Annotated in this window: 42 protein-coding genes and 1 tRNA gene; 19 read left to right on the top strand and 24 right to left on the bottom strand. The window is 63.5% G+C overall.

Annotation, left to right across the window (positions count from 1 at the left end):
• The first annotated feature begins 587 nt into the window (after positions 1 to 587).
• Together WBA38_RS17960 and WBA38_RS17955 are read left to right on the top strand one after the other, a co-directional pair.
• Entirely contained in the window at positions 588 to 1,682 is a 1,095-nt protein-coding gene (locus tag WBA38_RS17960) for a DUF6670 family protein (protein ID WP_424323250.1), read from the top strand.
• A 181-nt stretch (positions 1,683 to 1,863) separates the two neighbouring features.
• Positions 1,864 to 2,637, top strand: coding sequence for a nuclear transport factor 2 family protein (locus WBA38_RS17955; protein ID WP_424323249.1), 774 nt, complete (start codon positions 1,864 to 1,866; stop codon positions 2,635 to 2,637).
• A gap of 109 nt (positions 2,638 to 2,746) precedes the next feature.
• Here WBA38_RS17955 and WBA38_RS17950 read toward each other — a convergent pair.
• The 13 genes from WBA38_RS17950 to WBA38_RS17890 form a co-directional block, all read right to left on the bottom strand.
• Positions 2,747 to 2,818, bottom strand: a tRNA-Gln gene (locus tag WBA38_RS17950).
• A gap of 42 nt (positions 2,819 to 2,860) precedes the next feature.
• Positions 2,861 to 3,709 (bottom strand): oxygenase MpaB family protein, encoded by an 849-nt coding sequence (locus WBA38_RS17945; protein ID WP_424323248.1) that lies wholly within the window; start codon positions 3,707 to 3,709, stop codon positions 2,861 to 2,863.
• A gap of 65 nt (positions 3,710 to 3,774) precedes the next feature.
• Entirely contained in the window at positions 3,775 to 4,770 is a 996-nt protein-coding gene (locus WBA38_RS17940) for an oxygenase MpaB family protein (protein WP_424323247.1), read from the bottom strand.
• A 19-nt stretch (positions 4,771 to 4,789) separates the two neighbouring features.
• Positions 4,790 to 5,410 carry a hypothetical protein gene (locus WBA38_RS17935; protein ID WP_424323246.1) on the bottom strand — a complete coding sequence of 207 codons (621 nt, stop codon included), beginning with the start codon at positions 5,408 to 5,410 and terminating at the stop codon, positions 4,790 to 4,792.
• Positions 5,400 to 6,629, bottom strand: a complete 1,230-nt coding sequence (locus WBA38_RS17930; protein ID WP_424323245.1) for an MlaD family protein — start codon at positions 6,627 to 6,629, stop codon at positions 5,400 to 5,402. Before WBA38_RS17930 ends, WBA38_RS17935 begins: the two co-directional genes overlap by 11 nt.
• Entirely contained in the window at positions 6,626 to 7,741 is a 1,116-nt protein-coding gene (locus WBA38_RS17925) for an MCE family protein (protein ID WP_424293950.1), read from the bottom strand. The genes WBA38_RS17930 and WBA38_RS17925 overlap by 4 nt, the downstream gene beginning before the upstream one ends.
• Positions 7,738 to 8,907 carry an MCE family protein gene (locus tag WBA38_RS17920; protein WP_424323244.1) on the bottom strand — a complete coding sequence of 390 codons (1,170 nt, stop codon included), beginning with the start codon at positions 8,905 to 8,907 and terminating at the stop codon, positions 7,738 to 7,740. Before WBA38_RS17920 ends, WBA38_RS17925 begins: the two co-directional genes overlap by 4 nt.
• Positions 8,908 to 9,951, bottom strand: coding sequence for an MlaD family protein (locus WBA38_RS17915; protein ID WP_424323243.1), 1,044 nt, complete (start codon positions 9,949 to 9,951; stop codon positions 8,908 to 8,910). It abuts the gene before it with no gap.
• A 13-nt stretch (positions 9,952 to 9,964) separates the two neighbouring features.
• Complete coding sequence (locus WBA38_RS17910; RefSeq protein WP_424323242.1) at positions 9,965 to 10,981, bottom strand: MlaD family protein; 1,017 nt, start codon at positions 10,979 to 10,981, stop codon at positions 9,965 to 9,967.
• Positions 10,978 to 12,285 (bottom strand): MCE family protein, encoded by a 1,308-nt coding sequence (locus WBA38_RS17905; RefSeq protein ID WP_424293964.1) that lies wholly within the window; start codon positions 12,283 to 12,285, stop codon positions 10,978 to 10,980. The genes WBA38_RS17910 and WBA38_RS17905 overlap by 4 nt, the downstream gene beginning before the upstream one ends.
• 9 nt (positions 12,286 to 12,294) lie before the next feature.
• Positions 12,295 to 13,182: an MlaE family ABC transporter permease gene (locus WBA38_RS17900; RefSeq protein WP_424293954.1), complete on the bottom strand. Its 888-nt coding sequence runs from the start codon at positions 13,180 to 13,182 to the stop codon at positions 12,295 to 12,297.
• Positions 13,182 to 13,991, bottom strand: coding sequence for an MlaE family ABC transporter permease (locus WBA38_RS17895; protein ID WP_424293955.1), 810 nt, complete (start codon positions 13,989 to 13,991; stop codon positions 13,182 to 13,184). Before WBA38_RS17895 ends, WBA38_RS17900 begins: the two co-directional genes overlap by 1 nt.
• Before the next feature lie 223 nt (positions 13,992 to 14,214).
• Entirely contained in the window at positions 14,215 to 14,880 is a 666-nt protein-coding gene (locus tag WBA38_RS17890) for a TetR/AcrR family transcriptional regulator (protein WP_424323241.1), read from the bottom strand.
• Positions 14,881 to 15,019: 139 nt separating this feature from the next.
• Here WBA38_RS17890 and WBA38_RS17885 point away from each other — a divergent pair, with 139 nt between their 5' ends.
• From WBA38_RS17885 to WBA38_RS17875, 3 genes are all read left to right on the top strand, one after another.
• Positions 15,020 to 16,243: an oxygenase MpaB family protein gene (locus tag WBA38_RS17885; RefSeq protein ID WP_424323240.1), complete on the top strand. Its 1,224-nt coding sequence runs from the start codon at positions 15,020 to 15,022 to the stop codon at positions 16,241 to 16,243.
• A 169-nt stretch (positions 16,244 to 16,412) separates the two neighbouring features.
• Positions 16,413 to 17,885, top strand: a complete 1,473-nt coding sequence (glmU, locus tag WBA38_RS17880; RefSeq protein ID WP_424293958.1) for a bifunctional UDP-N-acetylglucosamine diphosphorylase/glucosamine-1-phosphate N-acetyltransferase GlmU — start codon at positions 16,413 to 16,415, stop codon at positions 17,883 to 17,885.
• An 81-nt stretch (positions 17,886 to 17,966) separates the two neighbouring features.
• Positions 17,967 to 18,944: a ribose-phosphate diphosphokinase gene (locus WBA38_RS17875; protein ID WP_424293959.1), complete on the top strand. Its 978-nt coding sequence runs from the start codon at positions 17,967 to 17,969 to the stop codon at positions 18,942 to 18,944.
• Here WBA38_RS17875 and WBA38_RS17870 read toward each other — a convergent pair.
• Positions 18,916 to 19,530 carry a hypothetical protein gene (locus WBA38_RS17870; protein ID WP_424293960.1) on the bottom strand — a complete coding sequence of 205 codons (615 nt, stop codon included), beginning with the start codon at positions 19,528 to 19,530 and terminating at the stop codon, positions 18,916 to 18,918. The genes WBA38_RS17875 and WBA38_RS17870 overlap by 29 nt on opposite strands.
• A 51-nt stretch (positions 19,531 to 19,581) precedes the next feature.
• Between WBA38_RS17870 and arsC the strand changes: the two genes are divergently transcribed.
• Entirely contained in the window at positions 19,582 to 19,923 is a 342-nt protein-coding gene (gene arsC / locus WBA38_RS17865) for an arsenate reductase (glutaredoxin) (RefSeq protein ID WP_424323239.1), read from the top strand.
• 3 nt (positions 19,924 to 19,926) lie between these two features.
• Here the strand turns inward: arsC and WBA38_RS17860 are convergent, their stop codons facing one another.
• On the bottom strand, positions 19,927 to 20,385 hold the full coding sequence (locus WBA38_RS17860) for a limonene-1,2-epoxide hydrolase family protein (RefSeq protein ID WP_424293962.1): 459 nt from the start codon (positions 20,383 to 20,385) through the stop codon (positions 19,927 to 19,929).
• Between the two features lie 158 nt (positions 20,386 to 20,543).
• Between WBA38_RS17860 and WBA38_RS17855 the strand changes: the two genes are divergently transcribed.
• The 5 genes from WBA38_RS17855 (at position 20,544) to WBA38_RS17835 (ending at position 25,812) form a co-directional block, all read left to right on the top strand.
• Entirely contained in the window at positions 20,544 to 21,146 is a 603-nt protein-coding gene (locus WBA38_RS17855) for a 50S ribosomal protein L25/general stress protein Ctc (protein ID WP_424293963.1), read from the top strand.
• A 33-nt stretch (positions 21,147 to 21,179) separates the two neighbouring features.
• The gene (gene pth / locus WBA38_RS17850; protein WP_424323238.1) at positions 21,180 to 21,746 is read left to right on the top strand and encodes an aminoacyl-tRNA hydrolase; all 567 of its coding nucleotides are present in this window, start codon (positions 21,180 to 21,182) and stop codon (positions 21,744 to 21,746) included.
• A gap of 190 nt (positions 21,747 to 21,936) precedes the next feature.
• Entirely contained in the window at positions 21,937 to 23,325 is a 1,389-nt protein-coding gene (locus WBA38_RS17845; RefSeq protein ID WP_424323237.1) for a GH1 family beta-glucosidase, read from the top strand.
• Positions 23,322 to 24,605: an MFS transporter gene (locus tag WBA38_RS17840; protein ID WP_424295328.1), complete on the top strand. Its 1,284-nt coding sequence runs from the start codon at positions 23,322 to 23,324 to the stop codon at positions 24,603 to 24,605. Before WBA38_RS17845 ends, WBA38_RS17840 begins: the two co-directional genes overlap by 4 nt.
• A 79-nt stretch (positions 24,606 to 24,684) precedes the next feature.
• On the top strand, positions 24,685 to 25,812 hold the full coding sequence (locus WBA38_RS17835) for a beta-ketoacyl-ACP synthase 3 (RefSeq protein WP_424323236.1): 1,128 nt from the start codon (positions 24,685 to 24,687) through the stop codon (positions 25,810 to 25,812).
• 10 nt (positions 25,813 to 25,822) lie between these two features.
• Here WBA38_RS17835 and WBA38_RS17830 read toward each other — a convergent pair whose 3' ends face one another.
• Positions 25,823 to 26,584, bottom strand: a complete 762-nt coding sequence (locus tag WBA38_RS17830) for an ABC transporter permease (protein WP_424295324.1) — start codon at positions 26,582 to 26,584, stop codon at positions 25,823 to 25,825.
• Positions 26,568 to 27,581 carry an ATP-binding cassette domain-containing protein gene (locus WBA38_RS17825; RefSeq protein ID WP_424323235.1) on the bottom strand — a complete coding sequence of 338 codons (1,014 nt, stop codon included), beginning with the start codon at positions 27,579 to 27,581 and terminating at the stop codon, positions 26,568 to 26,570. The genes WBA38_RS17830 and WBA38_RS17825 overlap by 17 nt, the downstream gene beginning before the upstream one ends.
• A gap of 301 nt (positions 27,582 to 27,882) precedes the next feature.
• Here WBA38_RS17825 and WBA38_RS17820 point away from each other — a divergent pair, with 301 nt between their 5' ends.
• The 3 genes from WBA38_RS17820 to WBA38_RS17810 are packed head-to-tail and all read left to right on the top strand — an operon-like array spanning position 27,883 to position 31,247.
• A complete protein-coding gene (locus WBA38_RS17820; protein ID WP_424295321.1) occupies positions 27,883 to 28,902 on the top strand; it encodes a beta-ketoacyl-ACP synthase III in 1,020 nt (339 codons plus the stop codon).
• A gap of 45 nt (positions 28,903 to 28,947) precedes the next feature.
• Positions 28,948 to 30,555, top strand: coding sequence for a peptide chain release factor 3 (locus WBA38_RS17815; protein ID WP_424323234.1), 1,608 nt, complete (start codon positions 28,948 to 28,950; stop codon positions 30,553 to 30,555).
• Positions 30,555 to 31,247 carry a hypothetical protein gene (locus tag WBA38_RS17810; protein WP_424323233.1) on the top strand — a complete coding sequence of 231 codons (693 nt, stop codon included), beginning with the start codon at positions 30,555 to 30,557 and terminating at the stop codon, positions 31,245 to 31,247. Before WBA38_RS17815 ends, WBA38_RS17810 begins: the two co-directional genes overlap by 1 nt.
• Positions 31,248 to 31,267: 20 nt before the next feature.
• Here the strand turns inward: WBA38_RS17810 and WBA38_RS17805 are convergent, their stop codons facing one another.
• From WBA38_RS17805 to WBA38_RS17775, 7 genes are all read right to left on the bottom strand, one after another.
• On the bottom strand, positions 31,268 to 32,287 hold the full coding sequence (locus WBA38_RS17805) for an enoyl-CoA hydratase/isomerase family protein (protein ID WP_424323232.1): 1,020 nt from the start codon (positions 32,285 to 32,287) through the stop codon (positions 31,268 to 31,270).
• A 61-nt stretch (positions 32,288 to 32,348) separates the two neighbouring features.
• Complete coding sequence (locus WBA38_RS17800) at positions 32,349 to 34,175, bottom strand: ABC-F family ATP-binding cassette domain-containing protein (RefSeq protein WP_424295336.1); 1,827 nt, start codon at positions 34,173 to 34,175, stop codon at positions 32,349 to 32,351.
• Between the two features lie 55 nt (positions 34,176 to 34,230).
• A complete protein-coding gene (locus WBA38_RS17795) occupies positions 34,231 to 35,166 on the bottom strand; it encodes a 4-(cytidine 5'-diphospho)-2-C-methyl-D-erythritol kinase (RefSeq protein WP_424323231.1) in 936 nt (311 codons plus the stop codon).
• Complete coding sequence (rsmA, locus tag WBA38_RS17790) at positions 35,166 to 36,071, bottom strand: 16S rRNA (adenine(1518)-N(6)/adenine(1519)-N(6))-dimethyltransferase RsmA (protein WP_424295315.1); 906 nt, start codon at positions 36,069 to 36,071, stop codon at positions 35,166 to 35,168. Before rsmA ends, WBA38_RS17795 begins: the two co-directional genes overlap by 1 nt.
• A 77-nt stretch (positions 36,072 to 36,148) precedes the next feature.
• A complete protein-coding gene (locus WBA38_RS17785; protein ID WP_424293975.1) occupies positions 36,149 to 37,261 on the bottom strand; it encodes a transglycosylase family protein in 1,113 nt (370 codons plus the stop codon).
• A 78-nt stretch (positions 37,262 to 37,339) separates the two neighbouring features.
• Positions 37,340 to 38,161, bottom strand: a complete 822-nt coding sequence (locus WBA38_RS17780) for a TatD family hydrolase (RefSeq protein ID WP_424293976.1) — start codon at positions 38,159 to 38,161, stop codon at positions 37,340 to 37,342.
• 194 nt (positions 38,162 to 38,355) lie between these two features.
• Positions 38,356 to 40,101, bottom strand: a complete 1,746-nt coding sequence (locus WBA38_RS17775; protein ID WP_424293841.1) for an N-acyl-D-amino-acid deacylase family protein — start codon at positions 40,099 to 40,101, stop codon at positions 38,356 to 38,358.
• 166 nt (positions 40,102 to 40,267) lie between these two features.
• On the opposite strand from WBA38_RS17775, the gene WBA38_RS17770 reads away from it, so the two are divergent.
• From WBA38_RS17770 to WBA38_RS17750, 5 genes are all read left to right on the top strand, one after another.
• The gene (locus WBA38_RS17770) at positions 40,268 to 40,900 is read left to right on the top strand and encodes a TetR/AcrR family transcriptional regulator (RefSeq protein ID WP_424323230.1); all 633 of its coding nucleotides are present in this window, start codon (positions 40,268 to 40,270) and stop codon (positions 40,898 to 40,900) included.
• A gap of 10 nt (positions 40,901 to 40,910) precedes the next feature.
• Entirely contained in the window at positions 40,911 to 41,663 is a 753-nt protein-coding gene (locus WBA38_RS17765; protein WP_424293843.1) for an HAD family hydrolase, read from the top strand.
• Between the two features lie 165 nt (positions 41,664 to 41,828).
• The gene (locus tag WBA38_RS17760; protein WP_424293846.1) at positions 41,829 to 44,180 is read left to right on the top strand and encodes a glycoside hydrolase family 65 protein; all 2,352 of its coding nucleotides are present in this window, start codon (positions 41,829 to 41,831) and stop codon (positions 44,178 to 44,180) included.
• Between the two features lie 26 nt (positions 44,181 to 44,206).
• Complete coding sequence (gene metG / locus WBA38_RS17755; protein ID WP_424293844.1) at positions 44,207 to 45,781, top strand: methionine--tRNA ligase; 1,575 nt, start codon at positions 44,207 to 44,209, stop codon at positions 45,779 to 45,781.
• Positions 45,774 to 46,985, top strand: coding sequence for an aminodeoxychorismate synthase component I (locus tag WBA38_RS17750; protein ID WP_424323229.1), 1,212 nt, complete (start codon positions 45,774 to 45,776; stop codon positions 46,983 to 46,985). Before metG ends, WBA38_RS17750 begins: the two co-directional genes overlap by 8 nt.
• Positions 46,986 to 47,036: the final 51 nt, after the last annotated feature.

Here is a 47,036-nt window from a genome sequence, read left to right as displayed (position 1 = left end):
CACAAAAAATACATCTTATGTGGCATAAGAAAATCCAAAACACACTATCGAGTTCTCAAAGAACACACACCCACCAGCACCAACCCAGCAACAAAACCAGGCCGAACTCCAGCAAGCATCTGAAATTTTTGTTTGGCGCTCCGTCTCCGGCGCGACCTTTCTAACTTAACACCCGGCTTCGATGTTCTGCAAATCGTTGGTTTCTGTTGAGATTCCGTTGATTTTCAGTTTCGAATTAAGGTGTCGACCCCAGGCAAAATCACCGCGAGTTTGTCGCGGTGACGTTTTGTTGGGGGTTTGTCTTTGCGGCCGGGCCGCTCTGACTTCAAATAAGTTACGCACAGATGGAGAGAAGGTCAAATCGCCAGGTCAGGGCGCTAAATTTCCTACGAAGCGACCGATCCCCCCGCCTGTACCTATTTGTCACAGTGACGGAACATGTTGGACTTTCCCTTTATTGATTCACCAAATCCTTCTGCGGGTCGGGAAACGAGGTTCCACATATGTTTACGTTACTGCGAGTTACAGATACTGTGGTTGTATCCGGCCGCGCTTCCTTGGCCGGGCAGTCCACAGTTGGAGGCAACATGAGCCAGTTCGTTTCGACGGCACTTTCGCGCATTGTGATCGACGGGGCGCTACCCCTGGTCGACTCCCGGATCAAGGCGTCAGCCACGCCCTACTCAGGTAAGCCGGCGATGACGCCGAACCTCGGGTCCCGTTGGTCGATGATTCATTACGGGATCTTCCTCCCTAAGCTGCCCGACCCCTACCGCTATCTGAACACCATGACCCTGATCGGCGCGACCGGAACCGAGATCTTCGACAACGACCAACTCGTAGCTCCGGACGCACGCCAAACAACCACCGTCCTCAGTTCCACGGCGCACAGCTCGCCGGAACACGAGGACCAGTACATCTACCGGGCCTACTCCACCGACGACGACTGCGATTTCGCCGACGACGGCTCCCTCCTACGTTGGGGCAACGATCTGACCATCGCCGTTGACGGCAATACCGCGCGCATCACCGGCCGTTACCCGCACTTTGCCGTCGACCTCACGGTCAACCTGACCGACCAGGTCTCATACTTTGTCCGAACCCCCATCTACGACCACTTCAGTCGTCTCGCCCCGTACGAGGGAATGATCAGCGACGCTTCCGGGAGCACACAGATCGAAGGGTTGGGAACATTCGAGTACGCGCGGGCGATGACTCATCAGCGGCTGTTTCGGTCCCCGATCGCGGACCGATGGAAGCTCCCCGCGGACTTCTTTACCTACCAAATCATTGAAATCGACGAACGGACCCAGGTGCTGCTGACGTGTGTCAGCGCTCGCGGTCGTACCGCGTGCCTCTTGATGCACTTGCGAATCCTCGGCGAGGAGACGGCGGTATTCGCCGATACGACCTTTGAAGTGACGGAGTTTGGCGAAGATCTCGTCGACGAGTGGGGGCGTCGAATGCGGGTGCCTGCCCGATTCCGCTGGACGGCCCGAAACGGGGCTGGCCAAGTGCTGACATTGGATGGCGAACCCGACAGCGCGTGGCGGTTTGGTCACGGACGCGGGTATGTCGGTGCGTACACGTACTCCGGAACTCTGCGCGGCGAGGCCGTCCACGGCACCGGATACATCGAGTGGGTCGATACGCAGGCGGAACCCCGAACACTCTGGGGCTAGCTCCGTTTCACCTACCTGGCGGTCCGCAGTGGCGGTCTGCGAGGCGCAAATCGAAAACTGCTCGCTCGGCAGCTGAAGGCTTCGTTGAGACGATTGCGACCGCAGTCACTCGCCGCCCGAACTTCGCCCGATAGCATCCAAGGTCGCGGGACTTCCTCACCCGCAGGCACTAGGAGAAGTCATGTCGGACCGTCAGAAGATGCTGTCGATCGTCGAAGAATCACCGGCGGCCGTCGCCGTGCACGACAAGGCCCAGTGGCTGGGCCTATTCACAGCCGACGGCATCGTCAACGACCCCGTAGGCTCGGAGATCCACCAAGGTCCAGAACAGCTCAGCGCGTTCTATGACACCTTCATCGCCCCGAACAACGTGATCTTCCATCCCGAGCACGACATCGTCTGCGGCAACACCGTAATGCGAGACCTAGAACTTGAGATCCGCATGACCGATCGCGTGATCCTCACCGTCCCCATGCACTTGCGTTACGAGGTGGCCGACGACGAGCACGTCAGCGGGCTCTTCGCGCATTGGGAGCTGCCAACCATGGTCGCGCAGTTCGGCAGCAAGGGTGTGTGGGCGCTGCCGTCGTCGTTGAAGCTGTCGACGCGACTGCTCAAGAACCAGGGACTCGCGGGCACCATGGGTTTCTCCCGCGCTTTCAAGAGTGCCAGCACCAAGGGCAAGGCGCAGGCAGCGGCGTTCCTCGACGCTGTGACCGGCTCCGACAACGCAGCCCTGGCTCAGTTCTCTGCGGTCAACGTGACCTATGGGACGCAACAGCTAGATTCGGCTGACTCGCTGCTCAGCAAACTCGCGGGCTGGACGGCGTCGAAGTTCATTGCCGCTGGCAAGTACGTCACCGTCAGCCTCACCGACGGCACCGACCATGCGGTTGCGATGTGCACCTTCGAGGGCGGCACGCTGACCGACGTGACCGTCTTTGTCGAAGCGTAGAGATCCGCGTTCGCGTAGTTCGTTGGTTCTCGCTCCGTCTGGGACGGAGCGAGAACCAACGAAGTACGCGGATAGGGAAAGCAGTGCGCTGAACTGCGCAAAGAGTGTGCTCCGCCGCCAGGACTCGAACCTGAAATGCCTGAACCAAAATCAGGAGTGTTGCCGATTACACCACGGCGGATTACTGCGGAAATGATTGTGCCATAGTGCAGGCGGAGAGCACTCAACCGGTCCGGGAGGCGCGCCGTTCCCGCGACTTCTGCTCACTGTAAGAGAGCGTCTCATAGGCCGAAAGTCGTTCCGCGGCGCGGCGACGTTGGGCTCGCCCCTCGCGACGGCGCCACGCTGCGGGACGTAGTGCAGTCTTCCGACGCATCGACGCGACTTCTCGTTCAAACCGAGCCTGGCGGTCGTCATCCCACTCGACGCCATACGCGGCCCTAACTGTCGGACCGACAACGCCCCAGGTAAGCAGACGAACCCTCGGCATCTGCTTAATCATTCGACGCTTGTGGGAGTAGGTGGTGAACACCTGGAATCCCACATCGCCAGCGCGCACCGTTTCCGGTGGATCATCGGGACCCGATCGTGGCAGCGGGATCGGATACCGCGCCTCCCCCTCCGCAATAAGCTGTCGGAGCGCGCCATGACTGGTCGGCCAGTCCGACCGCCGCATCTGCAGAGTGGTCCCGACGCGAGCGAAGTCCGCGACAAGAACATCGAGAACGTCGTCGTCGATCGGCGACACCAGCAACTGGTAGATGTCGAGCATGCTGACGCACCAGGTTGCCGCCACCCAGAGCTGGAAGCGCGGATCGAACGACGGCTTGCGCCGCGTGTCCGGCGATGCCTTCTCCGGAACCCGAATACTCGCGTGAATCCGGTTCACTTCCCGGACTAACGCCGCAATCTCCTGGTCGTCGCACGCGGCGACCATCCGCATGTACTCCATGGTGCGCGACCACCGGTGTGAAGCCCGGTTGCCGTAGCCACCACTGTCGATCTCCGTCTGCGCTACTGCGGGGTCGGCAAGCTGCATCAGCGCCGCGCACGGCCAGAGCAAAGTGCTCACCGAATCGTCGAGCACTTCCGAAAGCGTGGGCCGAGATCGCCTTCCCCCTACCTTGCCATCCACGCTCAGATCATTGCCTTGTCGTGCTTGATGCGGTGTTGCAGGTCCCGCAGTAGCCAGCGACTACCGCCGAACCGAATGAACTTCGGCAGGAACTTGTTAACCACCGAGACGAAGGTGAAGAGGTGCTCGAACCGGCGGCGGTCGTCGTCGGTCCATTCCAGACCCAACTGGGCGTGAAAAAGCGGCGGCAAGAACCCGATGGTGAGGAACCGCAGCAGATTTGAGAACGGCAGTCGAAGCAGCGGACTGATCATTCGCAGGTCGACGAGGTCGTTGAGGAAATCGCAGGTGGTGTCGTCGATGACGACGCGCTGGCAGGCGCGATTCCAGTAGAACTCGAAGTCATTTCGCGTGGGCGGCCACATCTCGTCGGGCACCTGCAGGCTGGTACCAAGCGTCTTGCACGACTGGTAGAACCCATCAGCTTCCTCTGGGCTCATCACGCCGTGCAGCAGTTGGTGCGAATCTTCGATCCCGATGTACAGGCATGCGGCCACCCAAAGTTGCAGCTCGCGATTGAAGGCGTTGTATTTCACCGGGCTGCGTTCGTCGTCGCGCACGTGGCGATGCGCGGAGTTCACCGCCTCGCGAAACTTAGCCTTCTCCTCGTCGGTGCCGAGAATGGCAACCGCCAAGTACTGGGTGGTGGTGCGCGCCCGTTTCCACGGGTGAACCATCAGCGCACCGGTCTCCACCTTGCTCTCCATGACCCCGTAACCCACCTCGGGCCAACCGAGTTGCATCACGACGTTCGCGGCCGCGCCAGCGAATCCCCAAAAGTCGAGCGACTCCTGCACCACCGCAGGCTTGCGCAGGCTGGTCACGCGCCGCTTACGCGTGCTGATCCTGATTCTCGTCTGCTCGGTGCGCAGTTCCGGCGTCACCGTGGCCAGATCGGTCAGGTACTTCGTGTGGTACTTGGTCCACTCCGGGACGGGCCTGCTGTTGTCTGGCTTGCTTGCATCGGGCGCGGCATCTGCCGCATGGTCGACGGTCATTTTCGGTTCTCCTGTCGGGTTACACGGTTTGGACATCGTCGACTAGCCAGCGGTCACCGTCGCGTTTGAGCGAAAGGACCATGCGATACGACTGGTCCTTGCCTTCCGGCGCGACGACGTTGGTCGCCTTCTGATCGACGAACGCAATGACGGTCGCGGTGTCGCCGTCGATTGCCTGCACGGCCGAATGCGATACCTTCGCGGTGGCCACTCCCTGTCCATTGGCGACGATTTCAGTGAGGGCCTTGACCATCTCGTCGTACTTCGCGGCAAACTGCTGCGTCGACATGGCCTTGATGGCCTCGCGGTTCTTATTGAGGTCGCGGTAGTCGAAGCTCGCGAGCTTGGTGGCGTAGTCGTTAGCGACGGCCGTTACCTGGGTGCGCTCACCATCACTTGCTCCCGATGCGTCGGCGAAATAGTGGTAGCCGAAGAACGCCGTCGCAGCCACGAACGCCACCAGAAGCAGGGACAGTACCGCCGTCGACCGCCTTGCCGCACCCGTCCGCCTACGACCGCCGCGCAGCGGAGCCGTCTTGCGGGCCGCACGCTTGGCCGCGTTCGACGGCGCGTCCGCAACCTCCCCGATTTCAACCTCCCCGCCTGAAAGCTCGGGCTCTTGCACCGTGCTACTTGCCATTTCGGGTCCTTTCCAACAGTTCTTGCCACATCAAGAGAAGTTCCGCGCCGTCTGGGATGAGCAACGGATCGCTTACCGCAGGTGGTCCCGCCACGCCGCCAGGCTGCTTCCAGTTGCGGGTGCCGAGGTCGTTTGGCCGCGGAGCGTTGACCGCACCGCGCTGGCCGTGACCGTCCCCCGGCGGGCAGTAGCGCGCCAAGTTCGGCTGCGACGGCGACAGGTCGCCGATGGTGCGGCGCGGCTCGTCGTAGAACAGGCACACCGGCCCCTGAGTGCCGAGCAGTGTGAAGTCGGCGCGGTTGTTCTTGACGATGGACCGCAGGTCCTTCAGGCCCTGCGGGATGGTCTTAAGGCCGGTGCGAAGCGCGTCGCTGCGGTCGGCGATGATCGGCTCCACCGCGACCAGGTTGGCGAGCACGCCACCAAACGTTCCGCGGTACTTGTCGAATAGCGCGGTCGCGCGATCGAGTGCCTGCGGCGAATGATCGAGCAGGTAGACGAACACCGGTTGCGCGCTGTCGAGTTGGCTGGTGAAACTCGCCGCGGACTTCATGCCCTTTTCGAAGCTTGCGGTGGTGTCGGACATCGCGTCGAGCACATCGACCCAATCCCCGAGAAGCCCGGAGATCAGTGGCGCGTTGCGGCGGACCATCGCCGCCAGCGCCGAACCGTTGGCGACCAGCTTGGCCATCGAGTCGGTGTCGCCGGCGAATGCCGTCGCGAGTTCGGTGCCGATGGTCGCGATCGATCCGTCGCGGACGGTCGCCAACAAGGTCGCAGCCTTGCCGATGATCGCGTCCATTTGCATGGGTTGCTTGTCGGCGGGTGCGGCGATGCGATCGCCGTCGTGTAGGAAGGGACCGGACGCCGAGGTGGTCACGATGTCGACGCTTTGAATACCTGCCATCGAACCCATCGTCACCTGGACGTAAGCGTCCTTTGAGATCTCGGTGCCGCTGCGGAGGGTGAGCTCAATGTCAGCCGACCCACCGTCGCTTGAGAGCTTCGACGACGTGACCGAACCGACGTCGACGCCGCGCAGCGTGACGCCTGTGCCCTCGCTGAGGCCGAACGCATCCTGAAGCGAAGCGTGCAGGCGCAGCTTGGACCCGAAGCCCTCGGTACCCGTAACGAAGTTGATCCCCAGCGGCATCACGAGTGCGGCGACGGCGATAAACAACAGGAACTGAAAAGTTCCAACGGGAAGGCGATTTCTCATCGTCGGCCCTTCTTCGTCGGCTGCTTGGTTCGCGGTGCAGGCTTTTCGGATCCGGCTGCGCCGCCGGTCAGGACGTCGGCGAGCTCGCCGGGCGTCGGGAGCGGCTGACCGGACGCGAGCATGCCGCCCGTGAGAATTTTGTCGATGCTGCCGGGCACGTCGAGCGCCCCGTCGAACGTCAGATAATCGCCGCGGACCGCCGACGAGAAGTTCGCCATGAAGGCGTTCATCTGGGTGAGCGTCTGCCCGACGTCCTTGTTAAACGACCCCAAAGCACCGACAAGCGTGCTCGCGTCAGGAACCAGTTGGTTGAGTTGCTGCTGCCTGCCTTGGGTGATGTCGGCCAGATTCTTCGTCAGCCCTGAGGTTTGGGTCATCAACGCGGCAATGCGATCGCGCTGACCCGAAAGCACCGCCACCGCCCGCGGCGTCTGGTCGAGGAACTCGGTGACCTTTCCCTGATTCGCGGCAAAGACCTCGCTGACCCGCGCCGCCGCCTGCATCGCCCGATTGAAGTCGCGGGTGTAAGGCGACGACGTCGACAGCAATCGGTTGAGGGTGTCGATGAGGTCGCCAACCTTGTCGGACCTGGTGGCGAAGGCCTCGTTGAGGCTGCTAATGATCGACTGCAACTGTCCGAGCCCGCTGCCGGTCACGACGGTGCCGAGTGCGGCGAGGGTGCCCTCCACCTGGGGTCCGATGGAACTGTCGTCGACGCCGATCAGACTGCCGTCGGTCAGCTCGCCCTTCGGATTCGCTGGTGGCTCCAATCTGATGAACGGTGTCCCGAGCGCCGACGGCACCTCGAGTGCCGCGGTCACATTGGCTGGCAGGTTGATATCCCGATCGAGTTTGAGGGTCAGCCTCGCTCCCCTGCCGGTGAGGCCGATATCGACGACGCGACCAATCACCTGCTGGCCGGTCCGAACGTCGGCGCCAGCCACTACGCCGTCGGCCACCGCGAAGTCCGCGGTCACGTCAATGCCTCCGCTGCCGCCGCCGACCGGCAAATCTTGGAGCCCGTAGGCACAGCCGGTGAGCGACGCGGTCAGCGAGACGCCAACCACGACAGCCGCGGTCTTCGAGGTGAGACGATGCTTCCGGTTTCTCATCGGGGACCTTCCTTCGGCGCTTGCGGCAGTGCCCCGGTGATTGTCGAAACGATGCCGAGCGGGTCGGACATCGAAATCGGAAACGAGATCGGATTGGTGAGTCCGGCGCCGGTGCAGATTGGCATCGGGAACTTGTCGCACAGCGGCTTCAACGTCTTGAACTGCGTCAGCGTGGTCGAGACATTGAGTCGGATACGACCGCGGCGGTCGGGTCCGACGGTGCTCGAAAGGTTCTGCATCATCAGCGGCGCCAGATCCATAAACTCGGCGAGTCCCGAACGGTTGGCCGCCAGCACTTTGCCGAGCTCTTCCAGGTTGCTCGCGACGGTGCCGACATCGTCGCCGTGTTCGGTGACAAACTGGTTGATCTGGTCGAAGACAATCTTGAGGTCGTTGATGGGAGTCGCGATATCTTGGTTCGCGGTGCTCCACTGATCTGACAGCGCCCCCATCGATCGCACGAGGCCGTCGAGAGAGACCTGCTTGGCCTTGAAGGTGTTCATCAGTTGATCGAGGCTGACGATGAGCCCTTCGACGTCCCCGCTGCGCGCCCCGATGATCCCGCTCGCCGAGGACAGTTCGGACAGTGCCCGCGCAAACTTCGGACCACCACCGGCCCACGAGTCGGCGGTCCGGTTTAGCAGGGTGCCGAGGTCACCGCCGGGCGGAGCACCGGAGTCACCGCCAGCGCTTGGACCCAAAATGTCGGTGATGGTGCTCATGCTGCCGAGCAGTTGGTCAAAGCTGATCGGCGCGCGGGTGCGCTTAAGCGGGATGGTCGCGCCGTCGTCTAGTTGCGGCCCACCGGTGTACGCGGGTGCCAGCTCAAGGTGTCGCTCACTGATGATCGACGGATTCTGGATCAGCGCCTGCACCTCGGCCGGTAGCTTCACCCCGCCGTCGATGGTCATGTCGACGAGCACTCGGTCGCCTTTGGGAGTGAGGGAATCGATGCGCCCCACCGGAACCCCGAGGACCGTCACCTTAGAGCCTTCGTACAGCCCGTTGGTGAAAGCGAACTCGGCGCGGACGGTGCGGACGTCCGGCTGACGGATGAACGCGAACCAAAGGCCGGCCACCAGGGCGGCGATCAACGCGAGTACCAGCATCACGCGGCCGCCGTATCGCTTGCGTTGCCGAACCTCTCGAACCTGACGAAACGCCATCTAGCTGCACCCCTTCATGACTCCGAGGACGCACAGCAGGCTGTCCGGGAGAATCGCTGAGGGCGACGTGACGTCGGCCCAGTTGCCGTTGCCGGTGGAGTCGGTGATGGTGCGCATCGACGGCGGCAGGTTGGTGAGGATCTTGGTGATTTGGTCGGCGTTGCTCGCGAGAGTGTCGGTGACCTCGACGATGTTCGTCGTCAGCTGGGCCATCGGAATCTGCGGGAACGTCGATGCCATCTGGCGCAGCACCAGCCGCAAGTTGTCGGCCAGCCTGGTGAGCAGGTGTCGCCGAATCACCAGCATCTGAGCCACCGACTGGGCATTGCCGAAAGCCTTCGCGATGGAATCGGACTGCTGGGCAGAGATCTCGGCAAGTCCCTTGGCCGTCGACAGCAGCTGGTCGAGTTGCTTTCCGGTGCCAGTCACCGCAACAGCGGCCCCGCTAATTCCCGTCATGGAAGCGGTGAGTCGATCGGCGTTCGGCACGAGGTCTTGCATCGTCGTCATCAGGCTGCGCATCACCTGCGGGTTGATCTCGTCCGACGTGGTGACTGCATCCGACGACAGGTCGTCGAGGCTGTAGGAGTTCCCGGCGCGACTCAACGGGATGGTGTTGTTTGGGCCAACGCTGCCGCTGCCGGCGGGAATGATCTCGAGGTACCGCTTGCCCAGGACGGTGCGCAGCCGGACATCCGAGCGCGTTTGGTTGCCGAGGGGCTGGTGATTGTCGAGCCGGAAGCCGACGCGCACCCGGTCACCGGCGAGGTCGATCGACTCGATGCGCCCGGCCGGAACACCGGCAACCAACACCGGGTCGGCGGTAGTGAGACCGCCAGCATTGGGGAGCTCGGCGGTGTACTCCGAGGTTCCCGACCGGTAGGTCAATTGCGGGATGCCAATGGCCCCAACCATCAGCAGCACGAGGACGAAGATTCCCGCGGTGCCGAGAACGGCGGGCGAGGCACCGCTGTTGCGGCGGCCGGGTTTGAAGATGAACTCCAGAACCCCGACAAAGATATCGATGAGGCGAACTAGAAACACGCGGCCTTCTCCCCTACCTGCACATCTTTGAATGCGACGTGCCGAAGATATTGGCTTCCAAACCACCGGCTTTCAGCGTGAAATTGCACATGTACAGCGACATGAAGCCGCCGTAACGTCCGGCGTGATTAATCTTGTCCGCCATCACCGGCAGCCTTTCGAGGAATGTTTGGAACCCGGCTGTGTTCGGTATCCATGCCCCCGTCACGTCTTTGAGACCGGTCAGGGCGTCGGTGAAGTCGTCGCCTGCCGAAGTCATCATTTGCGCCAGCGCGGCGATGGCACGATCGCCGGTGTCGAACAGTGCGGTCAGTTGTCCTTGGTCACCGACGATTGACGTGGTGAGGGCACCGAGTCCGGCGAACAGCTCGTTGAGCTGCCCGGTGCGCTCGTCGGCACTGAGCATCAAGGTGTTGAGGTTGGTCACGACACGGCCGAATACCGCGCTGTTCGCCGAAAGGTTCGCACCCATCGAGGCGATCTGCCGCAGCAGGAGGTCGACCGATTTCGTGCGGCCAGCGAAGGTATCGACGAAGCCCTGGGCGAGGTCGTTGACCTGCTTGGGTTCCAGCGAAGCGAAGAGCGGTTGAAAGCCGTTCATCAGAGCCGTCAGGTTGACCGGCGGACTGGTCGCGGCCACCGCGACGGTGTTCCCGACCCGGAGTGGCGCAGTATTCGACGGTTCGATGGCGATGTATCGCGCCCCGAGCATGTCGCCGTAGCGGATGGCGGCGTGCATGCGCTCGGGCAGCGGGTGGTCGGATTGGACCGCGACGTCGACCCGGGCGAGCGAGGTACCGTCAGCTTGCGGGTCGAGGGAAATGCCTTCGACCCGACCGATCCGAACGCCGGACATCTTGACCGGGTTGCCCTCGATGATGCCTTCGGTGTCGGTGAAAACGAGGGTGTAGCGGTCGACGGATCCGCCGACCGGCACACGCAGGGTATTGATCACCAGCAGCGCAGCAATGGCACCGACAAGAATGAACAGCGCCGACTTCACGATGGTCGAGAAAGACAGAGTGGTCATCGGAGCCTCACCTCGGTTCCACGGACCATGGGTCCGAGCATCAGCGTGGTCGCCGGATTGGGGTTGCCCGGCGCGGTCTTCCGGTTCGACGACGGTCGTAGCGATTTCTCGATCGCACCCAGCGGTGCGGCCTCGGTGGGACCGCCGACGATGTCGGGCCGGTTGGAAGGTGAGCGGCGCGGTGGATTCAGGACCCGTCCAGGCCCCTGCCCCGGTTTACGCACCGGACCCACGCCGTACTCCGCGCCTCGACCGTGGCACTGCGCGCCGCGGAGGTTTCCGTATTCGGGGCAGTCGGCTGCGGTGTAGGGCATCGGCTGCGAGAACGTCGCGACGGTCGTGATGTTGAATCGCCCGGTGGAGAACAGAAGGGCTCCGGCTTTTCCGAACTTCTCGGCCTCGGCAATTGTGTTTGAGATGCCGGTCGGGTTCTCGGCGACCGTGGACACGATGGTTCCGGTGGCGTCGAGCACGGTGATCAGCGAGGCGCGGTGCTTCGCGACGAACGAGCCCGTCGCGGAGACAAAGTCAGCCGCGGATGTCAGGAACGCGCTCAGGGAGTCCTGGTGATCGACGATGCCCCGTGAGATCGAGGTGATTGATTCTATCGTTTCGATGACCGCGGGGGTGGCGCGCTCGAGGCTTTCGACGACGGCCCGAAACTTCGGCGTCGCATCGATGAACTCGTTGACGGACGCTTCAATCTCCTTTGACGCCGCCCACCAGTTGTCGATCATCAGACCGAGTTCGTCACCGCGACCGGCGACGGCATCGCTGATGGCAGTCAGTGCGACGGTGAGTTGCTGCGGTTGCACCTCGCCGATCAGCGTCGAGAGCTTGGTGAAGATGTCGTACAGGTTCACCGCATCCGCGCCGTCGTCGATGGCGACCTGGTCTCCGCCGGTCAGCGGTTCCGGCTCGGTCCCCGTGAGGTACACCGGTGAGGTCCCGGGCACGAGTTGGACATACATGTCGCCGAAGAAGGTGCGGGGTAAGACGCGCGCCACCACCGACCGGGGGATCTGTCCGATCGCCGAGTCTGCGAGGGCGAGCGTCACGCGGGAGGACTTCTTACCCGGGTTGATCGCGGCGATTTCGCCAACCTTGACTCCGTGGTAGCGGACCGGCGCGCCTTCCGTGATGACACCCACGGCGACTGGGACCTCCACAAAGACATCGGAGTCGGTGGCGAACCAGCCAGCGCTGCGGCCGATCATCGAGAGGCTGAAAACGCCGATCGCGAGTGCCGCGATGAACGCTCTGAAGCCGTAGCGAAACTTCGATACCGGGCGTCCCGGCAGCATCACGGTCACCTACATCCCCATCCCGGGAATCTCGGGGACCAAACCCCAGAGGCCAAAGGTGAGGATCACGTCGAAGATTCCGATAGCGAGGATCGAGGTCCGCAAAGCGCGACCGGCCGCCTGGCCCACGCCTTCGGGGCCACCGCTGGCGAAGTAGCCGTACGAGCAGTGGACCAGCGTGACGATGGCGGCGAAGACTATCGCTTTGAGCGCCGAATAGAGCAGGTCGGTGGGGCTGAGGGCGAGGTGAAAGAAGTAGTCGTAGGTGCCCGACGATTCTCCGTGAAACCACACGACAACGAGCCTGGTCGCGAGGTAGCTCGCGAGTAGCCCCACCATGTAGATCGGGAGTACGCAGACCATCGCCGCGATCATTCGCGTGGTCGCCAAGAACGGCACCGAGCGGATCGCCATCGCATCGAGGGCGGCGATCTCATCGGAGATCCGCATGGCACCGATCTGCGCGGTGAAGCCGGTCCCGACCTTGGCTGCCAGCGCGATCGCCACGACGACGGGTGCCAACTCTCTGGTGTTGGCGATGGCGGCGAGCATGCCCGACATCGACGTCATCCCGACAAGTTGCAGACCTCGGTAGGTTTCCAGGCCGAGCATTGCCGCGGCGGCGAGCGACATCGCGAGAACGATGCCGATGGTGCCGCCGCCCGACAACAAGGACTTGGTGCCGAAGGTGACTTCGCTGATCTGTCGGATCACGTGCTTGCGGTAATGGATCAACGCGAACGGCACGGCAGCGATGGCGAGCCAAACGAATGTCACATACTCGCCGAAGCGGACCGTTCCGTCGACGATGCCGTCGATCCAACGCCCACCGCGCTCGCGAACCCGGAGGGTGACGTCGCTGCGTGATGGCAGCGAGAGTCCGGCGTTCCCGGTCATCAGTAGGCCCCCACTGCGGGAACGATCACCGAGTACAACTGCGAGAGAACCGTGTTGAACACGAAGACGAGTGCAAACGCGATCACCACTGCTTCATTGACGGCATCGGCCACTCCGCTGGGACCGCCCCGAGCGTGCAGTCCTTTAAAGCACGCGACGATGGTCGACAGCAGAGCGAAAAGTGCCGACTTTATCAACGCCATCACAAAGTCGGACATCCGGCCGTACTGGCTAAAGGTTGCCATGAAACTGCCGGCGGGGAGATGCTGCACGTAGATGTGGTAGAGGTAGCAGGCCCCGACGCCGGTCACGGTGATCAGCGAGCACAGGACGAGGGCGACGACGATCGCCGCCGCGATGCGCGGGGCCACGAGGCGCTCGATCACGTTGACACCCATGACCTCCATCGCGTCGATCTCTTCGCGGATCTTGCGCGACCCGAGATCGGTGCAGATGGCTGATCCGGCGACACCCGCCATCATGAGCGCACTGACGAGTGCCGAGGCCTGGCCAACGATGATGAACGCCACCACGGCACCGGAGTAGCCGCCGGCACCGATGCGCCCGGCCAACTCCCCCACGGAGACTGCGATGAAGACACCAACCGGGATCATCAGCAGCAGCGAGGGTCCGGTGCTCACGCGTCCGATGAAGATCGTCTGGTTGAGCGTCTCAGCAATTGACAGGCGCAGTCGCGCAACGGTGACGAACAGCGATCCGATGGACTGCAGCGCAAAGCCGAGTGTGTGTCCAGCTTCAACAGCCAGATCTCGCATTGGCCCCTTTGACTGCGGCAGCTCAAATGCCATCGATGCCCCGTTCCCAAGTGAATGTTACAGCTTGGCGTGAAACGTAACACAGAATGAAATTTGTGCAAGAGTCGTCACAATTTATGCAGGTAAACGAGTTGCCTCAACCCGGAATGGGGCCACTGACTGTAGCGACAGTTACTAATGGAACACGTATGTGTCACATGGTTGAACTGGGACTATCGGGAAAATGAAACACTTGCGCGGCTGAAGTGTCTGGCGATCAGGAACGCTTGAGACCCAAGATCGGCAGCAAGAACTCGCGTGCGAAGTCAGTCAGGGCCGCTTCGTCGTCATAGTCAACAAGGTCACTGGGGGTCGTCAAGAACGATCCGGCGATGCGAACCAGCAGATCAGCGGCCGGAATTGTGCGCACCCTGGCCGGAATGTTGCCCGCGCCCTGCTCCCGCAGAATTTGGTGAGCCACAAAGTCGCGAACTGCAGCCAGGGTGCGTCCATCGCCACCCCCCACAACGCCGGGGACCATCGCCGGCTCGGTCTCCAGGAGTTTGCGAATCAATCGGTTGCCACCGATTGTGCGCAGCGATGTCACAAATGCCATCACCACCCTGTCAGCCGCAGTCGAGGCCGCCGCCATGCCCTGTAGATATTCACCGAAATACCGCTGAAACTCGCGCAGCATCACGGCGTCTACCAGCGCGTCTTTGGTGTCGAACTTTCGGTAGATGGTGATTCGTGCGGTCCCCGCGCGGCGGGCAACTTCCTCCATCGATGCGCGCGCGACTCCGGTCTCGCAGAACTGCTCATACGCTGCGTCGAGCAGCTTTTCACGGGTGGCATCGACAGGCTCAAGGCCACCTTCGGTGACCTGTCGCATTGCGCGGGCAAACAGCGACGCTTCCGGCCTTGCCGCGGGCGGGATCGCCACAGGCAGCTCACTCTCCTCGATAACAGGTCCCCCGACCGGTCGTCTTACGGTATCGCCGATTCGCCTGACGGGACGCGACGATGCGCCTATGTTACAGATTTAGATTGTTTGTACCATCCGAAACTGCTGGGAGAACATCATGGAGCAACCGACTCGACGGACCATCCTGAAATCTGGAGCGACGCTCGGCGCGGCGGGCGTGATCGCGGCGGTGGCGCCGTCGACACCGTGGACTTGGTCGCCTGCCCTCTCGGTGCCGGGCGCTGGCGCAGGCGCGGACCCGCATGGGGTGTGGGATCCCGAGTGCGACGACCTCGTCGCCGACCTGGCGCGCCGCGGCGAAATACCGAAGGTAAACAGACTCCTCAAACATTGGATCCACAACGGCCAGCCGCTTCCCGCGGGCCTTCCGTCGGACCTGCACGACTTCCTGACCCGCGCTAAAGATCTACCCGACTGGGCCGACAGCGGAAAGTTGACCGCCGCCGCCGCTTTTAACGAGAAGCGCGGGACCTATCTTGGCGTCATCTACGGCTTCGTCAGCGGCATGCTCAGCACCGTGATCCCGAGGGAGGCCCGCGCCGTGTACTACTCGTACGGCGGTGCCGCCATGAAGGAGCGGATCTCAAAGACCGCCAAGCTCGGCTACGACATCGGTACCGCCAATGCCTTCGCTCCCGATGGCGAACACATCGTGACCTGCGTCAAAACCCGCCTGGCACACTCCGGCGTCCGGAACCTCCTCCCGCGTTCGCCGTACTGGCAGCACAGTGCCGAGGAAAAGCTGCCGATCAGCCAGGCCGACATGATGGTGACGTGGCACAGCCTCCCGACCAGCGCGATGCGCCAATTCAAAAAGTGGGGTGTGCCCGTTGACCGCAAGGAGTCCACAGGCTTCCTGCATTCCTGGCAACTGACGGCACACGCACTCGGCATCAAGGACGAGTACATTCCCGCCAACTGGCAGGCTGCAGAGTCGCAGGCCAAACAGGTTCTGGATCCGATCGTCGCCCCAACTCCGGAAGGGATCAAGCTGGCGCACCTGCTGCTGGACCTGGGCAAGAACCTCGATCTCTCACTCGTGAGCCGGGGCGTGCTGGGGGCCCTCACCCGTTTTATGCTGGGCGATCAGATCGCTGACGGACTGAAGATCCCGCGCGAGCCCGTCTGGTCGCCGATGCTCGAACTTTCCTGGGGCCCGTACGTGGCCGTTCGCGAAGGCGTGCTTCAAGCGGGGATGCCCCCGAAGGCGTACTGGCTGTTCGACGAATTTCTCCGACAGTTCGTCTTGCTCTACATGTCGGAGTTGCGCCTGCCAATCAGCATTGAGATCCCGATGATGAACAACCCTCACTACCGGTGACCTGATCGCGCCGCACGCCGGAGAACTGTCGCGAATGCCACTCCGAGCGCTGTCGAATACCACCTGGGCCCGTTGGCTGCGTAGGATTTCCCCCGCGTGACCCAGCAGGGATGACAAGCTCAGTGGTGGAACGCAGACGCTCGCAAGGCACAGATGCGGAGGCACTTCGATGACCGGACAGCCGGCCACACCGAACAGCGATGTTGCAGTGATCGTGTTGGCTGCAGGCGCGGGGACGCGGATGAAATCCAAAACCCCGAAGATCCTGCACGAAGTGGCTGGCCGCAGCCTCGTCGGACATGCCCTGCACGGCGCAGCCGACTTGGCCCCCAAACATCTGGTCGCCGTTGTCAGTCACGAACGTGAACGCGTCACAGCGGCCATCAACACCATCGCCGACGGCCTCGGCCATCCCGTCACGATCGCCGTCCAAGAGTCCCCGCTCGGCACCGGCGATGCCGCCCGCGCCGGTATGACCGGCCTGCCCGAGGACTTCGACGGCACCGTACTCATCACCGTCGCCGACGCGCCACTGATTGACGGTGCCACCTTGTCGGCCTTGTTGGCCGAGCATCACGGCGGCGATGAAACGGCCGCGATTACGTTGACCAGCTTCGTCGCCGACGACCCCACCGGCTACGGCCGCATCGTCCGCGAGGCTGGCCCCGGCTCTGACGTCGTCGCGATCCGGGAACACAAGGACGCCTCCGACGCCGAGCGCGCGATCACCGAAGTTAACGCGGCCATTTACGCGTTCTCCGCACAGACCCTGCGCGACGGTCTCGCGAATCTGTCAACCGACAACGCCCAAGGCGAGTTCTATCTGACCGACCTGGTCGAAATCGCCCGCGCCGCAGGCCGCCCGGTCCGGGCGTTTACCGTCCCCGACCCCGCCGTCGTTGCCGGTTGCAACGACCGCGCACAGCTGGCGGAGCTCGGTGCCGAACTCAACCGACGCATTGTCCGCGGACACATGCTCGCTGGCGTCACCATCGTCGACCCGGCGAGCACCTGGATCGACGTGGATGTACAACTCGGCCAAGACGTGCGCATCGAGCCGGGCACGCAACTGCACGGATCCACGACCGTCGCCGACGACGTCCTCATCGGCCCCGACACCACCCTCACCGACGTCAGCATCGGCGAAGGTGCGCAGGTGATCCGCACCCATGGCAGCGGCGCACAGATCGCTGCGGGCGCCACCGTCGGCCCCTTCGCGTTCCTGCGCCCCGGGACTGTTCTCGGCGAGGCTGGCAAGATTGGCGCGTTCGTCGAAACGAAAAATGCGCGCATCGGCGAGGGCACCAAGGTTCCACACCTGACGTATGTCGGGGATGCCGAGATCGGCGACCACACCAACATCGGGGCATCGAGCGTCTTCGTGAACTACGACGGCGTCAACAAACACCGGACGGTGATCGGCTCGCACTGCCGCACGGGCAGCGACAACATGTTCGTCGCGCCGCTCACAATCGGCGACGGTGTGTACACCGGTGCCGGTACCGTGCTCCGAGAGGACGTCCCCTCGGGTGCCCTCGCGGTCTCTTCGGGACCGCAACGCAATATCCCCGACTGGGTCGTCAACAAGCGACCCGATACCCCTGCTGCCGACGCTGCTCGCGCCGCCCAGCAGAATAAGTAAAGGACCGCAGGTATCCCCCGTGGTCGAAAACCAGGCCGAGCGCCGACAACCGGAAAACCGCCAAGGAGAGAACGAGCAACCATGAGTTGGACGATCGACAACCAAAAGAACCTCATGCTGTTCGCCGGGCGGGCACACCCCGAGCTGGCTCAGGCCGTCTCGGACGAGCTAGGCATCCCTATCACGCCGCAGACGGCGCGCGACTTCGCGAACGGCGAGATCTTCGTCCGCTTCGAGGAATCGGTCCGCGGTAGCGACGCATTCGTTTTGCAGAGCTGCCCGTACCCGATGAACCAGTGGGTCATGGAGACCCTCATCATGATCGACGCCCTCAAGCGCGGCTCCGCCAAACGCATCACCGCGATCATTCCGTTCTACCCGTACGCCCGTCAGGATAAGAAGCACCGCGGACGCGAACCCATCTCGGCCCGCCTGATCGCCGACCTGTTCAAAACTGCTGGCGCCGACCGCATCGTGACGGTCGACCTGCACACCGACCAGATCCAGGGCTTCTTCGACGGCCCGGTCGATCACATGCACGCGCAGGGTCAGCTCGCCGAGTATGTCCGAAACAAGTACGGCACCGACAACATCTGCGTCGTCTCTCCCGACGCCGGTCGTGTCAAGGTTGGCGAGAAGTGGGCCGATGCCCTCGACGGCGCCCCGATGGCCTTCGTGCACAAGACCCGCGACCCCGACGTGCCGAACCAGATCAAGTCGAACCGCGTGGTCGGTGAGGTCGCGGGCAAGACCTGCGTCCTGATCGACGACATGATCGACACCGGCGGCACCATCGCCGGTGCCGTCACCGTGCTGAAGGAGGCCGGTGCGGGCGACGTCATCATCGCGACGACGCACGGCGTGTTCTCCGATCCGGCGGCCGAGCGTCTAGCGAACAGCGGCGCGAAGGAAGTCATCGCCACCGACACCCTCCCGATCCCGCCGGAGAAGCGTTTCCACAACCTCACCGTCCTGTCGATTGCGCCGCTGCTGGCTCAGACCATCCAGGAAGTCTTCAAGAACGGTTCAGTCACGAACCTGTTCGACGGAAACGCCTAAGTAACAGTCCTGCTCCAACAAGCACGACGACGCTGGCCGCGCCCAACGTGATCATTCCCCAGGGAGTGAGCACGTAGGCGCGGCCGACGTCATTTGCGGAGTCATTGCCGTCCTTCGTTGAGGCAACACTGACCGGCGACAGTGCTGGCCCAGCCAGCTGCAGGACTTCGGCGGGATCTCGCATCGACGATTGCAGGCAGAGATGGGTCCGCCAAAGGTCACCGTCGGCAGCGCTGATGTCACTGTTGACCGGCACCAGAGCGGGCTCGCCGATGGCGAACGATGCCTCGCACGAGCCGCCGCCGCGCGGCGTCGAGATCCGGATTTGCTGTGCCATTGGCAACTTGTAGCTCCGGCCGACGTCAAAGACGTACACGAGGCGGTCCTGGTGCTCCTCGACACTGACCGGCGTCCCGGCGACGATGGCGTCGACCGTCGCGACGAGTTCATCCGCCGGCATCGGCCGACAACTGCACGCGCACGCTGATCCGGTGCCCACCCATGCCGATCCTGCGAGGGCCAGGACCAGGACTCCGATGGCTGCGCACACGACAACAATCACCTGTTGAATCCGCTGGGCAGCCATTCTTTCCGATGCTACGGGCCAAGCGACACCCTTGGCAGTACGTTGGGAGGCGTGGACGCAACGATCTATCACAACCCCCGCTGTACGACTTCCCGGAATGCCCTCGCCAAACTCCGCGAGGAGGGGGTCGAACCAACAGTCGTGAAGTACCTCGACGTCGGCTGGACCCGCGACCAGCTCACCACGATGTTCGCCGATGCGGGGATCACTGCGGCGCAGGCCGCACGCAAACGCGAGAAGCTTTACAAGGAACTGGACCTGGCCAACGCCTCCGACAACCAACTGCTCGATGCGATGGTGGAGCACCCGGTTCTCGTGGAACGACCGTTCGTCGTGACAGAAAAGGGCACTCGGCTGGCTCGGCCCGTCGACAAGGTCACCGAGATTCTGTAGCCGTCACAACTGCAACATGACGCGAGCGCTCAACGGATCCCGCAAGGGTTTCCGTAGCGCCGGGATCGCGATCGCCGCCACTCCGCGGATAAAACCGCGCGTGCAGTTCCAGACGTCAAAGTAGTCACGCCACAACACAATTTGCCCCTCGCGAACCTCGTTGCGCCCGCATACCCAAAACTGCATGCGCAGCGGTCCAATAGTCAGTTCGTCGAGACGCTCTGTCAGGACCACACCGGTGTCGTCGGAGCTGATGGCGAGGATCTGCGCGTCGAATCCGAAACCGGGGCGGTTAAGAGCTCGCATCACCTTGTCGAATCGACGCATGCCCCGCACAGTTGGCAACCCAACATTCACGTAGACGATGTCGTCGTCGACTCGCGTCAGTGCCGCATCCACGCGGTGTTGCGCCAGGTCGGTGAAGAAGTCGAGGACCAGTTCCGTCGGATTCTGTGAGGTCATGAACCGATGGTATTCTGTCTCCTGTTGTCTCGGCGAGGGTGCGCAAGCACCGTTATCGGCGCGGCGGTTTGAAACCTTCGAACTGTTCTCCAGTTCGGTCGACCGTGTGTGCAGACGTTGAGGCGCCACCACGAAGAATCCGACCCAAGGAGAATCGCATGGCTACCGCCCCGCAGCTCGCCACCACCGTCCGCACCGAGAAGGGCAAGGGTGCCAGCCGTCGCGCCCGCGCCGCTGGCCAGGTCCCCGCCGTTCTGTACGGCCACGGCACCGATGCCAAGTCACTGTTGCTTCCCAACCGTGAGCTCTCCGCCATCCTGCGTAACCACGGCATCAACGCCGTCATCGAACTGGACATCGAAGGCTCGACGGAACTGGCCCTCACCAAGCAGGTTGACGTCCACCCGATCTCGAACTACATCGAGCACGTCGACCTCCTCATCGTCAAGCGCGGCGAAAAGGTCGTCGTCGAGGTCAACATCCTCGTCGAAGGCACCTCGAAGTCGGGCACCCTGGTGGTTCAGGAAGCCAGCGTTGTCGAGATCGAGGCCGACGCCATGAACATCCCCGAGCACATCGTGATTTCGGTCGAGGGCCTCGAAGCCCCCACCAACATCACCGCAGGCTCGATCGAGCTGCCTGAGGGCTCCACCCTCGTCACCGACCCCGAGGCGCTGCTGCTCGCCGTTGAGGCCCAGGTTGCCTCGGCAGAGCCCACCGATGAAGAGAGCGAAGAAGCTGACGAAGCCGCTGCTGAGTAATTCAGCCGGGCAATGTTGTCTGCTTAAGAATCAGTGAAACTGATTGTCGGACTGGGCAACCCCGGTCCCGCCTACGAGAAGACCAGGCACAATGTTGGCGCGATGGTCGCCGACAGCCTGGTCTCCTCGTACGGCGAAAGCTTTTCCGTGCATAAGCGTTCCGGTGCGTTGACGGCTACCATCCGCATCGGCGGCGAGCCCGTCATGGTCGCCAAGTCGCGGACCTACATGAACGTCACCGGCCGCCAGATTGGCCCGCTGGCGTCGTACTATTCCGTCACCCCCGACGAACTCATCGTGCTGCACGACGAACTCGATATCGACTTCGGCCAGGTGCGCCTGAAATCGGGCGGTGGCGAAGGCGGCCACAACGGGCTGCGTTCCATTTCGCAAACCATCGGTACCCGCGACTACCTGCGCGTACGACTCGGCATTGGCCGCCCGCCCGGCAGGCAAGACCCGGCCGACTATGTTCTCAAACCGTTCCCCGGCGCTGCTAAATCCGAGGTAGATCTACTCATCACCAACGGTGTCGACGCCACTGAACTCCTGGTGAAGCAGGGCCTCCAAGCCGCGCAGAACGTCGTTCACGCCTGGTAACTGGCGTCAGCCGCGTACGCGATCCCCCGGCCCACTCGTGGCCGCGGCTACATGGGCATTGAGAAGGCCGCGACGGCAATTTTGCGCGAGCATCTGCCCGTGACTGTCGCGATCGGCCATGATGAAAGACACCGTCTTGATCAATTGATCGAATGTGTCACTCTCGTCAGCTTCAAAGGAGCCCCTTCCCATGACCGCGGCCCACGATCTTCCCCAGCTTCCCCGCCCCATCCGGTGGGCATCGGCGACAGCCGCCTTCCAAATCGAGGGAGCCCGAACCGAGGACGGTCGTGGGCGCTGCATCTGGGACGAGTGGGCCGATGAACCCGGCAAGGTAATCGACGGCTCCATCGCCTATCCAGGCGCTGACAGCTACCACCGGTGGGCCGAGGACGTCGCGCTCGCGGCAGGCCTCGGACTCGACAATTACCGGTTCTCAATTTCCTGGACTCGCGTGCAGCCCGACGGCACCGGGCCTGCCAACACCGCCGGGCTCGACTACTACTCGCGCCTGGTCGACGACCTCCTCGAGGCGGGCGTCAACCCCGTCCCAACGCTCTACCATTGGGATCTGCCGATCCCCCTGCACCAGGCTGGCGGCTGGCAAAACCGCGACACGGCCGCCCGACTCGCGGACTACACGCAGCTGGTGGCCGACCGACTCTCCGACCGCGTCAAGCGCTGGTACACCATCAACGAGCCGGCAATGACCACCCTTGAGGGCTATGCGATCGGCTCGCTGGCACCGGGCCAATTCCTGTTGTTCGACGCGCTGCCGACCGCCCATCACCAACTCCTGGCTCACGGCCTCGCGAGCCGTGTCCTGCGCGCGGCCGGTGCCGAAGCCGTCGGCGTCGCCAACAACCACACTTTTGTGCGCCCGTTGAATGCCGGCGACGCCGGAGACCAGGCCGCCGTTGTCGCCTACGACATCTTGCACAATCGGATCTTTGCCGACCCCGTCCTGACCGGCAGCTACCCCGACCTTTCGGCCTACGGGTACGAAATGCCGGTGGAAGACGGCGATATGGCGCTGATCAGCGAGCGACCCGACTTCTACGCGATCAACTTCTACAACCCGACCACCGTGCAGGCTCCGACCGGGGAAGGCAATCCAATCCCCTTCGACATTGTCCCGACCCCGGGTGCCCCGACCACTGGCTTCGGCGAGGAGTGGCCGATCGTGCCGTCGACACTCACCGACCTGCTCGTCGACTTCACCGAGCGCTATCGGGAAATCCCGCCGCTTGTCATCAGCGAAAACGGCGCGTCGTTCCCCGAACCCGACCATCTCGACGGTGCTCCGATCAACGACGTCGACCGAATCTCGTACTTGGACGGCCACATTCGTGCCATCGGTGATGCCATGGAAGCTGGTGCCCCCGTTGCGGAGTACACGGTCTGGACGTTGATCGATAACTGGGAATGGGCCGCTGGCTACACGCAGCGGTTCGGCCTGACGCACGTCGACTTCGACACCGCCGAGCGGACACCGAAGGCCTCGTACGACTGGTATCGGCGGGTCATTGCCGCAAACCGTCCGGCCAGCGATGAATCAGACGGTGAGAGCCGCGCATGAACAAGCCCGCCCCGATCGGCCGTCGATGGATGACGCTGTTCACGCTCGCGTGGCTGGTGATCTGGATGGCCCAGCTAACCCCGCTGCAGCTACTGCTTCCGTTGCAGTTGGATTCGCAAACCTCCGAAGACGGTGACCGCTGGATCCACAGCGTGGTTGTCTCCGGTGTGATCCTCGGAATCGGTGGCCTCGTCGCCGTGATCGCCGGGCCGCTCGCCGGGGCCGCATCCGACCGCACCGACGGCAGTAGGTTCCCCGGTTGGCTCGGTTGCCGCCGCCGCATCTGGGCCTTCGGCGGCGTTTGGGCCATGGTCGTCTTCCTCGTCCTGACCGGCCTCGCGCACAAGCCGTGGCTGGTCGCACTGTGCTGGATCGGCGTATCGGTGGCGGTGGCCGTGGCTTCGGCCGCATTCACCGCGATGATTCCTGACCAGTTGGCCCCCGACCAGCGCGGTGCCGCCTCCGCGTCAATCGGATCCTCGCAAGCCCTGGGCATCGTGCTCGGTGTTGGCATCGTGGTGGCGCTGGGGCTCGACGTGTTTCCCGGGTATCTGGTGCTGGCCGGACTCGTCGCGGTCATCGGCACTTGGGCTGCCCTCGCGCTCCCCGACCCGCCAGCACCCAAAAACGAACTGGCCTCTCCCGGAACCGAACTCCTCGACACCCGACGCTGGGCGTCATTGCGCGACCGTGACTTTTGCTGGATGCTCGCTGGCCGCCTCGTCGGCAATATCGGCAATGCGCTTGGCACGTCCCTGCTGCTGTTCTTCCTGCTGTACGGCCTCAACCAAGACAAGGCCGACGCCGAGAACAATCTGCTGCTCCTGATCGTCGTCTACACGGTCTTCGTCGTCGGTAGTTCCATCATCTTCGGGATGATCTCCGACCGCAGCGGTCACCGTCGCGCCCTGACCGCGATCGCCGCCCTCATTCAGTCACTCGCCGGGATCGCGATCGTCATCCACACCTCGTATGAAGTCACGATGATCGCCGCGGCGTTCATGGGCATCGGCTACGGCGCGTTCATGACAGTCGGCCTCGCGTTCGCCACCGACCTCCTTCCCAACGCGAAGGATCATGGGCGCGACCTGGGCATCGTCAATGTGTCCGCTGCCCTCGGACAACTCATCGGCCCCATGGTCGGAGCCGGGTTGGTCGCCGCCGCTGGCGGGTTCTGGCTGGTGTTCATCGGTGCCAGCGCGCTGTCGATCCTCGGTGCCGTCATGACACTCGGCGCGCGCGAGCGCAAACCCGAACCAGAGCCGGTACACCTAGCCTGATCGAAACCCCCTCGATTCGGGCGAAGTAGTATTACCTGCGAGTACCCGGAGCGAGACGGCACCGGCACGATCTTCAAGGATGGACATCTTGGCGACACTGGTCACCCCCACCGGGCATGCGAACGTAGCGATGCTCGGCATTGGCGCTTACCGACCCAAGCGGCTAATCACTAACGACCAACTGTGCCGCGTGATGGATTCCTCCGACGAGTGGATCTTTGAGCGCAGCGGTATCCGGGCTCGCCGCTGGATCAGCGGAGACGAAACGATGCGCAGCATCTCTGCCGCTGCCGCCGACCGCGCCATCATCAACTCGGGCATCGACCGCGACAAGATCGACATGCTGATTCTCGCGACCAGCAGTTGGCCCTGGAACGTGCCCCACGGCGCGCCGATGATCGCCTCCGACATTGGCATCAATGGCATCCCCGCGTTCGACGTGGCCGCCGGTTGCGGTGGCTTCGGCTACGCGCTCGGTGTCGCGACCGACGCGATCCGCGCGGGCACGGCCAACTACGTGGTGGTCATCGGTGTGGAAACCATGTCGGTTGGCATCGACCCCACCGACCGCAGCACCGGCTTCATCTTTGGTGACGGTGCGGGCGCGGTTGTCGTGGGCCCGAGCGACGTGAACGGGATTGCTCCGGTGATCTCCGGAAGCGACGGCGAGAACGCCGACGCCATCATGCAAAACCACGACACCGTCGAATACATGGCACGCGCCGTCGAGTACCAGACCAAGGATCCCGAGACCGATCCCGTCGGTCGGCTGATCATCACCATGGAAGGGCCCCGCGTCTTCCGATGGGCCGCGATCACGCTACCCAAGGCTTTGAAGCGCATGCTCACCGAGTCGGGTGCCGGCCCGGAGGACATTGAGGTCTTCGTGCCCCACCAGGCCAACGCTCGCATCAACGAGTTGATGAAGAAGAACCTCGGCCTCCCCGACGACCTGCCGATGGCCAACGACATCGAAAACACCGCGAACACCTCTGCGGCCTCCATCCCACTCGCCATCGAAGAAATGTTGGCGACCGGCAAAGCCAAGGGCGGCCAACTGGCGCTCATCCTGGGCTTCGGTGCGGGTCTCAGCTACGCCGGGACCGTGGCCACGCTGCCGCCCGCACCCAAGATCTCGTCGTTCGACGACCTCGACGATTCCGACGCTGGCCCATTGGCGCTGCACTTGGCCGGAATCGTCGACTAGCTACGGCACGCTAGGCGTTTTCCTTGCGGAAGACGCTAGTTCCCCACCAGGTTCCGAGAGCGCTGAGAACGATCGCGGTCAGCAGCCCCCAGAACACGGTGCTGGAAGCGACCTCGCCGAGAAATGAGCCACGGACCGCGTCGACGATCCAGCGAAACGGCATGAAGTCCGAGATCCGGGTCAACCATGCTGGGCCAAGGGTCATCGGCAGCAAGATGCCCGACAGCAGCAGGATTGGCATCAGGAGCATATTCAGCACCGGCGCCATCACGTCTTCGCTCTTGGTCGTGAGCGCCAAGGCATTCGACGCTGCCGCACAGGCGCCACCGACCAGCAATGTGATCGCAATGCCGACCACCACGCCAATCACCTGCGCGCGCATCCCCATCGCGTAGCCCAGGCCAACCAGGATCAACGCCTGCACCAGCAACTGCAGCAGGTCGCGCAGCAAGCGGCCAACAAGCAACGACGTCCGGCTGGCGGGGGTCACGCGTTCGGCTTCGATGACGCCTTCGCGCCACTCCCCGATCAGCCCAAAGCCAGCGAACATTGCCCCAAACATCCCCAACTGCACCAGCAGACCGGGAACCAAGAAGGTGTACGCGTTGTTGCCTGCGTCGGGGAACTGCGACACCAGCGGCTTCAATAGCGGGCCAAACAGCACCAGGTACAGCACCGGCTGCATGATGCCGATCAGCACCCATGCCGGGTTTCGCAAATTCATCCGGAGCTGTCGTCGAAAAACAATCAACGAATCACGCAGAAACCGCATCGGAACCGTCCCCTTCGTTAGCGTCGCTGGAATCAGTTTGCGCATCGCGCAGGCTGCGTCCGGTCATGGTGAGGAACACGTCGTCGAGGGTGGGCCGAATAATCTCGATCGATTCGAGGGTGTCGCCCGTCGATTCCAGGTTTCGAAGCAGACCGGGGACGAGCTTTCCCGAACCACGCAGTCGGGCGTGCACACCAAATCCCTGCAGCTCAATCTCGGTGGCGCCGACAGCCCGCAAACTCTCGGCCGCCCGTGCAGCAGGGTCTGCGGAACCAAACTCCAAGTGCACGAGATCGCCAGAGACCTGCGACTTAAGATTCTCTGGCGTATCGGCTGCGACGATGGTGCCGTTGTCGATGATGAGAATCCGATCCGACAGCGCATCGGCCTCATCCAGGTAGTGCGTCGTCAGAAAGACCGTGGCCCCTCGCTCGCTCCGGAGTTTGGCAATGTGCTCCCACAAGTTGGCGCGCGCTTGCGGGTCTAACCCGGTTGTCGGCTCGTCAAGGAATACCAGGGTCGGATCGTGGATCAGGCCCATCGCAATGTCGAGACGGCGACGCTGGCCACCCGACATATTCTTCGGCATCCGGTCCCACAGGCCGTCCAGCTGAAGCTGTTCAAACAGTTCTTGACCGCGACGGGTCGCTTCCCGACGTGTCATCCCGTAAAGCTGGCCGTGGTCGGAAACTTCGTCGCCAGCCAACGCTTGGGAAAACGTGGAACCGGTCTGCGATACGTACCCAATGCTGCGCCGCACCTGCACCGACTGGCTGACGACGTCGAAGCCATTGACGGTTGCGGTCCCTGCAGTGGGCTTGAGGAGCGTGGTCAACATGCGGAGCGTAGTGGTCTTGCCTGCCCCGTTTGGCCCAAGAAAGCCGACTACCTCTCCCTCAGCAATATCGAGGTCGACGCCGTCGACTGCCCGAACTTCGCGTTGCTTTTTGCCTTTGCCCGCCGTGAACGTCTGCACGAGCCCTCGTGCATGAATCATCCGCAAGCCCCTTCGCGGTTGTTGATGAAATTTTTGTCGTCTCATCGTGTGACCCGCCGCGACGACTGTCAACAGCTTTTCCGCTGCGGAGGGAGTTCCGAACGGCAAGATTGTGCAGATCACGGTGAGTCGTAACGGGCAGAGCGTCTGCACAGACATACCGATAGCGGCCCGCCCCACCATCCGCGCACAAGAATCTTTCCGACAACGACCGTGATTACTTTCCAGTAACCGAAGTTGCATGAGACTGTCGAATAGAACGCGTGTGCTGTGTCATACGTCGAGCATTGGAGAGACTGAGATGACTGAACTACCTATTGCTGTCGGTACCCCATCCATCGGGATGCTCGGCATCGGCGCGCATCGCCCCGAGCGGATCGTCACCAACGAAGAGATCTGCAAGGTCATTGACTCATCCGACGAGTGGATTTACACCCGCACCGGCATCAAGAGTCGGCGTTTCGCTCGCCGCGACGAGACGGTCGTCGAAATGGGCATCAACGCGGGCCGCAAGGCGATCGCGAACGCACTGCTCTCCGGTTCCGACATCGACGCCGTTATCCTCGCCACCAATACCCACTTGCTGTTGACCCCCGCTGGCGCGGTCAAGATCGCCACCGAACTCGGTGCCAACGGTGTCCCCGCGTTCGACGTCACCGTCGGTTGTGCAGGCTTCGGCTACGCCTTGGGCTTGGCGGGCGACATGGTGCGCGGCGGTAGCGCCAACAACGTCCTCGTGATCGGTTCCGAGCAACTGTCGGTGACCCTCGACATGCAAGACCGCTCCAATGCCTTCATCTTCGGCGACGGTGCCGGTGCTGTCGTCGTTGGCAAGACTGAGCAGCAGGGTCTGGGGCCGGTTGTGTGGGGCAGCGACGGCACCCAGTACAACGCCATTCGCCAGGACATCGACTGGATCACCTACATGGATAGCGGCGAGATTGAGAACCGTCCCTACCTGCGCCTAGAGGGCACCGCGGTGTTCCGGTGGGCAGCCTTCGAAATGGGCAAGGCCGCCCAGCGTGCACTCGACATCGCAAAGGTCGACGCCAGCGACATCGACGTCTTTGTGCCGCACCAGGCCAACTCACGCATCAATGAGTTGCTTGCGCGCAGCCTCAAATTCGGCGAGTCGACGGTGATTGCCAACGACATCGAGAAGACCGGCAACACCTCGGCGGCGTCGATCCCCCTCGCCATGGAGGATCTGCTTTCGACCGGCGCCGCCAAACCCGGCGACACGGCACTGCTCCTCGGCTACGGTGCCGGTCTGAGCTACGCCGCGCAGGTCGTCACCATGCCGCCAATCCCGTTCGAATAGGCCCCCTTTTTGCGCCTGACGTCGGCAGACAGTTAGCGTTGACGCATGAGTTCTGAGGCCATTGCCCGAGAAGTGAAGCGCCGTCGGACATTTGCCATCATCTCTCATCCAGATGCCGGTAAGTCGACGATGACCGAGGCCCTGGCGTTGCATGCGCACATGATCAGCGAGGCCGGTGCCGTCCACGGCAAAGGCAGCCGTCGTGCCACGGTGTCCGACTGGATGGAAATGGAAAAGGCGCGTGGCATTTCGGTCAGTTCCACCGCCCTGCAATTCAGTTACCAACCGCAGTCGTCGGATTCGGACATTCCCAATGTCATCAACCTCGTCGACACCCCCGGGCACTCGGACTTCTCCGAGGACACCTATCGGGTGCTGACCGCCGTTGACGCAGCTGTCATGCTGATCGACGCCGCCAAGGGCTTAGAGCCGCAAACGTTGAAGCTGTTCCAGGTCTGTCGCCACCGCGGCATCCCGGTCATCACCGTGGTCAATAAGTGGGACCGTCCCGGCCAAACCCCGCTGGAACTGATCGACGAGATCAGTGAGCGGATCGGCCTGATCCCGACGCCGCTGTATGTACCGGTCGGTATCGCCGGTGACTACCGCGGTCTCCTGGACCGTCGAACGGGCGACTACATCCACTTCGAACGCACCGCCGGTGGTGCCAAGATCGCCCCGGAAATCCTGATGACTGCCGAGCAGGCACTCGACCGCGAAGGCGATGTGTGGATGGCGGCCAGCGAGGAGAGCGAACTCCTCAGCGCTCTCGGCCAGGATCACGACCAGGAAATGTTCCTGGCCGGTCAGACCTCGCCAATGATCTTCACCTCCGCGATGTTGAATTTCGGGGTCCGCCAACTCCTCGATGCGCTCGTCGAGTTTGCGCCGCCGCCGCGCGGACGTGACTCGATCGACGGCACCGAACGCACGGTCACCGATCCCTTCAGCGCCGTGGTCTTCAAAGTGCAGGCGGGCATGGACTCCAGCCACCGCGACCGGTTGGCTTATATGCGCATCGTGTCCGGCGAATTCGAGCGCGGCATGGTCGTCACGCACGCTCAGACGGGCAAGCCGTTTGCGACCAAGTATGCGCAGGCAGTATTCGGTCGCGATCGCTCGACCGTCGACCTGGCATTCCCCGGCGACGTCGTCGGCCTGGTGAACGCGATGGCCCTCGCCCCCGGGGACACGCTCTTCACTGACCCGAAGGTGCAGTACCCGCCGATCCCGTCGTTTGCGCCGGAGTTCTTCTCGACGCTTCGCGTCACGACCGCCGACAAGTACAAGCAGTTCCGCAAGGCTGTCGACCAGATGGACGCCGAAGGCGTGGTCCAGGTTTTGCGGAATGATGCCCGCGGTGAAGCGACGCCCGTCCTGGCCGCCGTCGGGCCCATGCAGTTCGAGGTCGTGACGGCCCGGATGAAGGCCGAATTTAATGTCGACACCATCATCGAACCGCTCGGCTATTCGATCGCCCGTCGGACCGATGAGGCCAGCGCCCCGGAGTTGAACCGGCAGCGTGGCGTCGAGGTCTTTACCCGCAGCGACGGCGCCATTTTGGCCTTGTTCTCCGACAAGTGGCGCCTGCAGTACATCGAGAAGGAACACCCCAAGCTGTTCCTCGAACCGTTGGTCGCTGCCGCCGACTAATGAACCGCCTTCCGATGATTCGACTCGGTCGTATCGTTGTGCCTGCTGCGACCGCCGCGGTTCTCGCGAGCGGTGTGGTGGCCTGTGGGACCGACCAGGGGTCGAACGACCGGTCGCGGCCCAACGCCCCGCGCGTCAATACGGTGACGAAGAAGCTGCCCGACACCGACTGCATCGCGCCGGCACACGCTGGCCGGGTCGCTCGCAGCGGCTACGGCCTCCGCTACGGCCGCGGCACCATGAATGTGTCGATCGCGCCGGTTGGCGGCAAGGCCCAGTGCGTTCAGTTCAGCAAGTCCGGTAGCACCAATCCCAATGTCCCGGGCGACGCCATGCTGTTCACCTTTACCGGTAACCGCGGCGAGGGCGCACTACTGGAGTTCCTTGCGGTCGATCTCGCGGGCGGTGTGCTTCCGTGGCCACCCGGTGCCTCAGCACGCGTGCCGGGTTCACCGATCACTTCGACGGTCGGAGTGTCGTTGGACGGTACCTACTTCACGTCCAATGTGTGCACCTTGACGGTGACGGCGGCCAATGCGGCCGTCGCCGCCGGACGGTTCGATTGCCCGAATGCGTTGGCCCAGACAGCCAACCCGCTAGACCCCAGCGACGATGTCTCCTACGACGATCCGCCTGCTGGCCCACCGCCACCGGCCGCGAAATTGAGCGGCACCTTTCTGATCAAGAAGTAGCCGCGATCGCCGGTCGGGACCTACCGCAGGCCAGCGATTCTTGCGGCGACCTGGAGGTCGACTTCGTCGACGGTGGCGGGCGAGAACGACGGATTGCGGTCCTTGTCGACCAGCACGGCTCGGACGCCCTCAGCGAAGTCGTGGTGAGCCGTAATGCGTTCTGCTGCACCAAGTTCACGATCCAAGCACTCGGCCAGCGACGACACCGCACCCTCGCCGATCAGATTCGCCGTCACAGCCAAACTGGTCGGCGACGCCGAGGCCAACTGCTCCAGCATCTGCGCGGCCCACTCATCCCCCACTGCGCCACGCAGTCCGCCGACGATCGCGACAGCATTGTCGTCGTCGAAGTACTGGGCGATCTTCTTCAGTTCCATATCCGTCGACACCGGGTCGCGGTGGTCGGCCAGCACTTCCCTCAGCGGCGCACCCTTGCGGATCCCGTCCGCAACGGTGCCGAGTTCGGCAGATGGCACAAAGTGCGTCGCTAATCCGATCGCCACCGCGTCTATCCCACCGATCCGCGAGCCTGTCAGCCCGAGCCACATGCCGACTCCCTGCGGCAGTCGCGGCAAAAAGTAGGTGGACCCCACATCTGGGATGAACCCGATTGCCGTCTCGGGCATCGCGATCGTCGCCTTCTCGGTGACGATCCGCACCTCACCGTGAACACTGATCCCCAACCCGCCACCCATGGCGGGACCGTCGATCAGCGAAATGTACGCCTTCGGGTACTCGGCAATCAGCTGATTGAGTCGGTATTCGGAACTGAAATACTTTGTCACCTCAGCAGTTTCGCCAGCCAGCACGTGTTCGCGGATAGCGCGGATGTCGCCGCCCGCGCAGAACGCCCGATCGCTCGCCGAGGTGACGAGCACCGTCTCAATGGTGTCGTCGTCGCCCCACTGCTCCAAAATGGCGTGCATGTCGTCGATCATCGTTTGATCGAGAGCATTCAACGCCCGGGGCCGATCGAGAATGATCTCCCCGACGCCGTCGCGCCCGTCGCCACTGTGAATCTCGGTGCGGATGTAAGACATGCGGCCCACGCTATCGCATTGCCGCCGCGCCACTTAGCCGCGCTCTAGCGATTGCTGCTCGCTACGAGTCAAGCACCTCGGCGGCTTCCATCCATTCGGTCTCCGCCGCCTCTTTCGCCGCCACCACGTCGCGGAGTTTCGCATCAAGCTTCGCGAGACGGTCGGGGTCGACAGCCGCGTCGATCATGTCGGCGTGGAGCTTTCGTTCCTGCTCATCGAGTTTGGCGATCTGCCGTTCGGCGCGGCTCAAAGCCTTACGTGCGGCCTGGTGTTCAGCCGCGGACAAGCCCGACGATGCCGGTGCCGCCGGAGCGGAGTTAGCCGACTTCCGGGGCACGGACGGCGCTGCCTCGTCCACCGCGCGGCGTTCCAGGTACTGGTCAATGCCGCGCGGAAGGTTCGTCAACTTGCCGTCGCCGAACAGCGCCCACGTGCTGTCGCAGACTCGCTCGATCAAGTAGCGGTCGTGGCTGATCACCACCAGCGTGCCCGCCCACGAGTCGAGGAGATCTTCCACCTGCTGCAGGGTGTCAATGTCGAGGTCGTTGGTCGGCTCATCGAGGAGCAGCACATTTGGTTCCGCCATCAGGACGCGCGTGAACTGCAGACGACGGCGCTCGCCACCCGACAGATCCGAAATCGGGGTCCGCTGCCGTGCAGGCGAGAAGCCGAGTCGCTCGGCTAACTGGCTTGCCGAGATTTCCTTGTCGCCGAGCATCACTGTGCCGGCAACTTCTTCGACGGCGTCGAGCAGGCGCATCGTCGGATCGAGGTCGTCGAGTTCCTGCCGCAACCAACCGATCGACACGGTCTTACCTTCGATCCGCTTGCCGGGTGCCACCGACACTTCCCCGGCAAGCGCGCGCAGCAGCGTCGTCTTACCGGACCCGTTCACGCCAACCAGGCCAACGCGTTCGCCCGGTGCCAGCCGCCAGGTGGTGTCTTTCAGCAGAACACGGCCCTCGCTACCGTCCGAGGTCGGTGTCTGCAGATGAGCATTTTCGAGTTCGATGACGACCCTGCCGAGCCGTCGCTTGGCGAAGCTCGACAGTTCAACCTTGTCCCGCGGTGGCGGAACGTTGGCGATCAGCTTTTCGGCCGACTCGATGCGATACTTCGGCTTCGACGTCCGCGCTGGTGCTCCGCGACGCAGCCACGCCAATTCCTTGCGCGCCAGATTGCGGCGACGTTCCTCGGCCGCATCGGCCTGACGGTCGCGCTCGGCCCGGGCAAACACCCAGTCGTTGTAGCCACCCTCGTACTCGTCGACGCGACCCGAATGAACCTCCCACGTGCGGGTGGCGACGGTGTCGAGGAACCAGCGGTCGTGCGTCACCACAATCAGGGCGCTACGACGATTCACCAGATGCTCGGCCAACCAGTAGACGCCTTCAATGTCGAGGTGGTTTGTGGGCTCGTCGAGAATCAGCAGATCCGAATCGGTCACCAGCGCAGCAGCCAGCGCGGTGCGACGCCGCTGCCCGCCCGACAGTTCGCCGACCTTGCGGTCCAGGAACCCGTCGACGCCGATTCCGCCGAGGATGCCCCGGATCCGTGCATCGCGCGCCCACTCGTGTTCGGGAACACCGACACCGATCACCGCGTCCGCAACCGTCATCTCTGGATCGAGATCGCCGCGCTGCGTAACGGTCGCAACGTGAATGCCGCCGGCCTGGGAAAGGCGGCCTGAATCAGGTTCGGTGATCCCGGCCAGAATCTCCAGGAGAGTCGTCTTGCCGCCACCGTTGAGGCCGACCACCCCGATCCGCTCGCCCTCGTGCACACCGACGCTGACCTCATCCAGCAGCGGCTTGATGCCGAAGCTCTTGCTGATGCGTTCGGCGTTAATCAGCGAGGTGTTAGTGCGGGGTGCCAAGGAATTTTCCATTTCAGTGAGATCGAGCGGGACGTACATCCCCGCCGGGTTGGTACTGGTGCTGAGTCTAGGACTGTTGGATCAACCGTGCTCCGGGCACCGGTCCGACCGCCGTGCGGACGGCCTTCGCGACACCGGAACCGGACAGTTCAGCGGCGACCCGAACAGCGGCATCCGCATCGGCGCACAGGAAAGCACAGGTGGGACCCGAACCGGAGACGATCCCGGCCAGCGCACCGGCCTCCTTTCCAGCGCGCAGGGTGCGACGCAGCATCGGCTGCAACGACAGTGCCGCCGGCTGTAGGTCGTTGTGCAGGAGTCCGGCGACCGCGTGGACGTCCCCCGAGGTGAGTGCCTGCATCAGGGCATCGGGGCTCGCCGTCCCGGCCGTGACGAGTTGATCGACGGCGCTCGGATCATTTTGGGCCCGATCCCGGAGGCGATCGATTTCGCGGTACACGGCCGGTGTCGACAGGCCTACCCCCGACACGGCAAGCACCCAGTGGAGTTCGCCGCGCTGCAGCACCGGCAGTAGCTTCTCGCCGCGACCGGTACCGAGCGCAACCCCGCCGACAACCGAAAACGGGACATCGGAGCCGAGTTCCGCGGCGACCTCAAGGAGATCATTGCGGGAGATATCGCGACGCCACAGTCGTGCGGCAGCGATCAGTGCCCCGGCGGCGTCGGCCGATCCACCGGCCATGCCACCGGCAACGGGGATGGCTTTGTCTATGGTGATCGCCACCCGCGGATCGGTACCCGCGCGCTCGGCGAGCGCAACGACTGCGCGCGCCGCCAGATTCGTGGCATCGGCGGGAACCTGCTTGCGTCCCTCACCACGCACCGTGACCGACAATTCGTCGGCGTAGCGAACATTGACGTCGTCGTAGAGCGAGAGCGCGCAGTACAGCGTCGACAGTTCGTGGAAGCCGTCGGCGCGGAGTGGTCCCACCCCGAGGTGGAGATTGATCTTTGCCGGCACCCGAGCCGTCGCGCCACCCATCATCGGGCGGCTCCGGCGGCCAAACCGGCGGCGCGACCGGCCTCGGCGAGGCGCACAAAATCGTCGATGTTGCAGCGTTCGCCGCGCAGGCCCGGATCGATATCGGCGGCGCGCAGGAGTTCCTCGGCCCGGGGAGCACTGCCCGCCCACGACGACAACGCCGAACGCAGCGTCTTGCGGCGCTGCGCAAATGCGGCATCGATCGCGGTGAAGGTGCGCACCCGGAGGTCGTTGTCGGTGCCGAAGCGGTCGCGCCGGTCGATGCGGACCAGCCCGGACTCGATCTTGGGTTCGGGCCAGAAAACATGCTTGCCGATGGAGCCTGCGCGGGCGACGTCGCCGTAGAAGCGTGCCTTAACGCTGGGAACACCATAGATACGACCGCCGGGGGTCGCGGCCAAGCGATCTGCGACTTCCGCCTGCACCATCACCAAAGCCACGCGGATGGTCGGGAACTGCGCCATCAAGTGCAGCAGCACCGGGACCGCGACGTTGTACGGAAGGTTCGCGACCAGTGCGGTCGGCGTCTGCGGAAGGTCGTCGGGTCGCACGGTAAGGGCGTCGGCGGTGACGATGTCGAAGTTGGCGGCCTGCGCGGGCGCGAACTCGGCGATGGTCTGGGGAAGGCGCGCGGCGAGCTTTGGATCAATTTCGACGGCAACCACCCGGCCGGCCTCGGCGAGCAACGCCAGCGTCAGCGAACCCAGCCCGGGACCCACTTCCAGCACCACGTCGTCGGCGCCGATGCCGGAGGCCGTGACGATGCGACGGACCGTGTTTGCGTCGTGCACAAAGTTTTGTCCCAGCGTCTTGGTGGGACGCACGTCGAGTTCGGCGGCGAGCGCACGAATCTCCACCGGGCCGAGCAATCGGGGCGACTGCGGCGAGTCAGGGACGGTATTCACCTAGCTATTGTGACTGATAGGTGCGGCAGACACCGATTCCCAGCGCCGAAGCGCTGGGAATGGGTAATCACGTCGGGTCAGCGAATGCCGAGCTGCGAGGTGCACGAGGGCCATGCGCCCCAACCTTGAGCGGCCTGAGTCTTGGAGGCAATCGCAATCTGCTCTTCGCGGGTGGCGAGGTCGGCGCGCGGTGCGTATTCCTGGCCGCCCCAGCGGTCCCAGGTGTTCTGGTCGAACTGGATGCCGCCGTAGTAGCCGTTCCCGGAGTTGATGGCCCAGTTACCGGTCGACTCACACTGGGCGAGACGATCCCAAACGCCGTAAGGCACGAAGGGCGCGCCCGGCTTGGTGCCCACGCGGACGGTGGCCGGCTGCGGCTCAACGAGAATCTTTTCGCCGACCTTGGTCTTCTTGACGACCTTGCCGTTGATGGTCTTCACCGTGTAAGTCACATCGGCCTTACCGGGTGTGCCCGGCTTGTCGACAACCTTGCGGCCCTTGATGAGAGTCGGGTCGTCGGTCTTCTTCTCCGGCGGTTTCACCGCCTCGGTGACGGTCTTGTCTTCGGTCTTGATTCGCACAACGCGGATCGCCATGTCTTTGCTGACCGGAGTGTTGGCGGCCGGGTACACCTCGTCGGTCTTCGACAGCGGTTCGCCAGCCTTCGCAACGAGTTCACCGACGGTCTTCGCGGCGACGGTCGGAGTGGTCCGCTTGCCGCCGTCATCGAGCTTGACGGGCTTGGGCAGGGTCACGTCAAGGTCGGCGCCTGCGACCGGGAGGACGTCGTTGAGCGGCAGTGTGACGGCGCTTTGCGTCATACCGCGTTCGGCGAGCACTTGCTCGACGGTCGACGCGTTGGTGGTGATGTGGACGGGCTTGCCGTCGACGACGAGCTGAATCTTCTTCAGACGGTCGATCGCAATGGTCTGGTTGGCCTGCGGGGTGCTATCGAGCGCAACGTTCACTTTGTCGCCGGGGGAAGGAGTGATGCCGTTATCGCGAAGCACACCGTCCACCGAGAAAGCCATGGTGCTGACGGTGGTGATTTGTCCGTCGACCGCGAGAGTCACTTCTTTGTGCATGGCGGCACCGGTGGCGGCACCGGCCGCGACGGTGACAAGGACGGCACCGAGAGCGGTGCGGGCGCGCATGGACGTGGACGTGTTAATGCGAGTAAATACAGACAATTCTTTTTCCTGCCGGGTTGAGAGAAAGCTATCCGCGACGGCAGCACGGATCACGGTACGGTAACGGTTTGGTAGCTGTTACCGCAACGGCAGCGAGTAGACGCGGCGCGCGTTTGCCCCCAGGATGAGGGCCATCTGTTCATCCGACACGCCGCGCAGCGTCGCCAACGCACGTGCCGTATAAGGCACGCAGTACGACTGATTTGGCTGGCCACGGTAGGGATGCGGGGTCAGGAAGGGCGCATCCGTCTCCACCAAAATCTGCCCGTCGGGGACGATGAGCGCTGCCTCACGCAGTTCAGCCGAGTTGTTAAATGTCACAGTTCCGGCAAAGCTCAACACGTACCCGAGATTGATGCATTCCCGGGCAATCTCGCGGTCGCCGGAGAAGCAGTGCATCACGACCGTCTCGGGTGCGCCTTCGGCGGCGAGCACATCCAGCAGATCGCGATCGGCGTCCCGATTGTGAATCATCAGGGCTTTGCCCGACCGCTTGGCGAGATCGATATGCCAGGCAAACGCGTCCCGCTGCACGGCTGGGTCGGCGCAATCTTCCGACCGCGTCGTCCAGTAGAAGTCGAGGCCGGTCTCGCCGATGGCGACAACCCGTGGGTCCGCCGCCATTTCTTCGAGTTCCGCGCGGGCGTCCTCGGTGAGGTCACCGGCGTGCGTGGGGTGCAGTCCGATGGCCGCGAACGCCCGCTCGTCCCAGTGTGCGGCGGCCACCGCCCAGCGCGCATCGACCATGTCGTCCGCGACGGTCACAACCTGCTGCACACCGACGGCTTCCGCGTGATCGAGAATCGCGCGGACGTCTTCCTCCGTGCGACCACCGCACGCAGCGAGGTGGGTATGCGCATCAACCAGACCCGGAAGTGGTTCGGGATCTGGCGGCGGCATCCGCCGTTGACGCTTACGGATCTCCTTCGCGGAGAGTTCCCCAGACGATTCGGTCACCGCTCTAGGGTGCCTGACTCGTCAGATCCGCGCACATCGCACCCCGCTCTCACCTCGTCGGCCACTCAAAAACGTTTCGTCCGTACTTTGGGCCCAAATACTGGGCCCAAAGTACGGACGGGACGCTTCTTCTTGAGTTATGCGCCAGCGCGGAGGAACTCGCCGGTGCGTTCGGTACCGAGCACCGGCAGCGGCTCACCGGCATCAACTACTTGGCGGCCACCGACGAAGACGGCGTTCACCGTCGCGTCGTTGCGGTTCACCATGCGCGATAGCCCGTCGTACTCGGGAACCGGGGCCTCCGCGTAACCGTCAAGGCTGTCGTCCAGGTGGGCCGGATCAATAACGACAATGTCGGCGCGATCACCAACGCGCAGATGGCCGGCGTTGATGCCGTACCAGTCGGCGAGTTCACCGCTGAGGCGATGGACAGCCTGCTCGACGGTCATGAATGGCGTGCCCGCCTTCTGCGCATCGTTCACGCGACGCAGCAGGCGCAGACCGAAGTTGTAGAACGACATGTTCCGCAGGTGGGCACCGGCATCGGAAAAGCCGAGCTGAATCCCCGGGTCGGAGGCAAACTTGTTCAGCACCTCGGGGCGGTGGTTCGAGATCGTCGTCCGCCACCGAAGCTTCTTACCGTGCTCCACCAGCAGGTCGAGGAAAGCATCGACCGGGTGGACGCCGCCGCGATCAACACCGACCTGACCGAAGGTTTTGCCAACCACGGTCGCATCAGGGCAGTCGACGATCTCCGCGTCGAAAAAGTCGCGGTGCCACACGCGCGGCCCATACTTCTTGTCGTAATCCTTGCGGAAGGCGCGGCGGTAGTTCTCGTCGGTCAGCAGCGCGTGCTGTTCGTCGAGACGGTTGGCGAGGTCCAGGGCTGCGGCACCGGAGCCGAACTCTTCAAAGACCGGGAGGTCGATGCCGTCCGAATACACCTCGAACGGGACCGGCAGGTGCTGCCAGCGGAAGTCACCGCCCATCGCGTTGACGGTGCGCGCCATCAGTGGGAAAAGCTTGGCAATGCCGGGAATTGCTTTGACGTCGGCCGCCGAAAGCAAACTGACCTTCAGGTTGGGGCGGAACAACCCGATGGTGGACAGGGTCATCGCCACCATGCTCTGCGGGCGCCCCACATCGGGTCCACCCTGCAGGGCACGACCGCGCTTGCGCAGGATCGTGTTGAGACGGCTGCGCTCCTTCGGCTTGGCGTACGTCGACGGCAGGGTCCGCGAGCGGCAGACTTCGCCGTCGAGTTTGTCGAACAGCAACTGTTGGCTCGACATGCCAACGAAGCCAGCATCGAGGGCGTCCTCGAGGTGCTTCTCGATCGCGCTCAACTCGGCGGGGGTCGGTCGGACATCCTTGCGGGTAGCACGCTCCAAGCCCATTTCGGCGGCGCGAATATCCGAATGGCCGATGAAAGCGGCGACGTTCGGGCCCAGCGGCAGCTCCTCAAGCGCCTGCACATAACCCTCGGCCGACGACCACGTCTTCTTCTCATCCAAGGCCGCGACCACATGCTTGCGCGGAATGGCCTCCACGCGGCCAAAGAGATCGCCAGCGTCCGAGGAGTTCACGTGCACGGTCGATAGGGAGCACGAGCCGACGATGATCGAGGTGACACCGTGGCGAACAGACTCCTCCAGCCCCGGCCGCAGCAGGACTTCGACGTCGTAGTGGGTATGGATATCGACGAAGCCGGGGACGACCCATTTACCTTCGGCGTCGATCACGGTGTCGCAGCCGGTCTCATCGAGGTCTTTGGTGCTGACGTCAGCAATCCGGCCATCACGGATTCCCAGGTTGCGCACCAGCGACGGCCCGCCGGTGCCGTCGAACCATTGGCCGTTCTTCACGATCGCGTCGTAGGTCATCGCCCATCAACTCCATAACTTTGGTGCGACGACACCCGCCGCCGCACACATTCTGTGACTGAAGTCATAATTGGACTTCGCTGACAGTCTGTCAAGTGACCGGCATGCAATTCACTCACTGCCATTGGGGCTTGTCAGGTGAGAGTCTGTGCGCCACAGTGAACAGGTGAGCACGCCGAGCCAAACCAAGTCGTCTACCCGCGTCTCGCTGCGCGAAGAACAAAAGCGGACGACGCGCGCAAAACTCCTCGAAGCGGCCCGCACACAGTTCGCGAACCGCGGCTATGCGGCCGTCACGATTGACGACATCGTCAGCGACGTCGGGTGCAGTCGGGCAACCTTCTACCTGCACTTTCCGGCAAAGATCGATGCGCTGCTCGCCCAAGCCAACTCGCAAGTGGGCCCCAGCGCCGTCACCATCTACCAAGACCTCGACCAGGTTCTCGCGACCGGTTCGCGCGATGAGTTCTCCGCTTGGATAATGCGCGCCCTCGACTGGTTCAGCGAGTACAGCGAACTTTTTCAAGCGTGGGACGAAGCCACCACCTTGGAGCCGGAATTCCGGTCAATCGCCCGCGAAGGCATCGCCACCCTCCCCGACTCGATGACCCAATACTTGTCACGGTGGCCCGACGACCGTCGCGAAGAAGCCCGCCTGCGGGTGGAACTCCTCGCGACCCAACTGGAGCGCTTCTTCACCCGCTGGGTCACATTCGGCACCATCGACGGTTCAGCCGAACTTGCCGTCCGCGTCCTCACTGATGTCTGGTATCCGGCGCTGACCGTCCCGGCGCGGTAGCGTCGAAAGGGTGCTGGGACTTCCACGCGACGTCACCGTCGCCCTCTTCGACCTTGACGGCGTCCTCACCGACACCGCCTCCGTTCACCGCGTCGCATGGGCCAACGCTTTTGACGCCTTCCTGCGCGACCGCGCGGGCGGCGACATCGCTGACCGCACCGATGAACTGCGACCGTTCACCGATCAGGACTACTTCGATTACGTCGACGGGCGCCCCCGAATGGACGGCGTGCGGTCGTTCCTGAAATCGCGCAACCAAGCCTTTGACGATGCTCAGGCCAATGCGATCGCCACCGGAAAGAATGACGCCTTCCTCGCTGCACTCGAACGCGACGGCGTCACCGCCTATCCCGGTTCGGTCCGCTACCTGCACGCTGCCCGGGACGCCGGTCTGCACATCGCGGTCGTGACCAGTTCCCGCAATGGGGAGCAAGTCCTGGCTGCGGCCGGGCTGTCGGAGTTCGTCGAGCAGCGCGTCGATGGCAACACGATTATCGACGAGCAACTCGCCGGGAAACCAGCTCCCGATTCGTACCTTCGCGGCGCGGAACTGATGGGCGTTCCACCCGCCGCCGCGGCAGTCTTCGAAGACGCGATTTCCGGGGTTCAGGCGGGTGCCGCCGGTGACTTCGGTTACGTCGTGGGAATTGATCGCGTCGGTGGCGGCCAGTCTGCGGCCATGCGGGCCGCCGGTGCCTCTATCGTCGTTGGCGACCTTGATGAATTATTAAGTGGCGTTGAATCGTTAAGTGGCGATGACTAGTTGACCGGCAACAGTGCTGTTGCCGACAACTGACGTCCTATCCGCGAGCATGCTCCCGTCAACGAAGGACTGCCTGTGATCGAGCCGACCACCAGCGAATTGGCCCACACCACGCACGGCGACACGTCGAGCCACACCGACCCGGTCAACGTGCCCCACCACGGCATGCATCCGGCTGAGGGCTTCGACGTGAGCCCCTGGCAGTTGCGGTGGCGCGGCCTCGACATCGACATGATCGGCCGCACCGAAACCCTCTTCGCGCTCTCCAACGGGCATATTGGTTTGCGCGGGAGCTTTGAAGAGGGCGAGCCCGTCGATCTGCCGGGTACCTACCTCAGCGGTTTTTACGAACTACGCGACCTGCCGTATGCCGAAAGTGGTTACGGCTACCCCGAATCCGGGCAGACCGTCGTCAACGTGACCGACAGCAAGGTCATCCGCCTCCTCGTGGAAGACGAGCCGATGGACTTGCGGTACGGCCGCACCGTCGAACACGAGCGCGTCCTTGATTTCCGGACCGGCACCCTTCGGCGCAACACCCTGTGGACATCACCGACCGGCCGCACCGTCCGCATCCGCTCGGAACGGCTCGTATCCTTCACCAAACGCGCCGTCGCAGCCATCCGCTACGAAGTCGAACCCATCGGCGAAGACATGAAGCTGGTCCTGCAATCGGACCTGCTGGCGAACGAGCCGATCTCCGGTGCCTCCGCCAAGGACGACCCCCGCCTCGCGGCCGCCCTCGAGCAGCCGCTGGTGTCCGACCTTGCCGACTGCGAAGGCCTTTCCGCGGTCCTGGTTCACCACACGCGGCGGTCGGAGCTGTCGGTGGCCGCGGGAATGGACCACGAGGTCGAACTCCCGTCAACCGCGGACTGCACCATTCGCGCCGACGGGGACCTCGCCCGATTGACCATCGCCGCGACCGTCCCGCAGGGCACCAAACTGGTGCTGACCAAGTACATGGGTTACGGCTGGTCGGCGCGGCGTTCGGTACCGGCTTTGCGGTCGCAGGTCGACGCAGCGCTCGCCATGGCTAAGGAAACCGGCTGGGACGCGCTGAAGCAGGAGCAGGCCGATTACCTCGACGAGTTCTGGCTCGACGCCGACATCGAACTCGACGGCGATCCCGAAATGCAGCAAGCCGTGCGCTTCTCGCTGTTCCACGTCTTGCAGGCCGGTGCGCGCGGGCAGTCGCGGGCAATCCCGGCCAAGGGGCTCACCGGACCCGGGTACGACGGCCACACCTTCTGGGATACCGAGAGCTTTGTGCTGCCCATGCTCACTTACACCGTTCCCGCGGCGGCCGGCGAGGAACTTCGGTGGCGTCACGCCACCCTGCATCAGGCGAAGGCACGGGCAGCAGAACTCGCCCAAGACGGTGCCATGTTCCCGTGGCGCTCGATCAATGGCGACGAGTGCTCAGGCTACTGGCCCGCTGGCACCGCGGGCATTCACGTGTCCGCCGACATCGCGAACGCGACGGCCCGCTACATCCGGGCGAGCGGCGACGAGGCCTTCGAAGTGGAGTGCGGCGTCGAACTTCTCGTCGAGATCGCCCGCTTCTTTGCTGGCTTCGGGCACCACGATTCCGCTGGCCGCTTCCGAATTGACGGCATTACCGGCCCCGACGAGTACACGGCCATCGTCAACAACAATGTGTTCACGAACCTGGCCGCGCAGCAGGCCTTCCGCGATGCGGTCGCCTCATGCTCACGGCAGCCAGCCGTCTCCGCCGCGCTCGGCGTCACCGACGAGGAGACCGCCCACTGGACAAGGTGCGCGGACGACATGACAATTCCCTACGACGACGCCCTCGGCGTTCACCAGCAATGCGAGGCGTTCACCCTCCTCGACAAATGGGATTTTGAACGATCCCGCGACCGGTACCCCCTGCTGTTGAACTATCCGTACTTCGATCTGTACCGCAAGCAGGTCGTCAAGCAGGCCGACCTCGTCTTCGCGATGTACCTGTTCGGCGACCGCTTCTCGGCCGAGCAGAAGTTGGCGAACTTCGACTACTACTACCCCATCACCGTTCGCGACTCGTCACTGTCTGCCTGCTGTGAGGCGGTCACGGCAGCCGAGGTCGGCTACCTCGATCTCGCCTACGACCTGCTCAGCGAGTCCGTGTTCACTGACCTGCACGACCTTCACAACAATGTGTCGTCGGGTTTGCACATCGCGGCGCTGGCCGGTGCCTGGACCGATTGTGTCGCCGGGTTCGGCGGCATGCGCGACTTCGACGGGCAGATCACCTTTGCCCCGCGCCTGCCAACCCAACTCGGGTACATGTCGTTCCGCATGGTGGTCCGAGAGTCGCGGATCGTGGTCGCTGTCGATCAAGAAAAGGCCACGTATCGACTGTTGTCGGGTCCGACCCTCGAGTTGGCGCACCACGGTGAGCGCTTCGTGTTGAGCGATGCGCCGGTCACCTTGGACATCCCGAAGGTCGAAAAGCGGACGCCTCCGCAGGCACCTCCGGGCTGCGAGCCGTACCAGCGGTCCGCGCGCTGACGGTTCGCCCGTACAATCACCGTATTATGCCGAGCGAGTCTTTTGGCGCGTCGTCGCCCTTTTACATCACCACCGCCATCGCGTACCCGAACGGCGCCCCGCACATCGGGCACGCCTACGAATTCATCTCGGCTGACGTGCTGGCGCGGTTCAAGTCGTTGGATGGTTTCGACGTCCGGTTCCAGTCTGGTACCGACGAGCACGGCCAGAAGATGCAGCAAACCGCCGAGAAGGAAGGCGTGTCGACGGCAGAACTCGCGAAAACGAACTCCGACCGTTTCGAGACTCTGCACCAGACGCTCGGCACCGATCTGAGCCGCTTCATCCGCACCACCGACACCGATCACCACCGCGCTTCGGAGGAGATTTGGAAGCGGATGGAAGCGGCTGGCGACATCTACCTCGATTCGTATGCCGGCTGGTACGACGTCCGCGACGAGGCCTTCTACGCCGCCGACGAGACCAGCCTCAACGAAGCTGGCGAACGCATCGCCACCGAGAATGGGCACGTCCTGACATGGACGGAAGAGCAGACGTACTTCTTCCGACTGTCGAACTACCAGGATCGACTGCTGGCGCTCTTCGACGAACATCCCGAGTTCATCGGTCCCGATGTCCGACGCAATGAGGTCCGCAGCTTTGTGGCTGGTGGCCTCAACGACCTGTCGATTTCTCGCACCACGTTCGATTGGGGTGTCAAGGTTCCGGGCGCACCCGATCACGTCATGTACGTGTGGGTCGATGCCCTGACCAATTACCTGACCGGCGTTGGTTTCCCCGACGACGAAGCGACGCTCGCCAAGTACTGGCCCGCCGACCTCCACATCATTGGCAAAGACATCATCCGGTTCCACTGCGTGTACTGGCCTGCATTCCTGATGAGCGCTGGCATCGAGGTCCCGAAGCGGGTCTTCGCGCACGGGTTCCTGTTCAACCGCGGCGAAAAGATGAGCAAGTCGGTCGGCAACGTCGTTGACCCGAACGAATTGGTCGAGCAATTTGGTCTCGACGCGGTCCGCTTCTTCTTCCTCCGCGAGGTGTCGTACGGGCAGGATGGTTCGTATTCGGCCGAGGCCATCGTCTCCCGAAACAATGCCGACCTCGCCAACGAGTACGGCAACATGGCGCAGCGGACGCTGAGCATGATCGGCAAGTACTTCGAGTCGGTGGTCCCGACGCCCGGCGAGTTCACCGCCGAGGATCGGGCATTGCTCGACGCCGCCGACGCACTGCTGCCGAAGGTGCGGGAGCAGTTCGACAAGCAGGCCATCCACCTCGGCATCGAAGCACTGTGGTCGGTCTTGGCAGAGGCGAACCGGTATGTGTCGTCGCAGGAGCCGTGGAAGCTGGCGAAGACCGATCTGGGCCGCACCGGCACCGTCTTGTACGTGTGCGCCGAGGTGGTTCGGATCGTGACGCTGCTGGCGCAACCGGTGATGCCGGGCTCAACGTCGACCCTGTTGGATTTGTTGGCGGTGGACGCCGATCCATCTGCCCGCCAGTTCACGGCGGTCACGGACCGACTGGTGTCGGGCGCGGTGCTCCCGAAGCCCTCGCCCGTCTTCCCGCGCCAAGAAGTCCCCACCGAAGACGGTGCCTAGCACCGACGCGAGTGCCCGCGGAGTTACCCCGGGCTCATCGAGTAGCGCCTTTGCCCCCTCAGCGCTCGACGTTGTCCGCGCGCTCAACGCGCACACGCGGCGACTTGGGCTGCCTGGGCCAGCCGCACTCATCGGCGACTGGGCTGATGTCGACGCGGTAATCGCGCCGTCGATCGAACTGGTCGCCGGGTGCGCGCCACCGGCGAACCCGGACCGGTTTTGGTTCGGTGCACTCTCGTTTCCGGTGCGGGTCGACGAATCACCGCTACCGGAGGTCGTTGGCGGGCTGGTGGATGGCGTTCTGCTGCTGTCGGACGGTGAATGGTTGTGGCGGAGTGTCACCGGTGCCCCGCAGCCGGACTGGGTAAGGCAGGCCCGGCAAACTGTGGCCCACTCCGAGCCGTGGCAAACGGATTGGGCTACGCCGAGCCGCGACGCCCATCTTGACGCCGTCGAGCATTGTTTGGACGCGATTCGCGCCGGCGAGGTGTACCAGGCGTGTGTGTGCACACAGTTCCGTGGCCAACTGACCGGAAACGCCCTCGATTTCTTCGCCGATATCGCGGCGACGACGGCCCCCGCTAAATCAGCCTGGTTGTCCGGCGAGTGGGGATCGATCGCCAGTTTTAGCCCAGAGTCCTTCCTGAACCGACGAGGTACCCATGTCACGTCGTCCCCAATCAAAGGCACGGTCCCAGCTGCGACCGATCCGGCGGTCTTGAGCGCGTCGTCGAAGGACATCGCGGAGAATGTGATGATCGTCGACCTGGTCCGCAACGATCTTGGCCGCGTCGCCCGGATTGGGTCGGTGACCGTTCCGGACCTGCTCACCGTTGTGGGAGCACCGGGCGTGTGGCATTTGGTATCGACGGTGGCAGCCGAGCTCAACGCGGACGTCGGACATGACGCGCTGCTCGACGCGACGTTCCCGCCCGCTTCGGTGACCGGGACGCCGAAGATTCGCGCGATGGAACTGCTCGCGGATTGGGAAGGCGACGCCCGCGGAGTTTACTGCGGCGCTATCGGAGTGGCAGGGCCCGACGGGCTCCTCGATTTGAATGTCGCGATCCGCACGGTCGCCATCACGCCCAGCAACAACCTCACTTTGGGAGTGGGCGGCGGCATCACCATCGACTCCTCCCCCTCCGCCGAGTGGCAAGAATGCCTCGACAAAGCCGCATCAATCGTCGACTTCTCCGCCTGACGCACCCCGCCCCCTTGCCCGTTCCCGCATGATGCGTCGATTCCCGCACTA

It is taken from the genome of Gordonia sp. (in: high G+C Gram-positive bacteria), assembly GCF_049647785.1.
In the GTDB taxonomy this organism is placed as follows: domain Bacteria; phylum Actinomycetota; class Actinomycetes; order Mycobacteriales; family Mycobacteriaceae; genus Gordonia.
This window is presented reverse-complemented; position numbering and strand designations above follow the sequence as displayed.

What these genes read in the sequence shown, in the direction of transcription:
- WBA38_RS17960 (WP_424323250.1), top strand. Translation starts at nt 588, where the DNA reads ATGAGCCAGTTCGTTTCGACGGCACTTTCGCGCATTGTGATCGACGGG.
- WBA38_RS17955 (WP_424323249.1), top strand. Translation starts at nt 1,864, where the DNA reads ATGTCGGACCGTCAGAAGATGCTGTCGATCGTCGAAGAATCACCGGCG.
- WBA38_RS17940 (WP_424323247.1), bottom strand. Translation starts at nt 4,770, where the DNA reads ATGACCGTCGACCATGCGGCAGATGCCGCGCCCGATGCAAGCAAGCCA.
- WBA38_RS17935 (WP_424323246.1), bottom strand. Translation starts at nt 5,410, where the DNA reads ATGGCAAGTAGCACGGTGCAAGAGCCCGAGCTTTCAGGCGGGGAGGTT.
- WBA38_RS17930 (WP_424323245.1), bottom strand. Translation starts at nt 6,629, where the DNA reads ATGAGAAATCGCCTTCCCGTTGGAACTTTTCAGTTCCTGTTGTTTATC.
- WBA38_RS17925 (WP_424293950.1), bottom strand. Translation starts at nt 7,741, where the DNA reads ATGAGAAACCGGAAGCATCGTCTCACCTCGAAGACCGCGGCTGTCGTG.
- WBA38_RS17920 (WP_424323244.1), bottom strand. Translation starts at nt 8,907, where the DNA reads ATGGCGTTTCGTCAGGTTCGAGAGGTTCGGCAACGCAAGCGATACGGC.
- WBA38_RS17910 (WP_424323242.1), bottom strand. Translation starts at nt 10,981, where the DNA reads ATGACCACTCTGTCTTTCTCGACCATCGTGAAGTCGGCGCTGTTCATT.
- WBA38_RS17905 (WP_424293964.1), bottom strand. Translation starts at nt 12,285, where the DNA reads ATGCTGCCGGGACGCCCGGTATCGAAGTTTCGCTACGGCTTCAGAGCG.
- WBA38_RS17900 (WP_424293954.1), bottom strand. Translation starts at nt 13,182, where the DNA reads ATGACCGGGAACGCCGGACTCTCGCTGCCATCACGCAGCGACGTCACC.
- WBA38_RS17895 (WP_424293955.1), bottom strand. Translation starts at nt 13,991, where the DNA reads ATGGCATTTGAGCTGCCGCAGTCAAAGGGGCCAATGCGAGATCTGGCT.
- WBA38_RS17885 (WP_424323240.1), top strand. Translation starts at nt 15,020, where the DNA reads ATGGAGCAACCGACTCGACGGACCATCCTGAAATCTGGAGCGACGCTC.
- glmU (WP_424293958.1), top strand. Translation starts at nt 16,413, where the DNA reads ATGACCGGACAGCCGGCCACACCGAACAGCGATGTTGCAGTGATCGTG.
- WBA38_RS17875 (WP_424293959.1), top strand. Translation starts at nt 17,967, where the DNA reads ATGAGTTGGACGATCGACAACCAAAAGAACCTCATGCTGTTCGCCGGG.
- WBA38_RS17870 (WP_424293960.1), bottom strand. Translation starts at nt 19,530, where the DNA reads ATGGCTGCCCAGCGGATTCAACAGGTGATTGTTGTCGTGTGCGCAGCC.
- WBA38_RS17860 (WP_424293962.1), bottom strand. Translation starts at nt 20,385, where the DNA reads ATGACCTCACAGAATCCGACGGAACTGGTCCTCGACTTCTTCACCGAC.
- WBA38_RS17855 (WP_424293963.1), top strand. Translation starts at nt 20,544, where the DNA reads ATGGCTACCGCCCCGCAGCTCGCCACCACCGTCCGCACCGAGAAGGGC.
- WBA38_RS17845 (WP_424323237.1), top strand. Translation starts at nt 21,937, where the DNA reads ATGACCGCGGCCCACGATCTTCCCCAGCTTCCCCGCCCCATCCGGTGG.
- WBA38_RS17840 (WP_424295328.1), top strand. Translation starts at nt 23,322, where the DNA reads ATGAACAAGCCCGCCCCGATCGGCCGTCGATGGATGACGCTGTTCACG.
- WBA38_RS17835 (WP_424323236.1), top strand. Translation starts at nt 24,685, where the DNA reads ATGGACATCTTGGCGACACTGGTCACCCCCACCGGGCATGCGAACGTA.
- WBA38_RS17830 (WP_424295324.1), bottom strand. Translation starts at nt 26,584, where the DNA reads ATGCGGTTTCTGCGTGATTCGTTGATTGTTTTTCGACGACAGCTCCGG.
- WBA38_RS17825 (WP_424323235.1), bottom strand. Translation starts at nt 27,581, where the DNA reads ATGATTCATGCACGAGGGCTCGTGCAGACGTTCACGGCGGGCAAAGGC.
- WBA38_RS17820 (WP_424295321.1), top strand. Translation starts at nt 27,883, where the DNA reads ATGACTGAACTACCTATTGCTGTCGGTACCCCATCCATCGGGATGCTC.
- WBA38_RS17815 (WP_424323234.1), top strand. Translation starts at nt 28,948, where the DNA reads ATGAGTTCTGAGGCCATTGCCCGAGAAGTGAAGCGCCGTCGGACATTT.
- WBA38_RS17810 (WP_424323233.1), top strand. Translation starts at nt 30,555, where the DNA reads ATGAACCGCCTTCCGATGATTCGACTCGGTCGTATCGTTGTGCCTGCT.
- WBA38_RS17805 (WP_424323232.1), bottom strand. Translation starts at nt 32,287, where the DNA reads ATGTCTTACATCCGCACCGAGATTCACAGTGGCGACGGGCGCGACGGC.
- WBA38_RS17800 (WP_424295336.1), bottom strand. Translation starts at nt 34,175, where the DNA reads ATGGAAAATTCCTTGGCACCCCGCACTAACACCTCGCTGATTAACGCC.
- WBA38_RS17795 (WP_424323231.1), bottom strand. Translation starts at nt 35,166, where the DNA reads ATGGGTGGCGCGACGGCTCGGGTGCCGGCAAAGATCAATCTCCACCTC.
- WBA38_RS17780 (WP_424293976.1), bottom strand. Translation starts at nt 38,161, where the DNA reads ATGCCGCCGCCAGATCCCGAACCACTTCCGGGTCTGGTTGATGCGCAT.
- WBA38_RS17775 (WP_424293841.1), bottom strand. Translation starts at nt 40,101, where the DNA reads ATGACCTACGACGCGATCGTGAAGAACGGCCAATGGTTCGACGGCACC.
- WBA38_RS17760 (WP_424293846.1), top strand. Translation starts at nt 41,829, where the DNA reads ATGCATCCGGCTGAGGGCTTCGACGTGAGCCCCTGGCAGTTGCGGTGG.
- metG (WP_424293844.1), top strand. Translation starts at nt 44,207, where the DNA reads ATGCCGAGCGAGTCTTTTGGCGCGTCGTCGCCCTTTTACATCACCACC.